This window comes from Pseudalkalibacillus sp. NRS-1564, from assembly GCF_050467905.1.
GTDB lineage: Bacteria > Bacillota > Bacilli > Bacillales > Guptibacillaceae > Guptibacillus > Guptibacillus hwajinpoensis_B.
In genome coordinates, this window is record NZ_JBITPM010000022.1 from 56,863 (window position 1) to 103,180 (window position 46,318).

General features: G+C 42.1%; 44 protein-coding genes and 3 pseudogenes (1 of these 47 cut by a window edge). 15 read left to right on the top strand and 32 right to left on the bottom strand.

Annotated features, from left to right (window positions below; genetic code table 11):
- Positions 1-358, bottom strand: the 5' end (the start) of a protein-coding gene (locus tag ACIFPW_RS12225) for a DUF3089 domain-containing protein (protein ID WP_430244557.1). Its footprint begins 569 nt before the window's first position; 358 of the gene's 927 nt are visible here — the first part of the coding sequence; it begins with the start codon at positions 356-358; the stop codon falls past the left edge of the window.
- Between the two features lie 147 nt (positions 359-505).
- On the opposite strand from ACIFPW_RS12225, the gene ACIFPW_RS12230 reads away from it, so the two are divergent.
- Positions 506-1,405, top strand: coding sequence for an ArsR/SmtB family transcription factor (locus ACIFPW_RS12230; protein ID WP_430244560.1), 900 nt, complete (start codon positions 506-508; stop codon positions 1,403-1,405).
- A gap of 102 nt (positions 1,406-1,507) precedes the next feature.
- On the opposite strand, the gene ACIFPW_RS12235 is transcribed toward ACIFPW_RS12230, so the two are convergent.
- The 7 genes from ACIFPW_RS12235 to ACIFPW_RS12265 all read right to left on the bottom strand — a co-directional run bounded on the left by ACIFPW_RS12235 (position 1,508) and on the right by ACIFPW_RS12265 (position 8,251).
- Positions 1,508-2,419 (bottom strand): zinc-dependent metalloprotease, encoded by a 912-nt coding sequence (locus ACIFPW_RS12235; protein WP_430244563.1) that lies wholly within the window; start codon positions 2,417-2,419, stop codon positions 1,508-1,510.
- A gap of 1,728 nt (positions 2,420-4,147) precedes the next feature.
- A complete protein-coding gene (locus ACIFPW_RS12240) occupies positions 4,148-4,279 on the bottom strand; it encodes a hypothetical protein (protein WP_273833864.1) in 132 nt (43 codons plus the stop codon).
- Positions 4,280-4,484: 205 nt separating this feature from the next.
- A complete protein-coding gene (locus tag ACIFPW_RS12245) occupies positions 4,485-4,646 on the bottom strand; it encodes a YvrJ family protein (RefSeq protein WP_226616646.1) in 162 nt (53 codons plus the stop codon).
- Between the two features lie 70 nt (positions 4,647-4,716).
- Positions 4,717-4,935, bottom strand: a complete 219-nt coding sequence (locus ACIFPW_RS12250) for a DUF2922 domain-containing protein (protein ID WP_194220616.1) — start codon at positions 4,933-4,935, stop codon at positions 4,717-4,719.
- Between the two features lie 38 nt (positions 4,936-4,973).
- Positions 4,974-5,192 carry a DUF1659 domain-containing protein gene (locus ACIFPW_RS12255; RefSeq protein WP_194220615.1) on the bottom strand — a complete coding sequence of 73 codons (219 nt, stop codon included), beginning with the start codon at positions 5,190-5,192 and terminating at the stop codon, positions 4,974-4,976.
- Between the two features lie 198 nt (positions 5,193-5,390).
- Entirely contained in the window at positions 5,391-6,230 is an 840-nt protein-coding gene (locus ACIFPW_RS12260) for an aldo/keto reductase (RefSeq protein ID WP_430244567.1), read from the bottom strand.
- A 206-nt stretch (positions 6,231-6,436) separates the two neighbouring features.
- The gene (locus tag ACIFPW_RS12265; protein ID WP_430244570.1) at positions 6,437-8,251 is read right to left on the bottom strand and encodes a sulfatase-like hydrolase/transferase; all 1,815 of its coding nucleotides are present in this window, start codon (positions 8,249-8,251) and stop codon (positions 6,437-6,439) included.
- A gap of 215 nt (positions 8,252-8,466) precedes the next feature.
- On the opposite strand from ACIFPW_RS12265, the gene ACIFPW_RS12270 reads away from it, so the two are divergent.
- From ACIFPW_RS12270 to ACIFPW_RS12280, 3 genes are all read left to right on the top strand, one after another.
- A complete protein-coding gene (locus ACIFPW_RS12270) occupies positions 8,467-9,933 on the top strand; it encodes a flavin monoamine oxidase family protein (protein WP_430244573.1) in 1,467 nt (488 codons plus the stop codon).
- A 253-nt stretch (positions 9,934-10,186) separates the two neighbouring features.
- Positions 10,187-11,632 carry an alanine/glycine:cation symporter family protein gene (locus ACIFPW_RS12275; RefSeq protein ID WP_430244575.1) on the top strand — a complete coding sequence of 482 codons (1,446 nt, stop codon included), beginning with the start codon at positions 10,187-10,189 and terminating at the stop codon, positions 11,630-11,632.
- Positions 11,633-11,901: 269 nt separating this feature from the next.
- Positions 11,902-12,252 (top strand): glyoxalase superfamily protein, encoded by a 351-nt coding sequence (locus ACIFPW_RS12280; protein WP_430244579.1) that lies wholly within the window; start codon positions 11,902-11,904, stop codon positions 12,250-12,252.
- Between the two features lie 59 nt (positions 12,253-12,311).
- On the opposite strand, the gene ACIFPW_RS12285 is transcribed toward ACIFPW_RS12280, so the two are convergent.
- Entirely contained in the window at positions 12,312-12,791 is a 480-nt protein-coding gene (locus ACIFPW_RS12285) for a site-2 protease family protein (RefSeq protein WP_430244581.1), read from the bottom strand.
- A 447-nt stretch (positions 12,792-13,238) separates the two neighbouring features.
- The gene (locus ACIFPW_RS12290) at positions 13,239-13,976 is read right to left on the bottom strand and encodes an SDR family oxidoreductase (protein ID WP_430244583.1); all 738 of its coding nucleotides are present in this window, start codon (positions 13,974-13,976) and stop codon (positions 13,239-13,241) included.
- A 111-nt stretch (positions 13,977-14,087) separates the two neighbouring features.
- Between ACIFPW_RS12290 and ACIFPW_RS12295 the strand changes: the two genes are divergently transcribed.
- The gene (locus ACIFPW_RS12295) at positions 14,088-14,483 is read left to right on the top strand and encodes a MerR family transcriptional regulator (protein WP_430244587.1); all 396 of its coding nucleotides are present in this window, start codon (positions 14,088-14,090) and stop codon (positions 14,481-14,483) included.
- Between the two features lie 34 nt (positions 14,484-14,517).
- Here the strand turns inward: ACIFPW_RS12295 and ACIFPW_RS12300 are convergent, their stop codons facing one another.
- From ACIFPW_RS12300 to ACIFPW_RS12310, 3 genes are all read right to left on the bottom strand, one after another.
- The gene (locus ACIFPW_RS12300; RefSeq protein WP_430244590.1) at positions 14,518-15,261 is read right to left on the bottom strand and encodes an SDR family NAD(P)-dependent oxidoreductase; all 744 of its coding nucleotides are present in this window, start codon (positions 15,259-15,261) and stop codon (positions 14,518-14,520) included.
- A gap of 115 nt (positions 15,262-15,376) precedes the next feature.
- Entirely contained in the window at positions 15,377-16,114 is a 738-nt protein-coding gene (locus ACIFPW_RS12305; RefSeq protein WP_430244593.1) for an ABC transporter permease, read from the bottom strand.
- A gap of 19 nt (positions 16,115-16,133) precedes the next feature.
- Positions 16,134-17,045: an ABC transporter ATP-binding protein gene (locus ACIFPW_RS12310; protein WP_430244596.1), complete on the bottom strand. Its 912-nt coding sequence runs from the start codon at positions 17,043-17,045 to the stop codon at positions 16,134-16,136.
- A gap of 288 nt (positions 17,046-17,333) precedes the next feature.
- On the opposite strand from ACIFPW_RS12310, the pseudogene ACIFPW_RS12315 reads away from it, so the two are divergent.
- The 5 genes and pseudogenes from ACIFPW_RS12315 to ACIFPW_RS12335 form a co-directional block, all read left to right on the top strand.
- Positions 17,334-17,564 (top strand): annotated as a pseudogene (locus tag ACIFPW_RS12315) (NIPSNAP family protein); the annotation flags it as partial.
- 72 nt (positions 17,565-17,636) lie between these two features.
- Positions 17,637-18,074 (top strand): NUDIX hydrolase, encoded by a 438-nt coding sequence (locus ACIFPW_RS12320; protein WP_430244672.1) that lies wholly within the window; start codon positions 17,637-17,639, stop codon positions 18,072-18,074.
- A gap of 316 nt (positions 18,075-18,390) precedes the next feature.
- Positions 18,391-18,819, top strand: coding sequence for a hypothetical protein (locus tag ACIFPW_RS12325; RefSeq protein ID WP_430244599.1), 429 nt, complete (start codon positions 18,391-18,393; stop codon positions 18,817-18,819).
- A gap of 267 nt (positions 18,820-19,086) precedes the next feature.
- Positions 19,087-20,616 carry a BCCT family transporter gene (locus ACIFPW_RS12330; protein ID WP_430244602.1) on the top strand — a complete coding sequence of 510 codons (1,530 nt, stop codon included), beginning with the start codon at positions 19,087-19,089 and terminating at the stop codon, positions 20,614-20,616.
- Between the two features lie 156 nt (positions 20,617-20,772).
- On the top strand, positions 20,773-21,549 hold the full coding sequence (locus ACIFPW_RS12335) for a 3-hydroxybutyrate dehydrogenase (protein WP_430244605.1): 777 nt from the start codon (positions 20,773-20,775) through the stop codon (positions 21,547-21,549).
- Between the two features lie 75 nt (positions 21,550-21,624).
- Here ACIFPW_RS12335 and ACIFPW_RS12340 read toward each other — a convergent pair whose 3' ends face one another.
- Positions 21,625-22,914, bottom strand: a complete 1,290-nt coding sequence (locus tag ACIFPW_RS12340; RefSeq protein ID WP_194220599.1) for a GntP family permease — start codon at positions 22,912-22,914, stop codon at positions 21,625-21,627.
- Positions 22,915-23,199: 285 nt separating this feature from the next.
- Here ACIFPW_RS12340 and ACIFPW_RS12345 point away from each other — a divergent pair.
- A pseudogene (locus ACIFPW_RS12345) lies at positions 23,200-23,418 on the top strand (hypothetical protein); the annotation flags it as partial.
- A gap of 58 nt (positions 23,419-23,476) precedes the next feature.
- Here the strand turns inward: ACIFPW_RS12345 and ACIFPW_RS12350 are convergent.
- Positions 23,477-23,797 (bottom strand): DUF4306 domain-containing protein, encoded by a 321-nt coding sequence (locus ACIFPW_RS12350; RefSeq protein WP_283152766.1) that lies wholly within the window; start codon positions 23,795-23,797, stop codon positions 23,477-23,479.
- A 151-nt stretch (positions 23,798-23,948) separates the two neighbouring features.
- Complete coding sequence (locus ACIFPW_RS12355; RefSeq protein WP_430244609.1) at positions 23,949-24,989, bottom strand: zinc-binding dehydrogenase; 1,041 nt, start codon at positions 24,987-24,989, stop codon at positions 23,949-23,951.
- 146 nt (positions 24,990-25,135) lie between these two features.
- Here ACIFPW_RS12355 and ACIFPW_RS12360 point away from each other — a divergent pair, with 146 nt between their 5' ends.
- Positions 25,136-26,542: an amino acid permease gene (locus ACIFPW_RS12360; RefSeq protein WP_430244612.1), complete on the top strand. Its 1,407-nt coding sequence runs from the start codon at positions 25,136-25,138 to the stop codon at positions 26,540-26,542.
- Positions 26,543-26,601: 59 nt separating this feature from the next.
- On the opposite strand, the gene ACIFPW_RS12365 is transcribed toward ACIFPW_RS12360, so the two are convergent.
- From ACIFPW_RS12365 to ACIFPW_RS12380, 4 genes are all read right to left on the bottom strand, one after another.
- Entirely contained in the window at positions 26,602-27,981 is a 1,380-nt protein-coding gene (locus ACIFPW_RS12365) for a Glu/Leu/Phe/Val family dehydrogenase (protein WP_430244615.1), read from the bottom strand.
- Positions 27,982-28,181: 200 nt separating this feature from the next.
- Positions 28,182-29,165, bottom strand: coding sequence for a Gfo/Idh/MocA family protein (locus tag ACIFPW_RS12370; RefSeq protein WP_430244619.1), 984 nt, complete (start codon positions 29,163-29,165; stop codon positions 28,182-28,184).
- 157 nt (positions 29,166-29,322) lie between these two features.
- Complete coding sequence (locus tag ACIFPW_RS12375; protein ID WP_430244622.1) at positions 29,323-29,946, bottom strand: hypothetical protein; 624 nt, start codon at positions 29,944-29,946, stop codon at positions 29,323-29,325.
- Positions 29,943-30,839 (bottom strand): acetamidase/formamidase family protein, encoded by an 897-nt coding sequence (locus ACIFPW_RS12380; protein ID WP_430244625.1) that lies wholly within the window; start codon positions 30,837-30,839, stop codon positions 29,943-29,945. Before ACIFPW_RS12380 ends, ACIFPW_RS12375 begins: the two co-directional genes overlap by 4 nt.
- Positions 30,840-31,125: 286 nt before the next feature.
- Between ACIFPW_RS12380 and ACIFPW_RS12385 the strand changes: the two are divergent.
- Together ACIFPW_RS12385 and ACIFPW_RS12390 are read left to right on the top strand one after the other, a co-directional pair.
- Positions 31,126-32,576, top strand: a pseudogene (locus ACIFPW_RS12385) (alkaline phosphatase).
- A gap of 65 nt (positions 32,577-32,641) precedes the next feature.
- Positions 32,642-33,319 (top strand): DUF4352 domain-containing protein, encoded by a 678-nt coding sequence (locus ACIFPW_RS12390; protein ID WP_430244628.1) that lies wholly within the window; start codon positions 32,642-32,644, stop codon positions 33,317-33,319.
- 162 nt (positions 33,320-33,481) lie between these two features.
- Here the strand turns inward: ACIFPW_RS12390 and ACIFPW_RS12395 are convergent, their stop codons facing one another.
- The 11 genes from ACIFPW_RS12395 to ACIFPW_RS12445 all read right to left on the bottom strand — a co-directional run bounded on the left by ACIFPW_RS12395 (position 33,482) and on the right by ACIFPW_RS12445 (position 44,337).
- Positions 33,482-33,637 carry a hypothetical protein gene (locus tag ACIFPW_RS12395; RefSeq protein WP_430244631.1) on the bottom strand — a complete coding sequence of 52 codons (156 nt, stop codon included), beginning with the start codon at positions 33,635-33,637 and terminating at the stop codon, positions 33,482-33,484.
- Positions 33,638-33,707: 70 nt separating this feature from the next.
- Positions 33,708-33,905 (bottom strand): IDEAL domain-containing protein, encoded by a 198-nt coding sequence (locus tag ACIFPW_RS12400; RefSeq protein WP_427392031.1) that lies wholly within the window; start codon positions 33,903-33,905, stop codon positions 33,708-33,710.
- A 379-nt stretch (positions 33,906-34,284) separates the two neighbouring features.
- Positions 34,285-35,478 (bottom strand): M20 metallopeptidase family protein, encoded by a 1,194-nt coding sequence (locus ACIFPW_RS12405; RefSeq protein ID WP_430244634.1) that lies wholly within the window; start codon positions 35,476-35,478, stop codon positions 34,285-34,287.
- A 24-nt stretch (positions 35,479-35,502) separates the two neighbouring features.
- Entirely contained in the window at positions 35,503-36,705 is a 1,203-nt protein-coding gene (locus ACIFPW_RS12410; RefSeq protein WP_430244637.1) for a cystathionine gamma-synthase family protein, read from the bottom strand.
- Between the two features lie 13 nt (positions 36,706-36,718).
- Positions 36,719-37,690, bottom strand: a complete 972-nt coding sequence (locus ACIFPW_RS12415; protein WP_430244640.1) for a cyclodeaminase — start codon at positions 37,688-37,690, stop codon at positions 36,719-36,721.
- A gap of 10 nt (positions 37,691-37,700) precedes the next feature.
- A complete protein-coding gene (locus ACIFPW_RS12420; protein ID WP_430244643.1) occupies positions 37,701-38,903 on the bottom strand; it encodes a M24 family metallopeptidase in 1,203 nt (400 codons plus the stop codon).
- 198 nt (positions 38,904-39,101) lie between these two features.
- On the bottom strand, positions 39,102-39,467 hold the full coding sequence (locus ACIFPW_RS12425; protein ID WP_430244647.1) for a nuclear transport factor 2 family protein: 366 nt from the start codon (positions 39,465-39,467) through the stop codon (positions 39,102-39,104).
- 49 nt (positions 39,468-39,516) lie between these two features.
- Positions 39,517-39,999: a hypothetical protein gene (locus tag ACIFPW_RS12430; RefSeq protein ID WP_430244650.1), complete on the bottom strand. Its 483-nt coding sequence runs from the start codon at positions 39,997-39,999 to the stop codon at positions 39,517-39,519.
- On the bottom strand, positions 39,996-41,681 hold the full coding sequence (locus ACIFPW_RS12435) for a PucR family transcriptional regulator (RefSeq protein WP_430244653.1): 1,686 nt from the start codon (positions 41,679-41,681) through the stop codon (positions 39,996-39,998). Before ACIFPW_RS12435 ends, ACIFPW_RS12430 begins: the two co-directional genes overlap by 4 nt.
- The gene (locus tag ACIFPW_RS12440) at positions 41,671-42,696 is read right to left on the bottom strand and encodes a threonine/serine dehydratase (protein WP_430244656.1); all 1,026 of its coding nucleotides are present in this window, start codon (positions 42,694-42,696) and stop codon (positions 41,671-41,673) included. Before ACIFPW_RS12440 ends, ACIFPW_RS12435 begins: the two co-directional genes overlap by 11 nt.
- A gap of 213 nt (positions 42,697-42,909) precedes the next feature.
- Entirely contained in the window at positions 42,910-44,337 is a 1,428-nt protein-coding gene (locus ACIFPW_RS12445; RefSeq protein ID WP_430244659.1) for a sodium/glutamate symporter, read from the bottom strand.
- Between the two features lie 365 nt (positions 44,338-44,702).
- On the opposite strand from ACIFPW_RS12445, the gene ACIFPW_RS12450 reads away from it, so the two are divergent.
- Positions 44,703-45,461, top strand: coding sequence for a Cof-type HAD-IIB family hydrolase (locus ACIFPW_RS12450; RefSeq protein ID WP_371018191.1), 759 nt, complete (start codon positions 44,703-44,705; stop codon positions 45,459-45,461).
- 86 nt (positions 45,462-45,547) lie between these two features.
- Here ACIFPW_RS12450 and ACIFPW_RS12455 read toward each other — a convergent pair whose 3' ends face one another.
- Positions 45,548-46,096, bottom strand: coding sequence for a FixH family protein (locus tag ACIFPW_RS12455; protein WP_430244662.1), 549 nt, complete (start codon positions 46,094-46,096; stop codon positions 45,548-45,550).
- Positions 46,097-46,318: the final 222 nt, after the last annotated feature.

The following is a 46,318-nucleotide window of genomic DNA, read 5'->3' on the forward strand; positions in this document are numbered from 1 at the left end:
CAGAATGCCCCTGAATGGTTAACTCCGCATGTGCAGATGCTTTTGTGTTTTCAAAGATCGAATGACATTGACTTACGATAGACTTAAATTCTGGGTAGGCTTGCAAGGGGCTCAACTCTGGATCAGATGTTAGAATTTCTGGGTTCCACCACAGTCCATGTTTGAGAACTTCTTTTAGTTCAGCAACACCTTCTTCGTGCTTTCCTTCCATTACATAAATATTCGCTTTCCAATGACCCAACCGATCTCTTTTATGAGGAAACATTTCTTTCGCTTCTTCCATAACACGCAAAGCTTCTTCGTTTTCTTTACTATCAGCAAGTTCTATCACCCGATTTTGTAGATCAGCAAACCTCATTGTAAATACCTCCCAATAGCTTAATTAGTTCAATACTAATTGAACTACTATATTAAGTCAATGAATAGATAATTAATATTTTGATTATTCTAATTAAGAACATCGTATGGTAAGATATGAAAAAAAGAAAGATATGGAGGGGCACCTATGACACTGCAAGTTAGAACACTTTCTTCACCTGTTTATGAACTCTTATTAAGCATTTCATTATATAAAAGGCAAACGTTAATGAAATATTTAGATCTTGGCGCAAAGTGGCCTAAGGATATTGAATTGTTCATTTCCCCTGAGTTACATTATTTGATTGCTTCAAAAGAGAACATGTTCTTTGAAGACTTATTAGTTTTATTAATTGAACAATCACGATACAAAGACAAAATCGACCTCTTCTTTGAATGGTTAGGGAATCTATCTGGCGGTGAGCTCTTTGAACGAATTGCTCCTTTATTAGACGTTGATCGAACACTTCCTTCTGATCTAGCATCACAAAGAGACCGATCACTCACGTTGTTAAAAGCCTGGAATGAGCAATATTTTCAACTCCTAGATTGCGATATTTCTGATCGATTAAATCGTGACGCAAAAGAGAAGGAACATAAGCTTAAGAATCAATCGCAAGAGGATGTTATTTTGGAAGCTAGTCGTTACATCATTGAAACGCCTAGTGTGAAAAGCGTTTGTTTGATTCCTGCGATTCACCTTCAACCTATGTCGTTTATCGATCATTTGAAAGATACGCTATACATCACTTATCCTATTAAAGATGCGAAAGATGAACTAACTGAAGTTCTTCGTTTAACGAAAGCGCTCGGGGATGAAAAACGATTAAAGATAATGAAATTTTTATCTCACGAACCCACTACTTTCACCAATATCGTTTCGGAATTTGGCATGGCGAAAGGGAATATCCATCATCATCTTTCCATTTTAAGAGGGGCTGGATTATTGAATATTCACGTCAGGGATAAGCGGAACACATTTTATTACAGCACAAACATAGAAATCGCAGAAGAGTTACGTAAGAAGGTGGATCAGTTTCTTAAATAGTGCCTGTCACCACCTGATAATTCGGCTAATCTACGCCTTTTAAATGAAAAGAGCGCTCAAACGAATCGTTTGAGCGCTCTCACCTATTGCTACTGATATGTATTAATTTCCATACCAACCTTTATGTGCTTCTATTAACTTATCATGATCTTCGTCCCAATAATCAACACTATAAGAATAGTCATAGTTCATAATGCATTTAATCCCACTGCCTTGAGCATCGTGACTTAGTCCATAGTTATGAGAGAATTCGTGCTGAGCCGCGTGCCATGTATTCGTTGCGCCCTGATCGAGGTTAACTGATACTGCACTACCATAAGGAGAGTTCGGATAAACATAAGCAATACCGCCTGAATTGAAATTAGCATCTCTCGTGAAGCCCACTACAAAGTCGTATCCATTTCCATTCCAGTCCTTGTCCATGTCCTGAAGAATTTCAGATGCATTTGCCCCTTCAGAAGTCCACTCACCAAGAGCTTTGATCTCAAAATCAATGTTATGATCACGTGTAAACCCATTATCCGCGTTCTCAACAATGTTTTGCGTGAGAGTTTGCCAGTCGCTATGTGCAGCACGATACTCTTCATCCGCAGCAATCAATACGGTCACTACGCTAGCGCCAGTTGCAGTTGGTGTTGTGGTTCCGCCTGAACCTCCAGTTGATCCTCCGTTACCGCATAATAGAATACACAATTCGCCTTCTTCATTAACCTGTTTTTTAGTATTCTTTTTGTTTTGTTTGTCTGCTTTTTCATCCGCATTTTTCTTGATTTTCTTTTCTCCGATTTTCTTACCTTTTTCATCCAAAACATCCGCTACTGAAGAACTCTCCACTTCAGCTGGACGATCAAACTTCTCTTTCCCTTTTGTTTTGGCTTTGGGAAGTTCATGACCGATCGTAACCTCTGACCCCTGTGAATCTAGCTCTGCTGTTTTTGCACTTGTTTCCCCGAATCCTGGTACGATAGCGATTGATAATGCAAGCGTCAATGCTACAAGTCCTTTACGTTTCATACGTGTTCCCCCTGAGAAGTATTTTTAACACATCTCCTAATCTATCACATGGGTTCGACACTTCGCGGGGGCCAATAGATAGAAATCAACCGATATTTTCCAGGGGAAAAAAGAACGGTTTTTCTTAACAAAAACTTAACACTGACATTTATTAAGAGGATCATCATTCATTTTTTCATCTCAAAGGTTCACTCAAGTTCCAGAAAATGAAGCAAAATAATTAGAATGACTCCCCCAATTTAGCTTGTCTTTATATCATTTCCCTCTAAAAACTCATATACTATTTCATCTATGAATGAAAGAGGTGATTAAAAATAGATAGCATAAGATGCCCGAAATGTTGTTCCCTTATTTGTAATCATGAATGCAAAGGGAGCTCAACATATAAAAAACATTGTAAATGTAGAAAGTGTGACTGTTGCAAATGCATCTGTCCTCCCGGGCCTCCTGGACCTCCTGGACCTACAGGGCCTAGCTTAAACACGATTTATTTAGCTGCAGAAACAGTACCGAGCGGACACTTTATTGGAGTTGGGACAGCTGATCTTAACTTTGAAGAAACAACTGTAGTCGTTCCATTTAGCGGTCTTATCACTGGATTAGTCTTTAGTATTCGTGATGAGATATTAACTGCAAATGAAAGTGTAACAGCTGAAATTTATAAAAGTTCTGATTGTGGATTCACTTCTACCCCTACTGGAATAATCGCAACAGTTATGGGACCAAATAATGCAAATACACCTAATTGCTGTGCTACCGCAATTGGTAATTTATCAATTAATCAATGTGATCTTTTATCAGTAAGAGTAACACATAGTAGCGGAGAAGCATTACAAGATGGTGCTACAGCAACCATTATTACAACAATTTAAACTCCTTGAGAATAGTGCCTGTCACCACCCAAAACCACTCGAATGGTTATAGATTTTGTCGAGTGTACTGAAATGAAAAGAGATCCCTCCGAAAGAAGGGATCTTTCTTTCATTATTTAAGGTTATATCCATATTTTCATTGCCCCTCCTAACTTTCCTCCAAACTACTTTCAAGTAAATATCATACTCAAACGAGAACTACTTTTGTAAGAAGTCATTCAGGAAAACCTGGATACAACTACTAGAATTACTGATAATGTGTTTGCTCTAAAATCTTCTTCCATCCCTTTGCTCTCAAGTGTAAGATTTTAATCGTCCCTCGAAACAGATGAAACATATAGACACTCTTAAATGTACCATTCATTAATATAGGTAATTACGGAAAACACCTCCATGATAAACACAATGTGTACATAACCCACTATCTATATGAAGATATTCCCGTCCTGGCCCATGATACTTCCCAATTGATGCTAAATAAGTGCAATGAACTTCAGCTGATGAATATTACCGACTAATACACCGCTATCAAAATAAGAGGTAGCCATTTTCTTTTTTCACCTAACGTCAAACTCTGATCCGCTTCCCCCTGCTTCCCTATCACCTTTCTTCTCTATTTATCTTTCATATCTTTTAGGCTCTTCAACCACTGAAGGCACTAGATCAGATAGGAAACATTGGACAGAGAATGACTACCTTTACAGCGCCGACAAGAAGCATCAGCGCTGTAAAAGTAGCCGCTCATTACTACTGAAGTATACTGAGACCTTCTGAGGTTTCCACCGTATCACCCGATTTGAACGCTTGAATTTCTTCAACAGCGCGCTTTCTACACATTAAACCAGCCCAATGTGCGTCATCTTCGCGCTGCTACCGTACCGTAGTACGCCTGGTTACCTACCCGAACCGTTAAAGGCCGTTCGCGCCATAGCTTCTCACCACAGAAACCGGGAACTGTGTATCTTTGAGAACGCTGAATTTTCTGCATCGGCATCAGCTCACCTGACAAGTTTTGTTTTCGAACGTGTGGTAGGCGTTCCACGTTCTGATCAGCGGCGCACTTTAAGAAACCTCACCATCCCTGGATTTTAAAAAGAGATTGGGAAGCCGCTGTTCTGTATGGAGTTGGGTCGCGCCATTATGTAATAGGAAAAATGGGAGAGAGGCATTCACCTTCTCTCCTGTGCAATACATCACCCTGTCTGTTGATTCGAACTTCGAGCGTTTAAGTGATCTGGCAGCTGCAGAATCGTATCGTTGAGTGTATCGAGCTTCTGTTCAATGCGGTGCAGCAAATAAAGCGTCACCACAACGGGAAAGCCTACATCGCTAATAAGAGACATCCAGGACTCCATTCCTTCCCCCTCCTCGTTCGTTTAATAGACTTACTAAAAAGGAAGGACAATTGCCCTTCCTCTGAATTACTTAACCGATGATAATGTCGTTCTCATTACGTTCAACGATGCGAGCGCCTTTTTTCGAAACAAGATCGCCTCCGCTCGTTGTAAAACAGTTCTGCGTAATAAGCGTATCCATCGCCGCTGCGATTGCAGCTGGATTTACGGGCTCGACTGGATCACTTAGAGTGATGGAAAACGGTTTGTTGTCACGCGTGTTGAATTGAAGTTCTAGTGTTTTAGCCATTTGGGGTTCCCTCCTTTCTTACCTTTATTGGTGACGGCTTACGATTGAAGATCAGATGAATCATTGCGCTCAACCGCGAACAAATTGTGCTGTTGAAGCGGTGCTAGTGCCAATGCGACTGCAAAAAGCGCATCAGGCGTAGCGGATGTTTTCACGTTGTTGAAATTCTTGCTGCGGAAAATGGATTTGCCGTTTTCATCAACGCCTACTTCAAGAACCATGCGAAGCTGCGTATCCATGAGGGATGATGTTGCCATGTCGATCACCTCCTTTCACCTTATATATCGTTTGGAAAGTGGAAAAAGGGACATTGGGAGGAAATAAAATTTTCTAGAACGAGAAAAAGCCGACCCCACAATGGGACCGGCTTCGTTAAAAGATGCTATTAGGAATCTGTGAATACGTCCAAACAAAAGGACCGCATCAAAAATGCGGTCCTTCTTTTATCATCGCTATTACATTTTAAAATCAAATTCATCAGGGTGTGGGCCGCTACGAGCATTGTCATTCAATGCATCAAGCTGCTTCATTTCCTCTGAAGTGAGTTCAAAATCAAAGAGATCGATGTTCGCTTCGATGCGCTTCTCGTTCATTGATTTTGGAATTGTAATCACGTTATGTTGCAGATCCCAGCGAAGAATGACTTGCGCTACAGACTTGTTGTACTTCTCAGCAATACCTGAGATTGTTTCATTGTTTAACAACTCACCAGCCATTAGCGGAGACCATGCTTCCACTTGAATGTTGTGCTCTTCGCAATACGTTCTGACTTCTAGCTGTGTCAGACGAGGGTGGAATTCGATTTGGTTAATCACCGGTGTAATCTCGAAGTTTTTACGAAGATCTTCAAGATGATTCACGTGGAAGTTACTAACACCAATTGAACGAACACGCTTTTCTTTGTATAGCGTCTCAAGTGCTTTCCAAGGCTCCTGGTATTTGTTATCTCCTGGCCAGTGAATGAGGTAAAGATCTAAATACTCAAGACCTAGCTTAGATAGGCTTGTTTCATAAGCTTGAATCGTTTCATCGTAAGATAGCCCGTCGTTCCATACTTTCGAAGTAATAAAGAGCTCATCTCTTGTTACGAGACCTTCTTCAATCGCCTGATTCACACCGCGACCTACACTTTCCTCGTTGCCGTAGATCGCTGCTGTATCAATGCTGCGGTAGCCTTTCTTAATAGCCGTCTTCACTGATTCGACTAATTCTTGGCCTTCCTCTACTCTAAATACGCCGTAACCTAGTTCCGGCATTTCAATATTGTTGTTTAGTGTTTTTGTTTGAACAGACATTATAAATAACTCCTTTCAATACTCCATTCATTGGTTTACCCGTAAATGTAATTTTAAATCTTCTCATCGAGAAAATCACGTTAAACGCATTTTAGAAGTGGAGGGTGCCTGTCACCACCCGTTATTTGGCGTTTCATGTCGAAGGAGGAAGAGCATTTGCTCTTCCTCCTTCGTTTTCTAGTACATAGCAACAGTAAAGCTCTTTCTTAAGTGAACTCACATGGCGGCATCCCCGGTACTGCTCCACTCGACGGGGAGAGGCGTTTTTGGCGACATTGTTCTTCTAATACGAGATTTAAGATTTTCTGTACTTCTTTTGATTCCGGTGTTTCAAAGTCAGGATGAGCGAGATTCTTCTCCTCAAGCGGGTCCACTGTTAAGTTATACAATTCGAATTCATCTGGCACCGGGGTTGTTTTCGTTGTCGTGATGCACTCCGAAAACTGTTCATCCCCATTTGGTGGAACAGGATCGGATTGTGTCACCGTAACGTCCGAGACTCCTGGGTTACTCCAAAACTGCGGGTTATCATAATACCGTCCATATTTCCAGATTTCTTTCTTTTTATCGCTTCCAGTAGGAAGCGTAGTAATAACGGCTTCAATATGATTCGGTTGAATAACGGACTCATAAGGCTCACCAGTTACGGTCACCTGATTCGGACCCCTCGTCACGTCGTCATCCGTCATAAAGTATAGTGGTTCATTAGCACGATAAAATCGTTTCCTACCTGACAATAATGGGGTGAGGTCTCTTCCAACAAGAGGGTGAACTTCTGTATGATCAAGACTTAGCATCTCTTGAACCTCTTCCTCATCGATTCCCGCAAGCCCTAACATAGTTGGCAGAACGTCCACGTGACTCGTTAGCATCGTTGTGCTCTCTTTACCTGAGAAAAGAGACGGACTATGAATAATCAGTGGAACATGAATCGATTCCTCATACATGTTATACCATTTTTGATAAAGTTCTCCGTGCGCGCCAAGAAGATCGCCGTGGTCTGAAAGGAAAAGAACAATCGTATCTTCATAGAATATCGATTTTTTCAACGCTTGAAAAACTTTCATCATCTCGTTATCTGCCTGTTTCTGTAGGGAATAATAGAGCTTTCTATAAAAAGGCGTATCGATCAAAGGCTGTAAGGCTTTAGGATACACGTCGCGATAGCTCCTTTGTGCACGAGGTTTTGTGTGAAGAGATTCTAAAGATGTAGGAGCTTTAGGGATGAACGGAACAGAGGGATCGATTTCAAAGTTATAAAGAGGAAGTTGCTCAGCGATCACGCCAAAGAGAGCAATATCATGTGGATTAATGAACGAGCTCATGATCATCCACGGAGGCGTTTCCTCTTTTTCTTCCTGCTCAAGGCACTGAATTAAGTCCACCACTTCAGCAGCATACACTACGTCTCGTCCGCTGACCCCGATGGCAGCCGATGAACCGGAATTACGAGGATTCGCACCATGTGGTTCAGGTCCAATCCATCCGTTAAAGCCAAATCCATCTAACCGACTTGCTTCAAGGTACTCCTGAACATTTTCTTTATCAGGCACGCCCGTAGAAGTATAGCTTGGTAGGGCATTGTTTGTCCCCGGAATAATAATATCCACTTCAGAAGCGTGCCATTTCCCTTTCCAGTACGTACGGTATCCCGCTTTACGCAAATAGTCTCCCATTGTTGGAACAGTATTGGGATCGAGCCAAAACATATCTGGATCAAATGGCGTCTTTGCTGCACCACTCGTTTGCGTGACTCCGTGAAGAGAAGGATACTGTCCTGTATATAATGTCGTTCTACTTGGTGAACAAGCCGTACTTCCAGCGTAGTGATTTTTAAATTCGAATCCATTTTCTCGCAGCAACTCTTGCACCAACAGATTTTCCTTGCTCCACTTCTTTATATCCTCATTTTCATAAATAGAGGGATAGCGTTGCTCATCCACCATTAATATAAGAAAATTCGGCTTTTTACACCGTTTTGTAAAAAGAGAGGTGCGAGGCTTCGAATGATCTTTCCTCATAATTCCGTTCCTCCTTCAAATAACCCTTAACGCTCTATTCCGTAGTCTATGTAAGCGCCCAGTAAACGGTGCTTCTTAGTGATCAGTCTTGCCGCAATCCACCTAATTCTTTCAACGAATGCCCTATTTTTCATAACCTATTTTTCTATCACATACATTAAGAAAGGAAAATATTAGAGGGATTCATAGCATTCAAGAGGAGGCTTGGCTAAAGTATGGATCAACCGTTCTCTTCATTACGCTACCCAGAAGACTTGCTGTCTCTCGTTCAACATGGTCTACCGGGAAAAAGCAGTCCAAAACACGTCATCATAATTGGAGCTGGACTGTCCGGATTAGTCGCAGGTTCATTGCTACAGAGACAAGGACATCATGTGACCATTTTAGAAGGGAATGATCGCATTGGGGGAAGGGTTTATACATTACGAGAACCCTTTACACCGGGACAATACATGGACGCCGGTGCAATGAGAATTCCAGATAATCATGCTCTTGCACATGAATACATCCGACGTTTTCAGCTCCCTACTCATTCATTTATTAATGCCACACCAGAAGACTTAATTTTCATGAACAATGTGCTAACAACGCGAGCGGAATACGAAAAAAATCCCGATATTCTCAGGTTTCCTGTAGAAGAAAGCGAGAAAGGAAAGACAGCTGCTGCTCTGTTTCTTGAAGCAACAAAGCCCTTCATCGACCTTTACAAGCAAAGTACACCTGAAGAGCAAGAAAAGCTCGTAGCGGAATACGGAGAATATTCAATGGGCGAATTTCTCCAGTACAATCCACTAGGTAAACCATTATCACTTAACGCCATTCGTTACATTGGTGTGATGCTTGGGATTGAAGGCTTTCCAGAGTTTTCTTTCACAGATATTCTAACGGACATCATCTATCCGATTTTCAGTAAAGAAATTCAGTTCTTTCAAATTGATGGTGGCAATGATCGCCTACCTTACTCATTCGCAAACGAGTTGCAAAATCAAATCTACCTTAATCAAAAAGTAATTAAGATCAAACAATCAAAGCGAGGCGTTACTGTTACAACACTCAATCCAGAAACGAATGAACGGTACCGGGTGAAAGGCGATCTCGCTATCGTTACCGTTCCTTTTTCCGTTCTTCAATTTATTGACATTGTTCCCTACAACTCCGTCTCCTTTAAAAAATGGCAGGCTATACGTGAACTCGTCAATGTTCCTGCAGTGAAAATTGGAATTGAATTTCGTCATCGCTTTTGGGAGAAAAACAACGTTGGAAATGCTATAGCGGATTTACCGACAAGATTTAGTTATGTGCCGAGTGAAGGGATTGGTTCAAAAGGACCTGCTGTCTTATTAGCAAGCTATTCCTGGGGAGAAGATGCTGTTCTTTGGGGAAGTTTACCGCATGAAGAACTGACGCGTATCTTGCTAAAGGACCTCACCAAAATATACGGCGACGAAGTGTACACAGAATTCATCAAAGTCGTTCCTTTTAATTGGAGTCAAAACCCTTACTCTGCTGGGTGCTTCACCCTTTTTACCCCCGGTCAAGAAAACAACCTCGGTGACATTATTAAGCAGCCTGAGGGAAAGCTCCATTTTGCCGGAGAGCACACATCCTCTTTTCACGGTTGGATGGAAGGCGCCATCGAATCTGGCCTGCGGGCAGCTTATGAAGTGAACATGGATGAGTAAGCCTAATGGATCATCCGTTAAGAACCACCTTAAATAAGTCAGGTGGCTTCTTAACGGTTTTTTTGTGTACTTTTAATAAACCTAATAAATAAGGAGACTTCCCCTTCAAGCCAAGTTACTGGTAACGATTACTACATATTGTATAAATGTTGTAATTTGTCGGAATTTATTGATAATTTGTCGATTTACTGTATAATTAAATATAGATTTGAATTTTCAGAAAATAACAAACAACTAGAGGAGCGACACAACTATGGCTGAATTTCTATCCGGTATTATTGATTTTTCAAATAACATTCTATGGAGTTATGTATTAATTGCAGGATTACTAGGAATCGGAATTTATTTTACAGTTGCTTCACGATTTGTTCAATTTCGATTTTTCGGAGAAATGTTCCGCGTATTAGGAGAAAAACCCGATTACAAAGATGACTCCAAAAACATCTCCCCTTTTAAGTCATTTTGCGTCGGTGCAGCAACGCGTATTGGAACAGGTAACTTAGCAGGTGTGGCAGTGGCCATTACGCTCGGTGGTCCTGGTGCTGTTTTCTGGATGTGGATTGTGGCACTTCTAGGTGGGGCGACTGCCTTTATTGAAAGCACACTCGCTCAGGTATATAAAGTGAAAGAGAAAAACGCGTTTCGCGGTGGACCAGCTTACTATATTGAAAAGGGACTTAAAGCAAGATGGCTTGGCATTATCTTTGCCGTTCTAATCGCGATTACTTTCGGACTAATCTTCAATTCAGTACAAAGTAACACAATCTCACTAGCATTTGAGAATGCCTTTAGTATTAATCGTCTTGTGATCGGATTAATCATTACAGCGATTACAGGTCTTGTGATCTTCGGCGGCGTTCATCGCATCGCGAATTTATCTAGTGTGATTGTTCCTGTTATGGCGATTCTTTACATTGTTATTGCGATGATTGTTCTCATTATGAATGTAGCTGAATTACCGTCAGTTATTGCTTTAATTGTTAAGAGTGCATTCGGATTTGAACAAGCTTTAGGTGGGGCCATTGGTGCAGCCATTATGAACGGTGTGAAACGAGGACTATTCTCGAACGAAGCTGGTATGGGTAGTGCCCCGAACGCAGCGGCTACGTCAACGACTTCACACCCGGCTAAACAAGGTTTGATTCAATCATTAGGTGTATTTGTCGATACAATCTTAGTTTGTTCGTCAACAGCGTTTATCATCTTACTTGCCCCTGTTTTCCAAACGGGTGATGTAACGGGTATTGAATTGCTTCAGAACTCACTAAACAGCCACGTTGGCGGTTGGTCAGGCATCTTTATTTCAGTAGCTATCTTTCTATTTGCTTTCAGCTCAATCATCGGCTCTTACTACTATGGTGAAACTAACATTGAGTTTATTAAAGAAAGCAAGCCTGCGCTATTTATTTTCCGTCTCGCAACGATGGCATTTGTGCTTATTGGTTCCGTTTCTAGCTTAAGTCTTGTTTGGAAAATGGCCGATTTATTCATGGCCCTGATGACAGTCATTAACTTAATTGCAATCGGGTTACTAGGTAAGATTGCATTCAAAGTATTGAAAGACTATGAAAAACAGCGCAAGCAAGGCAAAAACCCAGTCTTCAACCCAACTAAGCTTGGCATCAAGGATGCAGATGCCTGGATCGAAGATGAGGAAGAAGATGAAGAGGAATCTAAAAAAGAAGAAGCAGTAGGTTAATAGCTACCTTTCAGAGCCCGGTGTGTACACTCGCCGGGCTCTTTATTTATGCACCGATCACTATCTTTTCGTTAGAAATTTGAAGATTGCCCAACAGGGAGGCTTTCATAACTTCTTCACCCTTTTTTTGACATCCCCTTTTTATAGTTCCTCATTCGTTATATGATAAGAATAAGGTTAGACATCCCACTCAGTTATTTTGGTGGATAACCTTATTTAGATAATGGAATATGTTGTAAACTACGAAGAAAGGCAGGTTCTTTCTACTTATGATTACACCGATTTTCCGAATCTTTGATACTGAAAAGGCCACTGACTTTTATCGAGATTTCCTCGGCTTCAACGTTGATTGGAGGCATCGATACGAAGATAATATGCCCGAATACATTCAGGTTTCCTTCCATGACGCCCTTATTCACCTTACAGAACACCATGGAGATGCTTCTCCAGGAAGTTCAATAAGGGTGAAATTAACCAACGTCGAAGACTATCATCACACCCTTACTCAAAAAGAATACGCCTATGCCAACCCTGGCATGAAACACACTCCCTGGAAAACAATCGAAATGACCGTCACCGATCCTTTCTTAAACCGGATTACGTTCTATGAAGAGAAGTAGCTCGGAGCGGGTGCCTGTCACCTCCCGCTTCTTGTCGAACGCTGTCGGCGCGCCTTTAGTTAGTCAATTGGATCTTCTGCTTTTCCATAGCGAATAACATCGTAGATCGCCATGCCATCACTTGGTTTTCCATCATCGTTTTTATAAGGCATTAAAGAGAAAAAGACAAAATAGAAAGAAAAGTAAACAAACTGTCTAAATACGAGAGCTTTCGGTAGCACTTCTATGAGAATGAGATAATTAATAATCAGTATGGGTAAAACGTTAAAGAGGCTACCACCAAGATAAATGGCTACGTGTGCCCATGTTTGGTTGTAAGTTAACTTATCGTATTGACACCAGCCTTCCATAAAATATTTCTTCCTAACCTCTAGAGGCCCTATATCAAATAATTTCTTACCAGTTCCGATACAAAATTTAATTCTCCCACCAAAGATTCTCGCTACTAGTACGTGACCAGCTTCGTGGACCAATGTAACGATTGGCAAAATAATAAAGAAATTCACAAAAAACATCGGGATGTCGCTTAACGTAAACATGTATAACCTCCATTAATTTCGGGCTATGTTAGCCCATTTTAGTAATCTTGCAAATACGCTTTTACATGATGTTGGCTCAAAATGACTTCCACAAAACTGACCATCTCTTCGTTTTTAAGGCATAAAAAAGCCGAAAAGGAGTCGCTCTCCTTTTCGGCTTATGTCTGATGCTAATTGTCCAGATCATTGCTACCTTACATATATGTTTGTTTCTCTTTGAGTTTGGTTGTCAGTATATCAAATTGCTCAACCTGGTGATTTAAGCATGAGTATGAAGATACAAGTTGTGCACCACATCACCGAGATGAGTTATTTATGAGTTTGCTGTAAAAGTCGTGCTTTAAAAGACCAAACATTTTATTTCAGTCTCAGTTATCCATTGTAACGGCACAAGTTAAAAAAATGCAAGGAAAAAGGAGAAGCCACATTCAGCTTCTCCTTCTTTCCTTACCACTCTTGATTAGTAGGACGAACTAGGATTTCATTGATCGCTACTTCAGCAGGCTCTTCAATTGCAAACACAATCGTACGTGCAATGCTGTCTGCTTTAATCGCACCGCTATATACTGCATCGATCGAGGACTTCACATCATCATCTGTGATCGTTTCAGTTAGCTCAGTGCTAACTGCACCTGGAGAAATAATCGTTGCTCGAATGTTATTTCCAACGGATTCTTCCATTCTAAGCCCTTCCGTAATGGCTCTTACAGCAAATTTCGTTGCACTGTATACAGAGCTACCTGGGGAAATCTCATGACCAGCCACGGATGAAATGTTAATAACATGCCCTTCCTTTTTCTCTCTCATATAAGGAAGAACTGCCCCAATACCGTAAAGTACACCCTTGATGTTTACATCAATCATTTTGTCCCACTCATCATACTTTTTCTTGTGTAGGAGAGAGAGTGGCATTAAACCAGCGTTATTCACAATAACATCAATCTTACCAAATGTATCATACGCATATTTGGCTAATGACTCCATCTCTTCAGAAGACGTCACGTCTGTAACCTGATAGATCGCTTCACCACCGCTCGCTTCAATTTGTTGCTTAAGCTCTTTCAAACGTTCTTCACGACGAGCAGCTAGAACAAGCTTTGCACCTTTTCCAGATAGTAGCTTCGCCGTTTCTTCACCAATTCCACTGGATGCTCCAGTAATGATAACAACTTTCTCTTGTGCCATTGGTAGAACCTCCATACATTATATTCATCAATCAGTTCAATTGATATTTCACACTCTATAGGTTAAAGTGCGGTTTAACACAAATGATTTGGCTCGAGACAGGAGGTTCTAATGAATAATCACTACTCTATGAAGCAAATAACATCGAAAACCGGAATTACCGCATCAGCCCTTCGCTACTATGAAAAAGAAAAAATCTTACCTTTCATTGAACGAAATCAGAAAGGTGTAAGAAGATACAATGATCAAAACCTTGAATGGATTCACTTTATCCTAGCTCTTCGCTCAACGAATATGTCTATCGCTGAAATTAAATGGTATGTAAATCTCTATCATCAAGGGGAGGAAACGATAGAAGAAAGAAGAAAGCTTCTTCACGATCATCAGCAAAAAGTTGCAGAAGAAGTGAAGCTGCAACAAAAATATTTAAAAAGAATCTCAAAAAAAATCGCTCTATATGACGATGTTACGACGGATTTGCAGACAATTGCCTGTGAAATTCATTAAAAAAGAGAGGGATCAAAACCCTCTCTACAAAACCTTATACATCAGCAGAACCGAGCGTCATCCCCCCATCGATTACCATTTCGGTTCCTGTACAATAGGAGCTCTCGTTCGAAGCAAAAAATGCGACGGCTCTGGCAATTTCCACCGGCTGACCGATCCGACCAAGTGGTATGGACTGATAAAAATCAGGAACCCCTTCCCCTTGGGTAGCCATTTCCGTCTCAACGCCTCCGGGATGGATCATATTAACCCGAATCCCTTTTGGGCCTAACTCAATCGCCGCTGCTTTCGACATAGCGACAACAGCTGCTTTTGTGGCCGCATAGGCAGTAGATTGCCCAATCGGAGCAAAAGCTGATATTGAAACGTTGTTTACGATTGAACCTTTTTGCTGCTTTTCCATGAAAGGAACGACAGACTGCATTCCAAGGAATACTCCGAACTGGTTTACGTTAACCATTTCCTGATAATCGTCGATCGTTAAGTTGGTAAATGGTTTTCTTTTTAATATACCAGCATTATTAACGAGCGAGTCTAAGCGCCCAAATTCCTCATCAATCTCATCCATCACTGCTTCCCAATCCGCTTGCTTCGTAACATCTAATTGCACAGGGTAGGCGCTTTCCCCAATAGAACTAGCCACATCCTTTGCGCTTTCATACTGACGAGCTCCAATAACAACACGTGCTCCTAATGAAGCGAGATGCTCGGCAATGGCCTTTCCTTGCCCGCGATTACCGCCTGTAATTAAAATGACTTCGCCGTTCAACTCTGGCATTTCTCTCTCTCCTTCAGCATTTTAACTAAAGTTTACACGAAATAACTCTACAATTCATACAAAGGCACATGGAAAAAGCTACGACAGAACGAAAATCACCCGCCATAGCTTTATGTTAACTTCGAGAATTTTTCAAAAACCGTGGATAGCCTGAGAAAGCGATAGCTGCGCCTACGGTACCAGCTAGAAACAGGATAAGCAGATTAAACCAAACATCGCTTACTACACCGTTCTGAAGAATGATTTCCTTATACCCATCAAGCGCCCAGTATTGGGGAAATCCTTTACTGATGTTCTGCATAAATTCTGGCATCGTTTCAACTGGCATCCACAGTCCTCCGAGCAAAGCTCCGCCGAGTGCAATGATTTGCGTGAGAGCAATCCCCATGTTTTCCGTTTTCACTAGCACGGCCATCGCCATTCCCCAACACGTGACGATGAAGGAAAGGGCGAGAGATAAAATAATGATGGCAAACGGATCTCCTAACGAAAGGTCATAAACAAGAATTCCAAACCCGAACAATACCGTAATCTGAATCAAGACAATAATAACGAACGGTATCCATTTTCCAATAAAATAATGGATGATCGAAATCGGCGTACTCGCAATTCGAGCAACCATGCCCCTCTCCCTATCTTTAACAAAAGTGATGACCATCGATATCATAATATAGAAAGCAAACATGATCGTATATCCTGGAATAATTTGTGTAACCACTTCTTTATAGTTTCCGCTACCAGAGAAGATGCCGACAAACGCCACAATAAACACAATCGGTAAGATAAACGTCCAAAACCATAACCCTTTATCCTGCACTGTCTTCTTTAGTTCAGTTCTAACAATAGCCCACATGAGCATTCCTCCCTTTCGTTCAGACATCACGCAGCTGAGTTCCTGTTAAATGAAAGAAAATATCTTCTAATCTTGGTTGATATAATTCCAATCTTCGAGGCTCAATCCCCTCTTCTCGAAAACGTCCAATAACTTGTTCAAGCGTAGCAAGTGGATTCTCTGACGTTAATAAGTAGCCATTTCCTTTTCTTTCAGGGTGACCGAAAGGAGATAAGCTTTCTTCTGCAATGCCTTCTCCAGAAATGAATAGCGAAGGCTTACTATGTCTCTCAAGTAATTCAGCCAGTTCTCCGTATTCCATCAGCTTACCTTTATCGATTAAGCCGATGCTATCACACAGCTGTTCCACTTCTTCCATATAATGACTTGAATAGATAATCGTGCTTCCTTCTAACTTTAAATGATGGATAATCGAAAAAATTGAATTTCTCGATTGAGGATCAATACCGACTGTGGGTTCATCCATAATCACAATGGACGGTTTATGAAGCAAAGCACATCCAATGTTCAATCGGCGCTTCATTCCCCCAGAATAAGTAAGCACCTTATCTTTTCCCCGATCTTTCAAACCAATCTGATCAAGCACCTCATCGATCCGAACCTGAAGATTTCTCCCTTTCAACCCATAAAGATGACCGAACAAACTCAGATTTTCTCTTGCTGTGAGGGTTTCTTCTAAACAAATTTCCTGTGGCACGTAGCCGATTTCCTTCTTGATCGCCTGCCGGTCTTTCGATACATAATGGTCATTCACCGACATTTCTCCATCAAACTGCATTAAAATGCCCGAAAGTATTTTCATTAACGTGGATTTCCCAGCTCCATTGGGACCAACAAGACCAAAACACGTTCCTTCCTTTATGCTAAAACTAATGTCATCTAGCGCCTGAATGGGACCGTATTGTTTACTTACGTTTATCACATCAATCATTCGCCAAACTCCCTCCTCTAAAGATCATAAAGACTACTGTCTTCTATCCAATTACAAGTACGCATCGAAATGATGAAAAGTTTCTTTTCACAGCATTTAGGCTTCTCAAGAAAATGAATCAACTTTTACTTAATATGTATATATAAAAGCCTCCATTTCCATTCGATATCACTATACTTCTTCCCTAATACTACGGAGCGGAGTAAGAAACCTCTATTAATATTGCGAAAATAGCTACTATTTGAAATAATATAGTGAACAGTAAAATAATGACATTGTCTATTTTATATGAAACGAGGGGTTATTCCATTGATTTACAGAAGAAAAACGTATGCTATACAACCCGAAAAGCTTAACGAGTTCAATGAGTTTTTTCATACTTACCTCTACCCTAATCAATTAAAGCACGGTGCAAAGCTCATTGGTCGATGGGTTAATGAAAGCGAAAATGAAATTACAGCCACATGGCAGTATGATAGCATCGAGCAATATGAGGGTATCGAACGTAGCATTAGACAAAGCTCTTTACATACAAAAGCACAAGAACGAAGAGCCGAATTAGGAGAACTTTACCTTGATAGCCGAGAGGAAATGCTAACTTCAACGGCTGAACCTTATTCGTATCACCCGCCAAAACACATCGTGTCCGCAGCTTCCGTTATTTTAAATGAAGATAATGAAATGCTTTTAATCAAAGGCCCGCGTAGAGGTTGGGAGATGCCTGGAGGTCAGGTTGAAGAAGGAGAATCCTTGATCGATGCGGCTGTGCGAGAAGCGAAGGAAGAATGCGGCGCAGATATTGAAATCGTTAAATTCTGTGGTGTGTTCCAAAATGTGAAATCCTCGATCTCAAATAATATGTTCTTAGCCAGTTTTGTTGGCGGCGAGCTCACAACTACACCCGAAAGTCTTGAAGTTGGCTTCTTTCCCATTCCTACAGCGCTCGAAATGGTAACGTGGAAAAACTTTAGACAGCGAATTGAATACTGCTTAGATGAAGCGCAGCATCCTTTTTGTGTCGCTTTTTAATAATCACTAAACCGCCACTTAATCGAGAGGCGGTTTTTATATGGGCAAAATTGGTTTACTTTCTCGTTTTAAAAGGTATTTATTTACATATGAAAAGGATGATAGATGATGCAATCCTCTTGGCGTAAAGTTTTAGAATTGCTGTTAATTGGGATGCTCTTCATTCCCATCTTGACTGTTTTGAACAATGAACCGATTTTCTCCTCAAAAAACATCTCCCTTTTTTCTTGGTATTCTAACTTTCAACGTCTGCATATTTCTTTGGAGATGGTTACGTCACTAACGATCATAAATTAATCTATTTGGAGGGCTGAAAATGCTGAAGAAAAAAGTGTTATCACCTTTTAAAGAGTTTCTCGTTATGTTCTCACTGTTTGGGGTTCTTTTCGGTGGCGGATTTCTTGCCTTTTATTATTTGGGTTTTAACATTGGGTTTCCCATTGCCCTCGCTCTACTGATTCTTATCGCTTACATATCAAGGCGAGTCATTAAACAATCCGACGAAAACTTTCTAACACCAACTGATCGCAAATTCAATATGAAGAAACACCCATGGTTTGTCGGCATTCCTCTCTTTATTCTTTTTTTCGTCGGAAACTATGTTCGCTATGATGATAGCCTCATCACTGCTCTAATTATAACGCTCATTAACTTTTTCTTTAGCTTTGTGGTGGTGCTCGGCGTCTACTATTTTAAAATGAAAAATTACGGATATCGATTGAAGGATGGTCATTGGTCTAAATAACTGAAAATAGGAGTTGTAAAACCGGAAGAAATAGCTGTTTCTTTCCGGTTTTATTTTATTTCCATGGGGTATTTATGAATTGAAAACACAATTTCGACTGAATTCGATTTTATTTTACAGAATAGGGGGTTAATGGAATCGATTACCTGAAAATTCACCTTACATTAATAAAGTAACTAATCAGATTAAAACTTCTCTCTTTACACCATACTAACGGTAGTGATAGAGTAAGTAATTGTGTTTAAAAAGCGATTAAAGGAGTCTTCTATGAACAATAAAGAAAATGGGCGTATTGATTGGCCCGTCTTTGGAATAAGCGGTGGGGTGTTAATTCTCTTCGTTATTCTTGCACTTTTTGATATTTCATTGGTAGAAAACATTGTTAGCTCAAGCTTTGCCTGGTCTGCGAGGTTTTTCGGAGGTTTTTGGCAAGTATTAATGCTAGCGACGTTCTTCGTAGGTATTGGATTGGCTTTCTCAAAATATGGAAAGATAAAACTTGGCGGTATGGACAAGCCTGAACTAAGCCTCTATAAATGGTTATCCATTATTATGGCGACGTTACTTGCGGGTGGCGGTGTGTTCTGGGCAGCGGCTGAGCCGATGTATCACTTCTTAACTGTTCCCCCTTCTCAAGATGGGAAAGGCATTGAAGCAGGTACACAGGGCGCGATTGATACGGCACTTGCACAAAGCTTCATGCATTGGGGCTTTCTCGCATGGGCGATCCTTGGAACGATCAGTGCTGTTGTTATGATGTATGGTCACTATCATAAAGGGATGCCGATGAAGCCACGTACGCTTCTCTATCCTATTTTTGGTGAAAAACTTCGCCACAGCTGGTTTGGAACGCTTATTGATGCGTTTTCTGTTATCGCAGTTGCAGCAGGAACAATTGGACCAATTGGATTCTTGGGATTACAAGCAAGCTATGGATTGCAAGAAATCTTCGGAATTCCAAATCAGTTCAGCACGCAGTTCTCGATTATTTTAGCGGTTGTCGTAGTTTCTACGATCTCAGCCGTAACTGGACTTTACAAAGGAATTCAATATTTAAGTAGCTTTAACGTTCGTCTAGCCATTGGATTGATGGTGTTTATCGTCATCTTCGGACCTGGTGGCTTTATCTTTAACCACTTTATCTCTGGATTTGGTGTTTATGTCGATCAATTTGTCACAATGAGCACATTCCGTGCTGATACTGGCTGGCTTTCATTCTGGACAGTCTTCTTCTGGGGCTGGTTTATCGGATACGGTCCAATGATGGCCATTCTTGTGAGTCGTATTTCAAGAGGACGTACGATCCGCGACATCATTATTGCCGTTTCTATTTTTGCACCAGTTATTTCAACATTCTGGTTCACGGTACTTGGCGGATCAGGGATTTTCTTTGAAATTTCTAACCCAGGTTCCATTTCAGAAGCATTGAATGCTGCTGGTAACCCAGCGGCGATGTTTGCCATTACAGAACAATTCCCACTTGCAAGCATTGTTTCACCACTGTTCTTGATTCTAACGATTCTTTTCGTTGTCACAACAAGTGATTCTATGTCTTATACGATTGCGATGGCCGTTACAGGCGAAGGCGATCCACAAAGATGGCTTCGCGTATTCTGGGCTATTCTTATGGGAACTGTTGCCGTTATCCTACTCATTACTGGAGACAGCGGTATTACACAGCTACAGAATTTCATTGTTGTAACAGCTGTTCCCGTCTCTCTCATTCTCCTGCCGATGGTTTGGCTCGCTCCTAAAGTAGCCAGAGAAATGGCGAGAGATCAGAACATCATTAAATAAGAGAAGAATTTAGAAGGCGCACTATCTTACGATAGTGCGCCTTTTTGGTGTTGTGGTGCCTGTCACCGCCCGCTTTAGCTCGAATAAAGTCGAAATATACGCGGTGAAATTGGGTATCCTAAGAGCTGAGTTATGATATTTAAGGAGGATATGACTATGCTTGAAGGTAAATGTGCGTTAATTACTGGTTCTGGTCAAGGTATTGGACTAGAGATTGCAACAGAGTTTGCGAAGGCCGGAGCGAAAGTGATGTTAAATGATATTAACGAGGACACGCTTAAAGAGTCCGTTGAAAGTTTAACGTCTCAAGGGTTTACCGTTGAAGGTGTCGTAGCTAACGTTGCGAAGGAAGAAGATGTGAAGAATGCGATTGATGAAACAGTTAAGAAGTTTGGTCGCATCGATATTCTCGTGAACAATGCTGGCATCCAGCATGTTGCCCCTATCGAAGAATTCCCTAGTGAGAAATATAGCTTAATTCTTGATATTATGCTCAAAGGGCCTTTTTACGGTATCAAGCATGCCTTCCCTATAATGAAGGAACAGGGATATGGCCGCATTCTTAATATGGCTTCGATTAATGGGCTAATTGGTTTTGCTGGTAAAGCTGGCTACAATAGCGCGAAGCACGGCGTGATAGGGTTAACGAAGGTTGCAGCCCTTGAAGGCGCTGATTATGGGGTTACTGTTAATGCGATCTGTCCTGGGTACGTTGATACACCACTCGTTCAGAATCAGCTTGAGGATCTTGCCAAAACTCGTAACATCGAGAAAGAGAAAGCTCTTGAGCAAGTGATTTATCCACTCGTCCCTCAGAAGCGGTTAATTCAAGTTCAAGAAGTAGCCGACTATTCGATTTTTCTAGTGAGTGAAAAAGCGAAGAGCATTACAGGTCAAGCAGCTGTTATTGATGGTGGATATACAGCACAATAAAATATCGCAAAAAAACCCCCGGTCTCCTTTTTTGATAAGGAGACCGGGGGTTTTCACTTTTTACATTTGAGACAATTAGTTAACCCCCATCATTGCAAGGAAGATAATCGCAATGGTCGCTATCATCGGGATGATCAACCCAACGACAAATACGTCTTTGTAAGAGTCTTTATGTGTTAGTCCAGTAACAGTGAACAATGTTAACAGTGCACCGTTATGCGGGAGAATCGACGCTCCTGAAGCTACTGCCGTGATCCGGTGGAAAGCTTCTAAGCTGAGATTGTTATTAATCGCAATATCGTAATATTCCGGCCCGAGGGCTTCAAGTGCGATTCCCATACCACCAGAAGCTGATCCAGTAATCATGGCCAGGAGCTGTACTGCAAAGGCCTCTGAGAAATACGGACTAAGCGGAATAGCGAAAATGAGATCTTTCACTGCTTCAAACCCAGGTGATGCTGTCACGACAGAGCCGAAACCAACAGCAGCACTTGTATTAATCGTCGCCATAACGGAACCAGATGCGCCTCCGTTGATCGCTTTTATAAATTGCTTGTAATTTTTAATATTAAAGAGCATGATGAGTAGAATTCCGATACCTAACGCAACGAGGATACTTAAGTTTTCAAAAGCGTTTAATGTTACAACTACAGCAATTAACGGAATAACGGAAAGAATCCAGTTTGGAAGCTCATCTTCGTTAATGCTTTTTACTTCGTTCGAGCCCTTAGGCTCTGTAAATTCCTCACCATTTTTCGTGAGTTGTTTCTCGCGGAACTTCAAATAGAAATAACCGCCAACTGCCATAATTAAGCCAGCTACAATCCCAAGAATAGGCGCGGCCATTGTAGACGTTTTGAACGTATTAATTGGGATAATGTTTTGGATCTGCGGCGTTCCTGGCAGTGCTGTCATCGTAAACGTAAACGCCCCAAGAACGAATGTTGATGGAAGTAATTTACGTGAGACGTTGGCCTGACGGAACATCGCTACGGCTAGTGGGTAAACAGCGAATACAACAACGAAAAGACTTACGCCTCCGTATGTAAGAATGGCTGCTGAGATAAGCATACCGAGAATCGCACGTTTCTCACCAATCAAGTTTGAAATTTTATAAGCAACAGACTGTGCTGCTCCTGTGTCCTCCATTAATTTCCCAAAAATGGCACCAAATAAGAAAATCGGGAAATATGCTTTCGCAAAATCAACGAAGCCCTGCATGTATGTTCCAGTGTAGGCTTCGAGAATGTTCATACCGCTCAAAATTGCTACAATACCTGATACCAATGGGGCGATCCAAATAATCGACCATCCGAGGTAAGCTAAGAGCATCAAAAGAGCGAGCCCTACAAGAATACTAATCATAGCTGATTTGCCTCCTCAAAAATCTTCTGTCTGTTTTACTATGTCCAATCCAGGCAAATCTAAATCGACATAAGCCGACTTGCGCGTGCCTGTCACCACCCGCATTTACTCGAATTCACTCGAATGATGTTACCCGTTAATTTTCAATGTAAAACGCTATTTATCACTTTTATCTCCTATTCAATGAAATTCATAAAAGTAAAAAATATCGAAACATTCTCTCTTTCTTTAGTAATAACCATTGACACTGGATCGATGCTAGAAGTTGATAATCTGGCCGACTTAAAGAACATTTTTCTTGATCAAGCATGGACATGGTTAACGGCACTTAACATGATGTTATTTTCCTTGCTTCACTATCCATGTGGCACAACGTTGATTAACATTTATAAAGAAACAAAAAGCTACAAATGGACGTTTGTTGCCTTCATCATTCCAACCGTTATTGCGCTAGGCGTTACATTTGCTGTTGCTGAATTAGTAAGAGGAATGGGATGGGTTTAGAGAACTCGGCGAATCAAAAAGCATGCCCATCGCAGGCATGCTTTTACCTATTCATCCGTTATGAACTCGCTATATTCTTTCTCTCTACATAAGAAAGCTGCTTTTTCACAAAGTAAACTAGTAGGCCGACGATCAAACAGAACGACAGAAGACAAACCCCAGTCATGAGTGGAGCCACTTTAAAAGCGTAGAGAAACATGTCAATTTCATAAATATCTTTCGAAGCGACGACTGTGCTTGGCGTGAAAATGAGATGGCTTTTCCAATCTGAAAGAGTCGATAATTGACTTGCCGTCCAGGAGGTAGCCCAGTACGAATACCCAAAGACAGTAACGAGACAAAGCATCGAGTAAAGTTTTAAGAAACCCCTTTTTTTCACACCATCACCTCTATGATTTTATACTGTATTTATTCGATGACTACGTTGAACATTCCTGTATTTTCCTGAAATTGGTGTGCTCGTACAAAGCGTTTCCCTTCAATTCAAGAAAACACCTATTTCCAAATAGGAAATAGGTGTTTCAAGCGCTCTATTCTTCTGGAAGTAGAACTATCTTCCCTAATTTACCCGCCTTTTTAAAATATACCTGCGCATCTCTCGCCTTTTCTAACGGAAAAGTTCGATCAATAACGGGTTTGATTTTACCTTCCGCTATCGCTTCAAGCATGCGCTTGAATTCGTCTCTCGTTCCAAGAACAGAGCCGTAAAGAGTAATGTGCTTTAAATACATCGTTCTAAAATCAAGTTCTGTCTTCTGGCCACCAGCTGATCCTGATGTACAAAACTTGCCGCCTTTCTTTAATACTTGAAGCGACGTTGCGAATAGAGCATCTCCTACTACGTCTAATACCGAATCAATCGGACCACCGTTTGCTTCGATGATTTCTTCAGCGAGCTGCTTCGATTTATAGGAAAGCACATGAGTGGCACCGAGTTCTTTCAGCTGATCTTCTAGGGCAAGGTCGCCAACGATCGCAATCACCTTAGCTCCAAATACGCGAGAAGCGATTTGAACATTGAGCGATCCAACACCACCGTTCGCCCCTGTTACCATGATTGTTTCACCTGGCTTGGCTTGAATTTGTTCCACCATGTGCCAGGCCGTCATTCCACTTACAGAGAAAACCGCGCTTTCTGTAAAGTCCGGAAGGGGCATACCATAGCATAATTCCGCAGGCCAAACGACGTATTCGGCATAGCCACCGTCGTATTCAGAACCAACGAATGACATATCTTCAGAAATATGCTCCAATCCCTCTTCTCCACTAGAGGTAAATGGAAACAGTACTACATCTTTTCCGATCATCTTCTCGTTATGCTCGTTGCCAGCTTTTACGATTGTTCCGGTAATATCAGACCCTGGTGTTCTTGGAAACTGAACTCCTTCTGGGCGCCAGCCTGATTTCTTACCTGTTCCATAAGCTCCTTCTCTCATCCAAATTTCCGTGTTATTGATGGCGCATGCTTTCACCTTAACGAGCACCTCATCCGCTTTTGGCTCAGGTATCGCTTGCTCCACCACCTCTAGTTGATCCACATCACCGTACCCCATTACTTGAACTGCTTTCATTCATTTATTTCCTCCATTCAGCAGAGGGCGGTGCCTGTCACCACCCGATATTTGTCACATTATGTCTTGTTGGATATTTTATCAGTTTCTTTCTCAAGATAGTAGTAATAGGGTGATTCATTTGATTGAGAAAGTAGGTAGTCCGTATGAGAAATGAACACATTGTTCAGCAAACCGTTCAGCGTGCTCAGGAAAAGAAAGCGAACAAAGGCGATGACCATCAGCTTCACTGGTGGCAACTAACGCTTATTGGAATAGGCTCTATTATCGGAGCTGGATTTTTTCTTGGTACCGGTCTATCCATTGAACGAGCAGGTCCTTCTGTTCTTATCGACTACTTAATTGCCGGTGTTATCGCCTTTCTCGTGTTTAGCGCACTCGCTGAGATGTCTGTCCATGACAAAGAGACGGGTTCTTTTAGAAAGTATGCTCAAATGGCTTTCGGTCATTCAATGGGATTCATGAGCGGATGGATGTACTGGGTGTCAGGCTTGCTCATTATGGCGAGTGAAATTACAGCGCTAGGGCTTTTCACCCAGTATTGGTTCCCTTCTGCACCGCTCTGGCTATTGATGATCCTCTATACAGCACTTGGGATAGGGATTAATCTCTTAGGGGTGAATAATTTCAGTACGCTAGAATCGTTATTTGCCGTTGTGAAGTTAGCCACACTCATCGGATTTATTGGCTTTAGCTTACTGTTTTTATTTGATATAGTTGCGCCAGCGTCCTCTGTTCAAACCGAGACAGTGAAGATGATCTCCCTTTTTCCAAACGGCTTAATGGGTACATGGTCTGCGATGATCTTCGTTCTCTTCTCGTTTGGAGGGATTGCGGTTGTAGGGTTAATGTCGAGCGAGCTTAAACATAAAGATGAAACACCCAAAGCCGGACTCGCTACCGTTGTGATTCTGACCGTTCTCTATCTGTTATCGATTTTCTTTATTCTGTATATGGTTTCATGGACGGTGATTACCGAAGAGGAAAGTCCATTCGTCACCGCGCTTTCGCAGTTTCAAATTCCGTTTATCGGATCGATATTTACGATCATTTTAATCACCGCGGCTTTTTCCACTATGGTTGGGGCTTTGTTTTCCATTACGAAAGTCCTCGTCTCTCTTAGTCACGCTGGAGATGCACCTAAATTACTTGATCAACGCACGAAAAAGGGCGTCGCCACACGGGCATTGGCCTTGAATGCTATCGCACTTGGCATCATGATTTTCGTATCTTATGTGTTACCCGATAAAGTGTATGAATATTTAACTACAGCAGCAGGTATTATGTTGATTCTAAACTGGGTGGTCATCCTCTCTTCCCAAATCAAAAACCGCCGTCATTACATTGAAACACCAACGAAGAAAAGATACTTTAAAATGATTGGAGCGCCCTTCACCTCCGTCCTCGGCATTGTTCTCATTTTCATCGTTATAGCAGGGGCTGCTTTTCAAGAAAGTGAACGGATTGGACTATTTATTAGCATTGGGATAATGGCGATTATTTTCATTTCGTATTTTTTTGTGAGAAAGAAGACACGATCTACTCGCGAATGAAGGCATCACAAAACAAAAAAAGCCCTCCGTCGAAAATAACAGAGGGCTCTCTTCCTAAATTAATAGAGCTTCCCATGACGATAAAGAATATTTGAAAGCTTCATCACCGTATGGATATAACAATTCTGTCTAAGGGCAAATGGATCACTGAAGAACTGCGGATAAATTTCGTCCATCGTTTCCTTCATTTTTTTAAAGAGAAGCGAGTATACTTCTTCCTCACTGTAGAACTGTGTTTCTCTTCCTTGGAGCCATTCAAAATACGAAACAATAACACCGCCGGCATTCGCCAGGATATCTGGAATAACGAGCACACCATCTTCACTAAGCTTTCGGTCGGCACCAAGCGTAATCGGACCATTCGCTCCTTCTACGATCATACGCGCTTTCACTTTATCGACGTTGTCTTCATGGATTTGGTCTTCAAGTGCAGCTAAAATCAGAATATCTGTATCAAGATAAAGCACATCCTCCCGATCTTGAATGTCAGCTTTAATATTATTTTGGCTCAACGCTTCATCCGTTGTCGGCAAATCTCCATCATGATTAGAAGTGAACTCAATAAGCGCCTTCACATCAAGTCCATCTTCATTATAAAGCGTAACGTTACGATCACTTACCGCTACAACTTTAGTATCTAAATAGTTACAGCTGTAGGATTCAAGTGCCGCAACAGACCCAACGTTACCGAACCCCTGGATACCAATCGTGAGAGGGCGTTTCGAATGCTCAAGCGCCGTCTTCGCAAATCGGTTCTCATTTTTCTTAAACCACTCTTCATTCTCCTTCACAAAATTATGAAGCATGTAACGAAGCGTATAGTAAACCCCTTTTCCAGTCGCTTCTCTTCGACCAAGCGACCCACCGTTCACCTGACTTTTTCCAGTAAAGCTTCCGCGATAAGGACGACCTTGATGAATGTTTTTGTATTCGCCCATCATCCAGTCCATTTCTCGTTCACCTGTTCCCACATCTGGTGCAGGAATATCTTTATCCGGACCTAATATATCGCAAAAATTTTGAACGTACGTTTTCGAAATCGTATGTAATTCTTTTTCCGAGAACTCACGAGGATTGATCACTACGCCGCCTTTTCCTCCACCAAATGGTACATCGTGAAGCGCATTCTTAAGCGTCATCAGCGTTGCAAGGTTAATCACTTCATCCTCTTCAACTGTTTCATGGAATCGAATACCACCTTTATACGGGCCGACGGCATTATTATGCTGTACTCGGAAAGCGGGAATTCGTAAAATCTTGCCATTCTCAAGAGGAACGCGAAGAAATGATTTTTGAATTTGGTTCGGTGTAGAGAGAATCGATTCAAGCGACTTGAACGCATTCTCACGATCTTCATCCTTGAAATTTGGTAAAAACGATTCATCTTCGAGTAGTGCATTTAATGATTCTTGAACAACTTCTCCATATTTACTAGCCAATTTCATCCCTCCATTATTTTCTAGTCTATTAATATCGTACCCTTTTGAAACTAGTTCAAACGGGCTGGATGAAAAGGCTTACTAATTTTTTTAACACAATCAAAAAATCCACCGTACTACCTAGCATTGCTTGATAAAAAAAGCCTGGCATGAGGCGAAAAACGCTCATGCCAGGCTTGGAATATAAAGATCTGATTCTTTTAACGTTGATCAGCCGGAAAGACGACGCCGATTTGCTTACGTGCTTCATCCATGACTTCCACTGACCAAAGAGAATTTTCATGTGAATTAATCGAAGACTCCAATTGACCAGACTGAATGAGCTCAATAAACTCCTTCGCTTCATACATCATCGTATGAGACTGGTTCTGTGTGAGATCTTCAATTGATCCATCTCGATAGTGGATTTTCACATCAAGCGGTGAACCTATTTTATCGATTAGAATGCTACCATTCTCTCCTTGAATTTCGGATGGAAGATGAGAATCTGTGATTTTGGAGTACATGATCACCGCTTCTTTGTCTTCATATCTAAGCAAAATACTACCTTCTCCATCAACACCAGACTCAAGCATAACGCCTTCTGCTTTAATCGACTGTGGCATTCCTAACATTGAGACAACGGGGTACACACCATACACGCCGATATCCATCAGTGAACCATTGGAGAATTTCGGGTTAAAGGCATTTAACACCGTTCCTTCTTTATAAGCATCATAGCGAGATGAATACTGACCGTAATTCGCCACAAATCGGCGTACCTGTCCAATCTTATGCAAGTTCTCTCGCACCATTTGCATATTTGGCATAACAGTGGACTTCATTGCTTCCATTAGAAGAACCCCGTTCCGAGAAGCAGCCTCAACCATCTGTGTAACCTCGCGCTTATTTGACGCCATCGGCTTCTCACAAAGCACGTGCTTCCCAGCATTCATGAAAATAACCGACTGCTCTGCATGAAGCGAATTCGGACTCGCGATATAGACCGCATCAATCACATCGCTGTTAGCCATCTCCTCGAGACTCGTAAACGTCGCTTCTGCCCCATGCTTCTCAGCAAAAGCCTGCGCCTTCTCTTCTGTTCTAGAGTAAACCGCCGTTAGCTTAAATTCGCTAAGCTCATTTGCCCCCGCGAGAAAATTATCCGTAATCTTATTCGTGCCAACCACACCAAAACGTACCATCGTATTCCTCCTATTTTGTTCGACAGGTGACAGGCACCGCCCGCCTTACGCCGAAATGTGTCACATTATGTAATTAGATTTAGTTTAACGCTGTCCGTGCATCGTTTCAATGGAAATGAATCAAACAAACGCAATGCTGCATAAGCATTGCGTTTGTTTATTCGCTTTGTTCTATTTCCCTTTCATACCTATCATACATCGTTTCCAGTGTCCTCAAGCTACTATCAAACGTACCATGAAGATTACCGTATTGAATTTGTAGCAATTCTCGAGTTAAGAAATTCGTATCTTTCAGCTCTTCTACACTTTCTTCAATCGCAAGACAGTTCTCAATAGAAAGGCGCAATTGTTTCTTAACATCAGCAGAATACGTCTCTTCAAAAGACAAATCGATTAACACATTTCTCGCTTCCTTGACATCAAAAGCTACATTATCCAGATCCTCTTTCGTCATGACGACCGCCTTCTCGCTCATAAGCCATTCTTGGTCATACATCTGCAGTATATATTGAAGACGATCCATTGTTAGATCATCCCCTGAGCCTTCAGCATACTTCTTGCTTAATCCATTCATCTTCTCGGTATAATCTTCTACAAGATAAGGATCCGGGCTGTAGGAGATCGATCGATGCAAACTAAGAGAAGAATAAGGGTAAAACCAGGTGATGATAGCGAAGAAAAGCACCAGCGCGCCAATGAGAGATAAGATCGCAAGCTTTGTTTTACGTGACATTACGAGTGACAGGCACAACCCGAATCCCCTCGAACGCTGTCGAATCAAATCAAGCGCACCCCAAGCTGCTGCTCTAGCCATTTCGGTACAGCGAACCTAGCTGTCATTAATGGATCCACTACCTGACAGACTTCCACTTGACCAACGGCACTCATCAGCATTGTTGCTTCCCCAATGGACATGCCTGTTTTTTCAGCAACCCTCTCAACCATTAGCTCTGTCGCAAGCTTCACGGCATCATCAAGCGTTTCGGCCGAGGCAATCTGTGTCACAACCTCTTTGTTTTCTAACATTGGTTGAACCAGTGGCTCTCCCTCTAACACTTCAAGCTTAACGGTCGCTCTTCCAGGCACTTCAATGCCCGATACACTGACTTCGCTGTCCCCCATCGCTGCGTGGAAATCACCTAATCCAAACAGTGCTCCTTCCGCAAATACTGGGAAATACAGCACGGCTCCTTCTGTTACCATCTTGTTATCCATGTTTCCACCGTGAGCCCCTGGGGTGCCGCATGAAATGCCTTCTCCTTCAGGCGCAACTCCAATCACTCCGATCATCGGATTGAGCGGAATCGTAAGGCCATTGAAGTGGGCTACGCCATCTTGAATAGGAATAATCTTAGACTCCATCTCTTTCAAACGATGGCCCATAATACCAAGCTCCGGTCCAACGACCATAACACCCTGATCTCCAATCTCGAGCTTTTCAATCGTCACTTTTAACACATCTCCAGGTTTTGCTTCCTTCACATAGATTGGCCCAGTCGCTGGATTCACTCGGTTCCAATCAATCCCGCTAATCTCATCTTCTTCGGTTTGAAGCTGATTTTCAAAACAGTCATACGTTACGATTTCTATCGTCGCTCCTGATGGAACAACTTTTACTGGCTTATGAGACTTATTAAAATCATAGATAACTGAATCATTCATAAGTAAATCCATTTGGCATTCCCCTAACTGTTTCATTATTAAGATAATTTTAACAGTTTGAAACCATCTTTGACTACTTTATTCGCTTAACTCCTAAGTACTCATCAAATCACTAGTTCTGTGAAAATAGTCTCGGAACCGCAAGTTTATTCGGTCATTCGCAGGTTACTATCTTATTACGACTAGTTATTTAATCCCGATTTTCTTAATAGCAACCTTACAATCTATTCACATTCACTTCAAATCTATCACGTAGACTATGGACTGTGAGAAAAAATGATTCGGGGGGAACCTACACATGTTTACTAAAAATGTTAAAAAGAAACTCATTCCATTCGCTGTGATTTCATCATTAGCCGTTGCAGGATATGCTGGTGTGTCTACAGATACAGAAGCGAAATCCGATAACAGCAAAAAAATAAGAATGAAATCGAGAATGTCATTTTCTTAATCGGTGACGGTATGGGGCCGGGCTATACAACGGCTTACCGCTCATTTATGGATGATAAAACAACACCTTATATGGAAAAAACAGCTTTTGATGAGTATCTAGTAGGCGCTCAAGAAACGTATTCATGGGATCCTGAAGAAAGCGTCACGGACTCTGCTGCAGCAGGAACGGCTATGGCTGCAGGGGTGAAGACTTATAACGGCGCGATTTCAGTTGACGTGGACAAAAACGAAGTAAAGACTGTTCTAGAAGAAGCTAAGGAAAATAAAAAAGCAACTGGTCTTGTCTCTACTTCTCAAATTAACCATGCAACGCCAGCATCATTCGGTGCGCATGATGAAGATCGCAATAACTACAACGACATCGCTGACGATTATTATGATGAGATGATTAACGGTGAGCATAAAGTAGATGTACTACTTGGCGGAGGAACATCTTACTTCGAGCGCTCAGATCGCAACCTAACAGAAGAATTTCAAGAAGATGGCTACAGCTATGTAACATCGAAGGATGAACTTAATCAAGATCATAACGAACAAATCCTTGGCCTTTTCGCTCCAAAAGGAATGGATAAAGCGATCGACCGTACAGAAGATACACCATCTCTTGAAGAAATGACTGATGCCGCGCTTAACCGCTTAAGTGAAGATAAAGATGGCTTCTTCCTTATGGTAGAAGGTAGTCAAATTGACTGGGCTGGTCATGATAACGACGCTGTGGCAGCGATGAGTGAAATGGAAGACTTCGAGAAAGCTTACTCAGCAGCGATTGAATTTGCGAAAAAGGACAAGCATACGCTCGTCGTTACAACGGCTGACCACTCTACTGGTGGCTTCGCAATGGGACGTGACGGTGAATACAAATGGGATCCTGCCCCACTGAAAGCAGCGAAAAAGACGCCTGACTACATGGCAGCACAGATCGCTGATGGCGCTGATGTTGAGAAAACACTTACTGAAAACATCGATCTTGACTTAACATCTGAAGAAATGGCTTCTGTCAAAAAAGCCACTGAAACGAATGACGTTGTGGAAATTGACAATGCCATTGAAAAAATCTTTGATCTCCGTTCAGGTACTGGCTGGACAACTGGCGGACATACTGGTGTTGACGTGAACGTCTATGCTTACGGTCCACAATCTGAAAAGTTCGCAGGTCTTCACGACAATAATGAAACAGGGCAATTGGTGATGGATCTTCTAAATGCGAAACAGAAAGGCGATCACGAGAAAGACGACGAACATGATGAAGATGACGATCGTGACCATGACAACGATCACCACAAGAAAGACAAATAAGGAAGAAACTCCCGTTGCTTTAAATGCAGCGGGACTTTTCTTACTGATGAAGGAGTTTGGTTCAAGTGAATTATGTACTTGTTGCGCTTTTATCAGCATCCCTTTTTCTCGGAGGGTGTGCAGCGAACAATACTGATAAGGGTGCGGAATCACAAACAGAGAATTCTACAACTACCGAAAAGTCTGAAACGAAGAGTGAACAAAAAGAGAATACTAGTGTAATCGACAGCCCTCAGGCGCCTGATGACAGCTCGCTAACAGAAGTTGGTCAAACATTCCAGGATGCAGACGGTTCCATTAAGTTAAAAGCTGTTTCTGATTATAACGAGAAAACAGAAATTGGTGAAGTTGAGTTAACCATTTCAGATGTTAAAGTAATGAAATACGAGCCCTCCCCTGACTTGATTGATTTCTTCCACGGATATTCTACGAATGAAGAGAAATTCAACTATGTGAAGGTTCGGGTCAATATGAAAAACACATCGGATGAAACGGTTAACTTCGCTCCTGTTTCCTTACTTGAAACGAGTGATGGAGAGAAAAAAGGATACGACGATGATTTTTACTTGGAGAGTCTTTACGGAGATTTTGCTCCGGGTGAAGAACGGATCGGTCAGCTCGGTTTCGTATTGAACGAAACTGACGTTGAGAATCTCCAGTCGCTTACGATTCACACGAGCAACGTATTCGATGACCAGAAAGAAACGATCACGAATAGTAAGGAGATTACGATTCCTTTTTAAAGATGCCCTACGGGGTGTCTTTTTATATTTCGCGGATAAAAAGAGCGTTTCGCGGAATTAAGTGATGTTTTCGCGGAAAAAAACCGATTATCGCGGAATTATTTCAATTTCCGCGGAAATAAGCTGTTAAGTTCCCTATCAGATTCAGTTCATCTTCCTACTTCATACCGTTTTATATCCCTTTTTTAAGTACCATAAGAAATAAGTTACAAAAGATAGACCTAGCCCACCAAAGAGAAAGACTGATTGAAGTTTGTACCCTTTGTTTTCGGTCATCCAGTCCATCAAAACATAAAAAACCGCTGCCAAATCTAGCATCCACATCTCCTCCAGAGTGTTTGATTACTAGATTATAAGCAAGCGGTTTGGAATATATACCACTTTTTCATTATGTGAGTGAATTAAGGCGATCGGTTAGCTGCATGAATGACTCGCGGTCACGAGAATCAAGGGCCTGGTCAATTTCTTTCTTTAGAATGTCCTGTTTTTGTTCGATACTGGAAGCATTGATGTGTGCGATGAGCTGTTCGACCATTTCCTGTCTCTTTTCCGAAATCTGATTTTGGTAGACGTTTCGATTCTCCATCATCCAATCCTCCATTCATATTTATAGAAACGTGTTAACGTTTTCTATGCGATTAATTACAGTTTAACCGATTTTTACGAAATTTAAACAATAGTTTAGAAGATTCTAATAAATGGAGTCGAATTTTGTACTATTTTACTAGACTAGAGCTTAGAAAGTCTTAGTGATCATCTTCCTGCTTGGAAGCAGCAATTTGTGCAGAAGTCGTTTCGATCAGAGAGCGCTCCTTTTCCTTATGGTGCCTTCTAAGGGAAATAAATAGCGCTCTACTATAAAACCCTGATAATCGACCTTAATTCAAAATAATGTCGGCGAGTCCCTGACCAACTCCCCCAAAGCCTATGAAGGCGATGCGATGCGCCACTTGTGACACCTCCGTTTAGATTGATTGAAGCATTTCGTGCGCTGTTTTCGTTAGAATCGCTGTTCCAATCGGAAGACAGCGTTCATCAATATCAAATATAGGTGTATGAAGCTCCCTACTAATCCCGTCTCTTAATGCACTACCAAGGAAAAACATCGCTGCCGGCACTCGCTCTGCCATATAGGCAAAATCTTCACCGCCCAGGCCAAATGGTCCATGCGCAATTTCCATTTCTGGATCTAACTCAGTCACAACCTTTTCAATGATGCGATTCACGCGCGGTGAATTTCTGAGAGCAGGCTCGCCATGCTCAACATGAAACTCATATGTCCCGCCAAGTGCCTCCGCTATCTTAAATGCTTTTTCAAGCTCTATGGTTAATTTCTCTCTCGCTTCTGAAGAATAAGACCGAAATGTTCCAACTACCCTCACTTCATCTGGAATAACGTTGCTAGCACTGCCAGCGTGAATCTCACCAATGCTTGCCACTGCTGTCTCAAGGGGCGAAAGGCGACGATTCACAATGCTATAGAGCGCTGGAAGCACAGAACATAACATCCAGATCGGATCCGATCCCAAATGAGGATACCCTCCGTGCCCCCCTGAGCCAGTTATCACTCCTTCAAATATGTCGACATTCGCCATGCTATCTCCATCATTTACTTGAATAACACCTACCGGCTGCCATGGACATACATGAAGCGCAACAGCTGCTTCCACGTCGTCTAACACCCCATCCAAAATCATATAAGAAGCACCTGAAAGGCCGCTCTCATCCGTTGCTTCTTCAGCAGGTTGGAAAATGAGCTTCACCGTACCTTGAAGACTTCCATTACGCAGATCCTCAACTAGCAGCTTCGCAACGCCAAGTAACATCGCCGTGTGAGCATCATGACCACAGGCGTGCATCACGCCATCGTGCTTCGAACAATAGGCGTGAGTACCTGATTCGTGAATAGGGAGGGCATCCATGTCAGCTCTAATGGCAATGGTTGGTCCTGTTCCTCCACTAATTGTTCCAACTACTCCATGCCCCCCACACGCGTGAATGTGAGGCACACCGATTTCCCGTAAAGTTGTAGCAACGAATTCAGCCGTTTGCTTCTCTTGAAAGCTCAGTTCAGGATGCGCATGAAGCGTTCGCCGAAACCTTACTAACTCCTCCTTCATCGCCTCCGCTCGCTCCATTTCCGTATGCTTCGGCGCCATGACCGTCCCTCCTTTGCCTTCTGTCTACACCTTCGCCTCGCTGGATACGGATTGGAACGCCTGTTCAAGATCAGCAATCAAATCCTCAACATCCTCAATTCCCGCTGAATATCTGACGAGACCTTCTGGAATGCCCATAAGTGCCCGCTCTTCTGGCGTACATTCAACATGGCTCGTTGTACGAGAAGGTCCTACTGTCGTTTCCACCGCCCCGAGATTCGCCGCTCGGTTGGCATATTTTAATTTTGGAAGTAACTGACGCATCGTTTCAACGCCGCCTTTCACAGAGAAGCTGAACATTCCTCCGAAATCCTTCATCTGTTTCTTCGCAATCTCATGGCCTGGGTGCGTTTCAAGCCCCGGGTAAAAAACGGCTTCTACAAGCTCCTGAGTTTGGAGATATCTCGCAACCTTCATCGCGTTTTCACACTGTTTCTTCACCCTTAGATGCAATGTTTTCATACCTCTTAAAAGGAGATACGCGGCCATCGGATCCATTGTCGCTCCATTGATTTCTCGGTAGTGGTAGATTTTCTCGATCAGTTCTTTTCTTCCACAAATAACGCCTCCAAGTGCATCGGCATGGCCACCGAGAAACTTCGTTGCGCTATGAAGCACAAGATCAACACCGAGCTCGAGCGGATTTTGATTAATTGGCGTAGCGAACGTATTATCTACCACGACAAGTGCACCAACATCGTGACCTGCTTTCGCCATGCGCTTGATGTCCGTAATTTTTACCGTTGGATTTGTTGGCGTCTCGAGATAGAGAATCTTACATCCCTTTGCTACTTCCTCCTCAATCATCTCGTGATCTCCTGTTTCACATAACACGACTTCGATGTTCAACCTTGGCAGAAACTCGGTGAAGATTTTATTCGTACCTCCATATGTATCCTTAATGGATACGATACGGTCGCCAGGCAAAAGAAAAGTCGAGAGAGTGTTGCTAATGGCGGCCATCCCTGTCGAGAAGCTAGTAGCTGATTCAGCCCCTTCAAGAGCTTTCACTTTGTCTTCAAAAGCCTGAACAGTTGGATTCGTATTTCGTCCGTAAATATGTCCCTTCTTGTTTCCAACCGCAACTTCATACCATTCGTCCATATCGTCATACCCATAAGCTACACTAAGAACGACCGGAACCTGAGTGGCCCCATGTACAAGATAATCCTTTTCCCCTGCCCATACCGCTTTTGTCCCATTGTTTGTTTTCTTCATCTTCATCATCTCCTTTTTCTAACTAGTGAATGGATGCCCATGCTTTCTTTTCCTTAAGCAAGTTGTACGTATACAGAGCGATCGCTGTGTCCTGGACACCCGTTCCAGTTAAATCGCATACCGTTACTTGCTCGTTAGTCACTCTGCCTTTCATACGCCCCGCCGTAATTTCACCAATTTCAATTGCCTTCTTCATCATTTGTTCCTTATTAACCGCATGGTGAATTTCTCCTAGTATACGAGACTGATTTTTCACATCACATACAAGAAGATCCGCCCTTTCTAGAACTCCCGCTTCAAGCTCCTGTTTCACTTGGGCATCTGATCCCATCGCGGTAATATGAAGGCCGCTGTGCAGCCATTCCGCTTTGATAATCGGGGTTGTCGCAGGGGTGGTTGTCACAACAATATCGCTATTCCGTACAACGTCTTCCGCGCTCGCTGCCTCAACCTTTATCCCAAGCCCAGCCTCCATGTCTTTCAAATAGCGCGCAACGTTCTTTTCCTTCCGCCCATACACTAGTACTCTTTCAATTGGACGTACGCGCGAAATCGCCTCAAGCTGATAGCGCGCCTGACTTCCTGATCCAATAACTCCTGCCGTTCGTGCGTCTTCTCTTGAAAGATGCTTCGCCGCCACTGCCCCTGCGGCTGCAGTTCGAATATCCGTTAAATATCCATTATCGAGAAGGAGCGCCTCAGGCTTTCCTGTTTGTGAGTGAAAAAGCATCATGAGACCATTTCCACTAGGTAATCCTCGTTTGTCATTATCAAAAAAACCCGTTGATACTTTGATCGCGAAATAATCTAGTCCTTCCACATAAGCTGATTTCACATCAACTTCTCCGTTGTAAGAAGGAATATCGATCCGCATAATCGGAGGCATCTCTACTCGCTTTGTAGCAAGACTCGTGAACGCATCCTCCACTACTTGAATGGTCTCCGCATTCAGACCAACATGCTTTCGAATCTCTTCCTCTGTTAAAAGAATCATCACATCACTCCTACACCGCATCATTATCCATCGCAAAAAGATTTGTTGCGGTAATTAGTTTTCGCGGCATGTTTGCCAGCACCTCAATGCCTGAATTAGTGACGTAAAAAGACTCACTAATTTCAATACCAAAATCGTCATACCAGATTCCTGGAATCATATGAAAAGCCATATTCGGCTTCAGTACTGTTCGATCCCCCTGTCTGATGCTCGCCGTATGTTCACCCCAATCTGGCGGATAATTCAACCCCATGGAATACCCAATCCGCGAATCCTTGATAACACCGTACTTCGCAATTGTTCTGCGCCAAACTTCCTCCAATTCCTCGCACGTGACGCCTGGCTTCGCAAATGCAAGAGCTTCATTCAATCCTTCAACGACAACACTTGCGATGTCGTTCACTCGATCTTCCTGAGGACCGATCGATACCGTTCGAGCCATTGGACAGTGGTATCGTTTATAACAGCCAGCCAGCTCAATAATAACGAGATCTTTATCTCGGTACTTTTTATCAGACCAAGTTAGATGCGGTGTACATGTGTTTTCACCAGAAGGGAGCATGGGCACAATAGCAGGATAATCACCGCCGAACTCAGGCGTACCACGAATCAAACTTTGATAAATATCGCCAACCACATCACATTCACGAACCCCTTCTGCAATGGACTGAATCGCCTTTGTCATGCCACCTTCAACAAGTCTTGCCGCATTGCGAATATACGCAATTTCCTGATCTGACTTGATCATCCTCACATGATTGACGAGCAGCGTCGCGTTTTTCCAAACCGCATTCGGTAGTCCTTTTTTTAGATGTTCGAACGCAAGGGCCGAGAAATAATAAGCCCCCATCTCCACACCAATGACGCGATTTCCCTGACCAATTTGTCGCAGAATATCTGCTACAAAATCCATTGGATGCTTGACGTCTGAATGAACATAGTCATCCGTATAGGAAATAATGTTCTCACGATAGAGCCACGTCGTCGCTTTCGCACCATTCGCATCCATTTTTCTGCCGATCCAGAGCGGATGCTCTTCATCAATGATGACAACGACCATCTGATCAACATAGAAGGACCAACCGTCATAACCAGAGAGATAATTCATATTTGCTGGATCAGTGATCAACAACACTTCAAGCCCTTCCGCTTCCATCCGTCTCTTCGTGCGCTGAATCCGCTCCTGAAATTCACTCATCTCAAATGATTGCATCGAGATCATTCCCCCTCCCGCTATTTTATTTCTGAATATTTAGTTAATTAATTACATTCATCATACCTAACAGGAGGTTTTTAAGACATCCGCTAAATTGTATGAAGTTTACCTTTTCGGTTTAGACAATTTTAATCATGAGAGTTCTCTTGTGAACAAAAAAGGCAGTACCCCCACCCGGGTACCACCTTCTGAACATTACGATTTTACTTCAATAATATAAGTTGTTATTTCTTTAATTCTTCCATCCTTGAACTTATTAAATCGATAGGTTTCACAGAAAGCATAGACTTTCTTCTCTTCTAAGTCATTCGTTGTATGAATTGTTCCTTCGACAGCGGCAGTGATGCCATGCGTAATAATCGTCTTAATGGTTAATTCAATCTTTCCTTCTCGAGGCATCTCCTGAAACGCTCTCTCGAATGCATCTATTCCACTAATTTCATCTTCGCCTACCATATTCCACTTAATATCATCTGTCACACTATTTAATACAATTTCCCTATTCCCTCGTATAAATGCTTCGTTAAACTCCTGAAGTAATTTGCCTTTCGCAGTCGCCATCACTCATTCGCCTCCATTACGTTTAAAGTATGTTCAAATAAGACAGCTCCTAAATCCAGTTCACTCCCCATAGACTGTGCAATAGAATCATATAAAATGTCATAATGACCGTTACAATCATGAAAATCACCGTAATAAACCTATAAGGTAGACCTTTTTTAAAAGTGATAATCGAAACAATAAACGAAATAGTAGCCATTGCATAGTAAGCAAAGAACAGCGGATAAAATGTATAAGGGCCTATAAACAGACAGAACACTGCAAACTGAAGAATGAAAGCTAAAAAAGAGAATGATAGCCATAGTAAGGAACTTTTGTACACCAATGCAGTAACAATCGACAATAGGAAAGTACAAGAAAGTAGGACGACAAGGGACCATTCGTAAACAAAAAACAACGATTCGTTCGATACCGCTAGAAAGTATCCAATAATTGATAACGGAAGAATAGCTAGTAGGAGAAGCGCATTTATCTTAATATAGCTTAATTCATTCAGCTTCAAATGATCATGACTTAATTCCGTTGAAGTCAAAAGCGTCCCTCCTTTAAAACGTCGGAATCTCTTAACCCAACCGACCAAATTTTGATGCTTAAATCAAGTAAAAACACGTCATCAGGATTCACTAAAGATAGCCTTGTCAACGATTCAATTTTTCTTAGTCGATACAGAAGAGACTGCCTATGAAGATTGAGCTTTCGAGCGGTTTGACTTACGTTCCCATTATTTAAATGATAGGCAGTGAACGTACCGATAAGATCCATCTTTCGCTTCTCATCGTAATCAACGAGCGGGGTGATCGTTGACATCGTAACCTCCTGCACATCCTTATCATACGAGAGACGTTGCAACAAACGATTGATTTTCGTATCTTCATAATCAATTCGACTGCCCGCGCCTTTTTGTTTTCTTCCAAGTTCTAGAGCTACGCATGCTTTACTGTAGCTCTCTTCGAAAACAATCATGCCATCACCATGCTGCCCGATCCCCCAAGTAAGCAAGACCCCAGGAAGCAATCGGCTCAACCTCCTCTCCAATAAGTCGAGGTATTGATTCACAAGTTCATTCGTTCCAGGGGTCGTTTCTAGAAAGATAAGTAGCTTCGATTCTTGAACGGTTGTCAGAACTCTCTTCTGAATCGTTTCTCCAGCAAGAAGAATTTCCTCGCTCACATAATAGATCATACTTTCAAACCAGTGTTGGTAAGAAGCAAATCCATCTTGATTTTTTCTGAATAGCTCCTCAAGATTATCAAGTTCCCCTACCACACAAACATAAGGTAGCGTGAGGTTATATCCGAGGAGTTTTCCTCTTGAAAGAAGACGCTCTTTCGATACAAATTCTCCATTTGCTAAACTAAGAATAAAATCATCCTTTAATCGTATTTCCGTCTCTTCAATCGCGCTATCTTTTAGAAAAGAAAGGGCCGCAGCAGTTGTGGCATGCTCAAGAAGATTCGTATCCAAATTGTTCGGATGATTAACGGAAAATATCACCATTTGACCCTGTTCCTTACCTGCAGACTGAATTCTCATCAACAGCCCAGGAGTATCGCCAATGACGATTTTCTCCATTTTTTTATGAAGAGGATGAAGATTTCCATCATGAACAACGGTCACATGACACTCACAGTGGCGGTGCCAATGAATAACATGTTCAGTGGTACACCCTGCTTTGCCTTTCACTCTTCCTAAAGGGTCAGTGATCAGGACAGGAGAACCAAGATGTTTATGAACATAACGAGCTATATCTGAGCAGCTTCCGCCTTGAAGAACCATTTCTAAGAGGCGTTGCTGTACCTCTTCTGATCGCTTCAGCTCTTCCTGCTGATAGTGATTAATTTTCTCCATACAAGAATGAATCACATCGGAAAACCGAATTTCCCAGGTCATTTCAATAAGGACAAAACCCCTCTGTTCTGCGAAGGAAATCACTCGTTTTGGAATATCGTATAAATGTCGACCTGTCGCAAGGGCAAGGGCTGACGCGCCTGATTCATAAACATCCTCGACAAAACGAAGCAAAGCATCTGAATCGTTTCCTAGACCCACGCCAGTGGAAAGAACGAACTCATGCTGACGCACAAAATTTTCAACAGGTGTTTCAATTACTGAGACCCACTCGACTTGTTTTTGTTCGAGATGAGACTTTCCAGAAAGGACTCTTGCATCCGCAAGCATTGGTAACGTTGTGATTTCCCAAAGATTAACAGCCATCTTCATCATCCTTGTGTGCGGAAATGATCTCAAGCAAACGGTCAACATCCACATTACTCCCGCTTACAAGCGCCGCTGTTCTCAACCCTATTTTTCTCGTTTTTTTATGTAAAAGGACTGAAACAGCTGTTGCTGCAGCTCCTTCAACTCCAATCTGATGGTGTCGGAATAGAAAGGACATGCCACGCGCAATCTCTTCTTCTGAAAGCAACACGATATCATCCACGTAATTCTTCACCATCGTGAACGTGTATCGATTATCCGTCCCTATCCCACCTAGTAAACTATCAGCTAGCGTTCTTTCTTCAGGTATAATCACGGGACGATTCGCGCAAATACTTTCGTACATCACAGCTGCACGCTTCATTGAAACTCCGATTATCTGAATGTTCGGATTCGTCGCTTTCAATCCGAGTGCAATTCCTGATAGAAGGCCTCCTCCTGACAAAGGGATCACGCACGTATCGAGGTTCGGAAGTTCTTCAAGTAGTTCAAGTGCAATCGTGCCTTGTCCAGCGATGACTTCAGGATCATCGAATGGTTTAATAACCGTCATCCCTTCCCGATCTCGCAGTTCATAGCTAAACGCCTCAGCATCATCTTGATTTTGACCAGCTTGTCGAACTTCCGCTCCCATCTCACTAAGCTTCTTCACTTTATTTATAGGAACGCGATTCGAAATGCAAATATGTGCCTTCACTCCAAGCAGCCTTGCTACATAAGCCACCGCTAATCCGTGATTACCGGTAGAGAACGTCGTAACACCTTTCTTCCGTTCTTCCTCTGACAAACTCAGAATCTTATTGGCTGCTCCCCGCAATTTAAACGAACCCGTTTCCTGAAAGTTCTCTAATTTAAGATAAGCCGCTGTATCACTTACACTTGAAAGTCTTTCTGATTGAACGAGAGGGGTTGTTTTAATAAATGATGCAATGCGCTTCTTAGCGATCCAAATATCTTGGAGCGAAGGTGGGGTTACGGTTATTGGTTGAAGGCGATTATGGGAAGTGACCATATGCAATGATGCCTCCTTTGGGAGAGTTTAAATGATATGTTGCAAATTCGATATATTCTGTTAATTATATCGCAATTAGGGAAAAGTTTCTAATTTACTAGAACTTCATTTCTCAAAAGGGAGATCGTTTCATAAGGTTCACACGATCCCAACTGTTGCTCACTTTTCTCACGAAAAAAACGCCATTCCCAAAAATAGGAATGGCGCTTGCTTTTATTTATTCTTAATATGCTTTCCTTTACCAAAATAGAAGATACCTGATAAGATCCCTACGATCACCATAATGATCGAGAAAATCAGGCCAGCTACCGCACCAAATTGAACGATGAATGGTACAGATAGCGCCGTTACTAGTCCACCGCCAAGGAACGGCTCATAGACGAGCTGCTTGTAACCAAATGCTTCAAATGCTGGAGATTCATTATCAGGGTCAACGATGCGCATTAGTAGCAATCCTGTTGCTGTAACACCCATTGATTGACCGAAATCACCGATACCTCGTTCAAACCAGTAGTCTGGAATGATTTTTGGAGCAAGGGTAAGGAAACCAAATAAGTTCCATGAAATTCCTGCTACAGCCAATATTAAGAATGGCACGAGATACTCACCAATGACATCAAGGGAAACTGTTGCGATGGCTGTAATGATTAACACATCAAGCGCAAGTCCTTGAATACGATTGATCATACGACGATCAACAAGATTGTATTTATCTTTCTTGCTGAAGAAGACTTGAAGAATAATACCACCGAACATCGCGATCGGGAATAGCGGTATATACTTCATGAAGCTTGAGCCTGTCCAATTTGTAATCGTAATACTTTCTAGACCAATTAATCCCTGAAGAATTAACCAACCGATCAGAATCGCAAGCATCACAATTGATAAGTGAAACGATAGAGGTTCAATTGATTCAGGGCGAGTCGTCATTTTACCCGCTGGTTCACGATTTTGATACTCCATAATGCCCTGCTTACGTAGATCAGAGAAGCCATTCACGTCTTTGATCACTTTGGTTTTACCTCTACGAACGGCCCAGTTAATTAGAATAATACCGAAGATAACACCTGAAAGCACACCTACCGTCGCAAGACCGATAGCGAGGTCAAATGCTTCTTCAAATCCGAGCTCTTCAAATGTACTTGCCATACCTGCAGCCGTACCGTGACCACCTTCGAACGCTACTTCAATCAGCGCCCCAGCCATAGCCGGTATATCGAAGAATGGGGTTAAGATTAGAATGGCGACGAGTAAACCGATCACATATTGTCCCCAGCCAATCGCCCAACCGAATGCTAGTTGTGGACCACCGAATGTCCAAATATCTCGGAGCTTTGGCATTGTTGCTCCAAGAAATAGTGATGCAAAGACAACATTAATCATTAAACCTGGTAATGCTGACCATACTTCTATAATTGTGCCCGTCATAATTCCATTTGCGAGAAAATGATCTTCAGAAACGAAGTTCAGCATAATTTTCCCAAGCACTTGTGGCCCGAGAAGCAATGCGATAAATCCACCGATAATGGAGGAAGGTAAGAATAAGTTCTGTAAGACCTTTACTTTCAAACGAATGATCTTCCCTATTAGAAGAAAAACACCGATATACAACAACGCGAATCCAATTTGTTCAGGATTCATTTCTTTCACCTCTTTGGTTTTTATGATTCCTCAGCTAATGAGGCAGCTGCTTCACCAAATTGGTGATACGAACAGTCCACTTTTTCAGTTCCTCGAAAAAGAAACGATAAAACTTATTTTTGGAAATTAGTTATAGGTTTTTTTGTAGAAATACGTTGTGAAAATTTAAAATTTTTCATCTATTTTCAGATTAAAAAACGAGATTATGGCTACGCACCCTCCTAACAAATGAGATAAAGCTTTAATATCCCTGCTTTCTAACCTCTTAGGCACAATCATGTTATAATCGTTAAATGCAATATCAGGTCTTAGGGATCACGACTACAGTTCAACACAAAAGTGTATTAAAATAGAGATAGCGAAAAATAGGAGTGGTAGAGATGGAAAAAGAAATCAAACTAATTGCATTAGATATGGATGGCACTCTTGTCAATCATGACGGAGACGTGTCAGAAGAAAATGAAGCGGCTGTTCAGCGCGCGAAAGAGAAAGGCATTCACGTCGTGTTAAGCACGGGACGCTCACTGCCTTTCTGCCGTGATATCGCAGAACAACTTGGACACTCCGCTTACTTAGTTACAGTAAACGGCGGACAGATTTTTGATAAAGAACTAAACCTAGTTGATAGCTCTCACCTGGATTATGAACTTGTTGAACGTTTGTGGGAACTAAAAGTGAAGCATGATGTGTATTTCTGGTCATCTACAACAGAAGGCGTATTTAATACACAAAAGCCGTTTGACCGAGAAATCAATGACTACACATGGTTGAAATTTGGCTTTGATATTAAAGACGATGATATTCGCAAAATCATTACTGATGAAGTCACAGCGAATGAGGCGTTTGAAGTGACGAATTCAAGCCCAACAAACCTTGAAATCAATCCATCTGGCGTTAATAAAGCTGCAGCACTCATGAAAGTTTGCGACTGGCTTGACCTTTCAATGGAGAATGTCATGGCCGTTGGCGATAGCATGAATGACATTGCGATGATCCGCGAAGCTGGCTTTGGTGTCGCAATGGGTAACGCTCAAGATCGCGTTAAAGAAGCGGCGAACTGGGTCACAAAAGATTACACTGAGCACGGCGTTGCTTACGCTATAGATCAAGTGTTGAAGGGATAACGGTGCCTGTCACCGCCCGAATAAACTCAATAAATGTCGAAAAAAGCGCAGTGGATTTACTCCACTGCGCCTTTTCCTTTTCACGCTTATTTCTCCGTGACTTCAAGCACATAAGGTTTATGTGTATGAAGCTCTTCCCCCTTCTCAACATGAACTTTCAGCTTGTACGTTCCTGGATCGGAGATTTCTGATGTCCCCTCATACATGCCTTCACCGTTCTCTTCTGTTTCTGTGTAGGTATGCTTTTCCTCTCCTTCTTTCCAGTATTCAAAACGCACATTAGCTTCTGTAAGGAGCTCTTCCTCTTCAGTAATTGTTGTCATCAGAACACCTGGATTCATCTCATCATTCTCAAGAGAGATGCTAACGTGTGCACCATGACCTTCGTGCTCATCTGTCTTCTCTTCAGAGATCATAACCTTAAAGGAAGACTCATCCATTTGTTCTTCTTCTGAAGACTTAGTCTCCTCATTCTTCGACATACTACCAGCCTCTTCACTGTTCATACTAGATTGGCTCGCCTCTTCACTAGAATTAGTGGCGTCATTTCCTCCGCCAGCCTCATCCCCAGCTCCTGAACATGCGCCTAGCGCTAACAAACAGGTAATCCCTATAGTAAGTGATAGTCTCTTCACTCGATCCATCTCCTTTTCCGCCTAACTTCCCTGCCTAGAGAAGTTTCTCTTTATACAAAGCTAACGGAAAAAATATCAGCATAGATCACTTAATCACTGGAAGAATTAAATTCCCCAGATATTCCCTCATTATTGAAACTCATTTTCTAACCGTAGTAAAATATTCTCTTTATTCTATTTATTCTGACATATTACATGAACTATCCACTGGAAACTGTTACC

Bases quoted from the DNA above. Each gene is read 5' to 3' on its own strand.
- ACIFPW_RS12355 (WP_430244609.1), bottom strand. From the start codon at position 24,989: ATGAAAGCAGTTCAAGTAATGGGGTACGGTGATGTGGATCAACTAGAG.
- ACIFPW_RS12260 (WP_430244567.1), bottom strand. From the start codon at position 6,230: ATGTCTGTTCAAACAAAAACACTAAACAACAATATTGAAATGCCGGAA.
- ACIFPW_RS12445 (WP_430244659.1), bottom strand. From the start codon at position 44,337: ATGAATCCTGAACAAATTGGATTCGCGTTGTTGTATATCGGTGTTTTT.
- ACIFPW_RS12395 (WP_430244631.1), bottom strand. From the start codon at position 33,637: ATGCTAGATTTGGCAGCGGTTTTTTATGTTTTGATGGACTGGATGACC.
- ACIFPW_RS12305 (WP_430244593.1), bottom strand. From the start codon at position 16,114: ATGTGGGCTATTGTTAGAACTGAACTAAAGAAGACAGTGCAGGATAAA.
- ACIFPW_RS12335 (WP_430244605.1), top strand. From the start codon at position 20,773: ATGCTTGAAGGTAAATGTGCGTTAATTACTGGTTCTGGTCAAGGTATT.
- ACIFPW_RS12245 (WP_226616646.1), bottom strand. From the start codon at position 4,646: ATGGAGTCCTGGATGTCTCTTATTAGCGATGTAGGCTTTCCCGTTGTG.
- ACIFPW_RS12280 (WP_430244579.1), top strand. From the start codon at position 11,902: ATGATTACACCGATTTTCCGAATCTTTGATACTGAAAAGGCCACTGAC.
- ACIFPW_RS12435 (WP_430244653.1), bottom strand. From the start codon at position 41,681: ATGGCTGTTAATCTTTGGGAAATCACAACGTTACCAATGCTTGCGGAT.
- ACIFPW_RS12415 (WP_430244640.1), bottom strand. From the start codon at position 37,690: ATGATTCTTTTAACAGAGGAAGAGATTCGAAAGCATGTTGGTCTGAAT.
- ACIFPW_RS12370 (WP_430244619.1), bottom strand. From the start codon at position 29,165: ATGGTACGTTTTGGTGTGGTTGGCACGAATAAGATTACGGATAATTTT.
- ACIFPW_RS12320 (WP_430244672.1), top strand. From the start codon at position 17,637: ATGCTAACTTCAACGGCTGAACCTTATTCGTATCACCCGCCAAAACAC.
- ACIFPW_RS12235 (WP_430244563.1), bottom strand. From the start codon at position 2,419: ATGAAACGTAAAGGACTTGTAGCATTGACGCTTGCATTATCAATCGCT.
- ACIFPW_RS12270 (WP_430244573.1), top strand. From the start codon at position 8,467: ATGGATCAACCGTTCTCTTCATTACGCTACCCAGAAGACTTGCTGTCT.
- ACIFPW_RS12360 (WP_430244612.1), top strand. From the start codon at position 25,136: ATGAGAAATGAACACATTGTTCAGCAAACCGTTCAGCGTGCTCAGGAA.
- ACIFPW_RS12250 (WP_194220616.1), bottom strand. From the start codon at position 4,935: ATGGCTAAAACACTAGAACTTCAATTCAACACGCGTGACAACAAACCG.
- ACIFPW_RS12275 (WP_430244575.1), top strand. From the start codon at position 10,187: ATGGCTGAATTTCTATCCGGTATTATTGATTTTTCAAATAACATTCTA.
- ACIFPW_RS12425 (WP_430244647.1), bottom strand. From the start codon at position 39,467: ATGGCGACTGCGAAAGGCAAATTACTTCAGGAGTTTAACGAAGCATTT.
- ACIFPW_RS12405 (WP_430244634.1), bottom strand. From the start codon at position 35,478: ATGGCGCCGAAGCATACGGAAATGGAGCGAGCGGAGGCGATGAAGGAG.
- ACIFPW_RS12230 (WP_430244560.1), top strand. From the start codon at position 506: ATGACACTGCAAGTTAGAACACTTTCTTCACCTGTTTATGAACTCTTA.
- ACIFPW_RS12440 (WP_430244656.1), bottom strand. From the start codon at position 42,696: ATGGTCACTTCCCATAATCGCCTTCAACCAATAACCGTAACCCCACCT.
- ACIFPW_RS12410 (WP_430244637.1), bottom strand. From the start codon at position 36,705: ATGATGAAGATGAAGAAAACAAACAATGGGACAAAAGCGGTATGGGCA.
- ACIFPW_RS12380 (WP_430244625.1), bottom strand. From the start codon at position 30,839: ATGGATTTACTTATGAATGATTCAGTTATCTATGATTTTAATAAGTCT.
- ACIFPW_RS12300 (WP_430244590.1), bottom strand. From the start codon at position 15,261: ATGCCAGAGTTGAACGGCGAAGTCATTTTAATTACAGGCGGTAATCGC.
- ACIFPW_RS12255 (WP_194220615.1), bottom strand. From the start codon at position 5,192: ATGGCAACATCATCCCTCATGGATACGCAGCTTCGCATGGTTCTTGAA.
- ACIFPW_RS12400 (WP_427392031.1), bottom strand. From the start codon at position 33,905: ATGGAGAATCGAAACGTCTACCAAAATCAGATTTCGGAAAAGAGACAG.
- ACIFPW_RS12420 (WP_430244643.1), bottom strand. From the start codon at position 38,903: ATGCAATCATTTGAGATGAGTGAATTTCAGGAGCGGATTCAGCGCACG.
- ACIFPW_RS12285 (WP_430244581.1), bottom strand. From the start codon at position 12,791: ATGTTTACGTTAAGCGACATCCCGATGTTTTTTGTGAATTTCTTTATT.
- ACIFPW_RS12240 (WP_273833864.1), bottom strand. From the start codon at position 4,279: ATGCAGAAAATTCAGCGTTCTCAAAGATACACAGTTCCCGGTTTCTGT.
- ACIFPW_RS12325 (WP_430244599.1), top strand. From the start codon at position 18,391: ATGCTGAAGAAAAAAGTGTTATCACCTTTTAAAGAGTTTCTCGTTATG.
- ACIFPW_RS12295 (WP_430244587.1), top strand. From the start codon at position 14,088: ATGAATAATCACTACTCTATGAAGCAAATAACATCGAAAACCGGAATT.
- ACIFPW_RS12340 (WP_194220599.1), bottom strand. From the start codon at position 22,914: ATGATTAGTATTCTTGTAGGGCTCGCTCTTTTGATGCTCTTAGCTTAC.
- ACIFPW_RS12265 (WP_430244570.1), bottom strand. From the start codon at position 8,251: ATGAGGAAAGATCATTCGAAGCCTCGCACCTCTCTTTTTACAAAACGG.
- ACIFPW_RS12310 (WP_430244596.1), bottom strand. From the start codon at position 17,045: ATGATTGATGTGATAAACGTAAGTAAACAATACGGTCCCATTCAGGCG.
- ACIFPW_RS12330 (WP_430244602.1), top strand. From the start codon at position 19,087: ATGAACAATAAAGAAAATGGGCGTATTGATTGGCCCGTCTTTGGAATA.
- ACIFPW_RS12290 (WP_430244583.1), bottom strand. From the start codon at position 13,976: ATGGCACAAGAGAAAGTTGTTATCATTACTGGAGCATCCAGTGGAATT.